Genomic DNA, 56,335 nt, shown 5'->3' on the forward strand with positions numbered 1-56,335 from the left:
GGTGATGGTCGGGGACTCCAAAGCTGACGTCAATGCAGCCCTGGCAGCAGGCATCCCCTGCGTCGCCGTCAGGTATGGCTATAACTTTGGCGGCTCCGTTGACAGTCTCGGTGCAGATGCTGTTGTTGATTCGCTGGCCGAGCTTTTGTAATCTCGCAAGGACGTTTTATTTTGAACACATCAATTCGGGAGATTCCTGCCGTGCAGGGACTGAATCTGACTGCAGCGCGAGGCATCCTGACAACCCGCGCAACACGATGGTGGCGATGGCGCACCGGCTGAGCAAGCCACGGGGCTGATGGCGCATGCCTGCTTGCCCGCACCACCGGTCACAGCGGTGTAACACCGTTCTGACAAAACGCAGATCAGATTTCAGGAAACCGAACCATGACACCCGAGCAATTCCACGAGCTCGCTGAAGCCGGCTATAACCGTATCCCTGTGTACCGCGAAGTTCTGGCGGATCTCGACACTCCCCTCAGCACCTATCTGAAACTGGCCAGCGGGCCATACTCCTACCTGTTCGAATCGGTACAGGGTGGCGAGAAATGGGGCCGATATTCAATCATCGGCTTACCCAGCCAGGAAGTGCTGAAAGTCTTCGACCACCGCATCGAAGTCAGCCGCAACGGCGAAGTGGTCGAACAGGCAGAGGTCGATGACCCTCTGGCTTTTGTGGACGACTACCAGAAGCGCTTTAACGCCCCGGACCTGCCCGAACTGCCCCGGTTCAACGGTGGCCTGGTGGGCTATTTCGGCTACGACACCGTGCGCTACATCGAAAAGCGCCTGCGCAACAGCTGCCCGCCCGACCAGATCGGCACGCCGGATATTCTGTTGATGGTGTCCAATGAAATCGTGGTGTTCGACAACCTGCGCGGCAAGTTGCATCTGATTGTGCACGTGGACCCGTCTATTGAAGGCGCCTACGAAGCGGCGCAACGCCGCATCGACGAGCTGGAAAGCCAACTGCACCGCCAGACCGCCAACGCCCCCCGCACGCCGGAACATCTACGCGGCAAGGTGGTGGACGAGAGCGACTTTATTTCCGGCTTTACCCAGGACAGATTCGAAGCGGCGGTGGACAAGATCAAAGGCTACGTGCTGGATGGCGATGTCATGCAAACCGTCATTTCCCAGCGCATGTCGATTCCGTTCGAGGCACCACCCCTGAACCTCTACCGTTCGCTGCGCGTGCTCAACCCGTCACCGTATATGTACTTCCTGGATCTGGAAGACTTCCATATTGTCGGCTCATCTCCGGAAATCCTGGCGCGTGTGGAAGATGAGGAAGTCACCGTCCGGCCCATCGCCGGCACCCGCAAACGCGGCGCCACCGATGCCGAGGACAAAGCCCTGGAAAAGGAACTCTTGGCCGACCCGAAAGAGATCGCCGAGCACCTGATGTTGATCGACCTGGGCCGCAACGACGCCGGCCGGGTGTCGGAAACTGGCACAGTGAAGTTGACCGACAAGATGATCGTGGAGCGCTATTCCCACGTGATGCACATTGTCTCTAACGTGACCGGTCGACTGAAAGAAAACACCAGCTGCCTGGACGTACTGCGCGCCACCCTGCCCGCAGGCACCCTCAGCGGCGCGCCGAAAATCCGCGCCATGGAGATTATCGACGAGCTGGAACCGGTAAAGCGCGGCGTGTACGGCGGTGCGGTTGGCTATCTGTCGTTCAACGGCAACATGGACACCGCCATCGCCATCCGCACCGCGGTGATCAAGGACAATACTCTGCACATCCAGGCCGGCGCCGGCGTGGTGGCAGACTCCATTCCCCGCCTCGAATGGAAAGAAACCATGAACAAGGGCCGCGCAATTTTCCGTGCCGTGGCCATGACCTACAACGACTACGACCATTGAGGCGGAGGAACAGATTATGTTGCTGATGATCGATAACTACGATTCCTTCACCTACAACGTGGTGCAGTACCTGGCTGAGCTGGGTGCCGACGTACAGGTATACCGGAACGACGAAATCACCATTGAACAAATCGAAGCTTTGAACCCCGAGCGACTGGTGATTTCCCCGGGGCCCTGCACGCCCAACGAGGCGGGGATCTCCATGGACGCCATTCGTCATTTCGCCGGCAAACTGCCTATCCTGGGTATCTGTCTGGGCCACCAGTCCATCGGCCAGGTATACGGCGGCGATATCATCCGGGCCGGAAGGGTAATGCATGGCAAGGTGTCAGCGGTGTACCACAAGGATGCAGGCGTGTTTCGCGGCCTGACCAATCCCTTGCAGGCCACCCGTTACCACAGCCTGGTGATCGACAAGAACACCCTGCCCGATTGCCTGGAAGTGACCGCCTGGACCCGCAACGACGACGGCTCCGTTGAAGAAATCATGGGCGTACGCCACAAGACCCTGCCCATCGAAGGCGTGCAGTTCCACCCCGAGTCGATCATGACCGAACAGGGCCATGAACTGCTGCGCAACTTCCTGAGAACATAACAAGAGGCCGACGACCCCATGGACATGAAACAAGCACTGAACCGCATTGCCTCCAACCTGGACCTGTCCCGGGACGAAATGAAGGATGTGATGCGTATTGTGATGAACGGCGAAGCCACCGACGCCCAGATCGGTGCCTTCCTGATGGGCCTGCGTCTGAAGAGCGAAACCATCGACGAAATCACCGGCGCCACCGAAGTGATGCGTGAACTGGCCACCAAGGTCAGCATCAACGCCAGCCCGCTGGTGGATATCGTCGGTACCGGGGGCGATGGCGCCAATCTGTTCAACGTCTCCTCGGCCTCTTCCTTTGTGGTGGCCGCAGCCGGCGGCTTCGTCGCCAAGCACGGCAACCGGGGCGTATCGTCCAAGAGCGGCAGCGCCGACCTGATCGAAAAGGCCGGCATCAATCTGGACATGAAACCGGAAGAAGTGGCCCGCTGCGTCGAACAGATCGGCGTCGGTTTCATGTTTGCGCCGGCCCACCATGGCGCCATGAAGCACGCCATCGGACCGCGCCGGGAGTTGGGCTGCCGGACCATCTTCAATATCCTTGGCCCGATGACCAACCCGGCCGGCGTCACTCGCCAGCTGATCGGTGTGTTCACCAGGGAACTGTGCCGCCCGATGGCAGAAGTGATGCAACGTTTGGGAGCAGAACACATTATGGTGGTCTGCTCAAAGGACGGCCTGGATGAAATCAGTCTGGCCACCATCACCCATGTTGCAGAGCTGAAGGATGGCGAAATCACCGAATACGACCTGACGCCGGAAGACCTGGGCATCAAGAGCCAGTCGCTGGTGGGCCTGACGGTGGATTCCTCCGACGAATCCCTGAAGCTGATCAAGGCCGCTTTCGGCCGCAACCACGACGAAACCACCGAAAAAGCCCGCGATATGATCGCGCTGAACGCCGGCGCGGCCATCTATGTCGCCGGCCTGGCCAAGACCGCCAAAGAAGGCGTCGATATGGCACTGGATGCCATGGGTTCCGGTTTGGCGGCTGGCAAGATGTCGGAGCTGGCTGATTTTTCTCAGTGTTTCTAAGGGCCACTAACTCCGGAAGGCCCTGAGCAAGTTTGAAGAGCCGGTGGTGGGGGCCTTTCCAAAACTGTCTGTAGCCATGGATGGCTACAGTCAAGCCTTACAGGGACGTACTTGTGGGCGTGTTTTGGAAAGGCCCCCATCATCGGCTCCAGCACCCAATTCAGCAGGCACGAGATGACTGAACGACATTTGGATAAGACTCCCACCATCCTGCGTAAAATCGTTGATCGGAAATGGGAGGAAATTGATGAACGTAAGCCCAAGGTTTCGATTGCAGACCTGAAAGCCATGGCCGGCGATCAAGCTCCAGCGCGTGGATTCGCCAATGCCCTGCGCACCCGCATCGAAGCTCAGCGGCCGGCGGTCATCGCCGAGATCAAGAAGGCCTCTCCCAGCAAAGGCATCCTGCGTGATCCGTTTGAACCGGAACGCATTGCCGAGAGCTACGAACAGGGCGGTGCAGCTTGCTTGTCAGTGCTCACCGACCAAGATTTCTTCCAGGGCCACGAAGACTACCTGAAAGCCGCCCGCGCGGCCTGCAGCCTGCCGGTGATCCGCAAGGACTTCATCGTAGCGCCCTACCAGGTGTACGAAAGCCGGGCTATTGGTGCCGACTGCATCCTGCTGATTGCCGCCTGCCTGACCAAGGACCAGATGCAGGAGCTGGAGGGCATCGCCCACGAGATCGGGCTGGACGTGCTGGTGGAGGTGCATGATGGCGAGGAATTGGACGATGCGCTTACCCTGAGCACGCCGCTGGTAGGCATCAACAACCGCAATCTGCACAACTTTGAGGTGTCGCTGGACACCACCTTTGAACTGCACCACCGGATTGCCGAAAACCGACTGACCATTACCGAGAGCGGGATCATGACCCGTTCAGATGTTGAGGCCATGACCAGCCGGGGCATTTACGGGTTTCTGGTGGGTGAGTCGTTCATGCGCGCGCCAGATCCGGGTGAGAAACTGCAGGAGCTGTTCGGCTGATTCACAGGATAAACGGGTGAGGCAAGTATGGACGCAGAGACCGGCAAGGATTCCGACAACCCGATACTGACCGGCCCCTTCTGGCCGTGGCGCTGTTTTTGCGTTTTCGTCCGACAAAACTGATCCCGTCGTCCGTCTAACTCCAATGAACCTCATCCACCTCATCGCCGGCAAAGCGGATGAGGTGAGAAGCTACCACCTGGCCCAGCTCCTCCAGCTCCGTCTCGGTGGGTGACTGGCACCGCATAAGCAACTTACCGTCTGCTGCTTCGAGCCGGCATTCACCGATGGAGAAAGTCAGCCTGCCATCGATCTCGCTCCACTCAGCCTCAATCTTGTGGCGAAAGTGTTTGCACAGGCGATTGATCAGGCGACCGGGATCGGTGGTGGCCACTTGGGCGTTCATGGTTGGCATGGCAGTTTCCTCGACATCAATGGGTCAATTAACACTTGCGGACAGCGGACGATCCGCCAGCACAATGGGGTGTTCCCGGGAGCATCGCTCGATGCGGGCCTCGATACCATAGGTTCTGGCCACCAGAGCAATGGCGCCGGTCCGGCTGATGGCATCACGTGCCGCGTTGGCCCCGGGGCGCCATGGTTTGCAACCCCTGCCAAATGATAATGCATATCATATGCAACGAGTGGCAGTAGCTCAAGTGCAGGATTCACTCAGCGGGTGCGGCAAGAGCCTCCTGCAGCAACGCCAACAGGTGAGCGGGCATGCCCTCGGCCAGCTTCAGGGCGGCACTGTGGCCACGGGGCGTCATTTTGGCCCAGGTCCGCCGCACAATGCGCAGCCATTTTTCTTTGTCGTAATCCGGATTGTCTTCAAAGAACTGCGCAAAATAGCGCTCCAGAAACACCATACACGCCACGTCTTCCAACAACTGGGTATCTTCGTCTTCCCGCAGTTTACGCTTGGTCAGAATGGTTTCGACCCGCTCGCACTCGGCTTGCGGGTAGCCGCACTTCGCCATGATCTCAGCCGCCCGGCGGCCATGCATTCGGCCGCATGCCTGACGCCACTGATAGTAATTCTTGCGGCCCTCACCATAGTCACTCCGAGGCATGGTCCAGCGCTCGATATGCTGGGCCCGACAGGCAATCTGCATGCGCTCGGAAGGTTCCAGCTCCAGCTCAAACAGCCAGCGGGTCATGTGCAGACTGTACGCGAATTCCCTGGGAAGGGATTCACCATCTATTTCCTCGCGGTTGGGATCCTGCTGGTTTGCCTGGTCGATGGCATTAATCGCACATTCCAGATTGGCACTGTTGCTCATCATTCAGTCCTTCAAGTCGCACGGCTCGCTCCTGGCGCCCCCGTGTGAACAGGGCGCGCCGTTCCATCAAGCGATACTATCAGCCGGCCGGACTTCAGGTCACCGGCAAACTTCAGACCTGCGCCGAAGGCCGGGCCTTGATCCGGTCGAACCAGGCCTGCAGGTGTTCCTGCTCCGGTTTGATGCGGATATTGACCACCCGGGCAAAGGCTACGGTGGTGAAAGCGTTGATGTCGGCGGCGGTGAACCGGTCACAGCACAGGTATTCCTTGCCCTCGAGCTGCTTGTTCAGGAAATGCATGAATTTCTCGACGCCCTGGCCGCACTCCTCCCCCCACTCCTTGATGGGGTTCATCCGGTCCTTGAAATAGCCGGTGGTGTGCTGAAAGCACATGCCGGTGGGCATCATGAAATAGAATTCGATCCAGCGCAGCCACTGCTCCACCAGGGCTTTCTCCAGCGGTGATTCACCCAACAGACTGGGCGTGTCCGGATAGCTTTCCTCAAAATAGCGGCAGATGGCCATGGTTTCGGCAATGCAGGTGCCGTCATCCAGTTCCAGCACCGGCACTTTCTTCATCGGGTTGCGGGCAACAAAGTCCGGGCTCAGGTTTTCCCCTTTTTCAATATCCACCTGCACCAGTTCAACCTGGTCCAGCAAGCCTTTCTCGGCCAGGAACATGCGCACTCGACGCGGATTGGGGGCGGTTCGGGTTTCGAAGAGTTTCATCTTGTTATTGGCTCCGTTCACTCGTTGAATTGACGTCAATGAGCGTGACCGCAAAAAACAGTTGCGTCAAGCAACCGCTATTGACCAGGCAACCAATGTTCCATCTGCTGGATGATCCATCCGGGTTCATCCAGCGGCAAGTCGTGCCCGGCATCCGGATGCAGCCGAAGCGTCCAGCACCAGCGCCGTTCCAGTTCGGCGCTGCAATGCCAGTGCACAATACGGTCACCCTTGCTCGCCAGCAGCAGGGCGTCTGCCATGGGCCGCTGCGGCAAGGGCTGAAACCGGGCTGCCGCCCGCAACTGATTGAACGCCGTACGATAGTTGACAGGACGCTGGCGCTGGATGCTGTACCAGGCTTTGCACAAAGACAGTGGAATCTCTCGATTGGACGTCAGGCGCAGAATATCCCGCTCCCGGTGAAACAGCTCTCGACGGGCCAGTAGCTGAGTCACGCGCGGCCAGGCCAGCGGGCGCATGCGTTTCCAGAACGGGCTGAAACCGGAACTGGTGTTAACCAGAACCAGGTGCTGCAGCTCCCCGGGTTCGGCATGCTGGGCCCAGTCAAGGGCCACCATACCGCCCATGGACAACGCCAACAGGCTGAACGGCCTGGGTATATGATTGACCTGCTCACAGACGCGCCTGCGAATCTCAGGGATAGTGTCAGGAGAATCCTCGCGGAACAGTGTGCCGGTGCCCGGCAGATCAATGGTGTGGAACCGGTGTTCCGGAAAGGCCGAGCGAAGCTGTGCCGGGAAATCGCCCCAATGGCCCTGCTCCCGGGTAAGGCCTCTCAGAAGGATCCAGTGCATGTCATCGGCTATCCCTGTACCAGTGCATAATGGCAGCTTCCCTCAGCATGGACTCTTCATCCGCCCCCGGCAACCAGTTCTCATGACTGGCAGCGGCGTTCAACAGGAAATCAATCCACGGCATGTGACTGCGCAACACCCGTTGGTGTCGGTGCGGAACCAGTGGGTTGAAGAAGCCTTCCAGCCGAAACAGCTGACGCGGGCGTTTACGAATCCAGCGCCAGGATCCCATTTCCAGGGTGAGCGGCAGGAAAACTCCGTCGCTGGTTCGGTTAACCTGTTTGTAAAAGTAGTCCCATAGATCACCATGGGTCAGATAGTGGGCAGATTGCGGCTCAAACCGGTACGTGTGATTGGGGTAGGCCTGTTCCCAGATCAGCTTGAGCGCCATGACCGAGCCAATACGGCGCATGGGCCGGCGGCGATAGGCGTAGGGAAACCAGATCTGATCCTGCCAGCCAAACCCGGAGTGACAATCCAGCGCCAGGCTGAATGGACGGCCCGGGAGCAGTTCCCGGATCACCGACTCGAGGGCCAGGTTCTCGGCTTCCATCCCCTGTTCGGGATCACCGGTATACCAGGGCAAGCGTGGTGAAAGCCGCTGCCCTCCCAACAGGAAGGCACTGCGATCCTGGGCCGTGATCGGCGCATTACGCATCAGATCAACCCCGTTCGGATTGCTGCGCTGGTTCAGGTACATGCCGCCCGGGTTCAGCATGGGCAGAAGCGTGATGTGCACCCGCTCCAGAAGCGCCTGTACGCTGTCATCCCAGGCCAGGCGGGCCAGAAAAGAAGACAGCCACGCCATCACCACCTGCGTGCCGATACGCTCTAGCCCATGAACTCCGCCAATCAGCATAACAACGGGCACATCCTTGCGGTCGGTGCCCAGGTCGACCCGATAGACCGGCAGTTCAAGGTCGCGAACGTTCACCCGGGACAGTACCGAACTGGAGACACCTTCCGGCGCCTCCGCCAGCAGCCGCTCGAGCTGGATCAACTCCGGCAGGAAAGTGCGAAGCCTTCGTTTCTGGCCTTTGTCCCGGCGGGCTTGCTCCGCTGGTATCACCGCGTGGGGCGTCAATGCTTTCAGTTCGGTCATTTCAGGCTCTCTGGCAACGGCTGATGACAGTGTGCGCCAGAAATGCTTCAGTCCGTTGACAGTGTCGAACCTGTTATTGCAAATAGTATGCAAGGGTATACTATGAAAATGCACCTTCGCAGATTACCGTGACCCAGTCCGCTCATGCCCAGATTCCCGTTGCTCATCCTGGCCCTTTTGATGGCCGCCTGCTCACCCGATGAGGCTACAGAACCAGGACGGCATGAAGCCACGGAAAGCGCCACGCGCCAGCAACCTGCCCCCCATCCTGATCAACACCGGATCATTCTCGCCGCCGACCCCTGGTGCCCCCATAACTGCCGGTCTGGTGCGCCGGAGGAAGGTTATATGGTGGATATTGCGCGGGAGATTTTTGCCGCATCCGGCTTTGACGTTGAGTACAGAAACTATGGCTGGGCCCGCTCCCTGAGCCTGGCCCGGGAGAACCGGATTGATGGCGTTATCGGCGCCCTGAAAGGCGACGCCCCGGACTTTGTCTTTCCGGAGCGCCCCATGGGCACTGCCCGTATCGGCTTGTACACGCATCCGGAGAGTCAATGGCAATACCGGGGTCTGGAGTCGCTTAACGGAAAAACCCTGCTGGTGATCAACGGTTACTCCTACTCTCCGGAGCTGGATCGATATATTGCAGACTATACCGATGACCCCGAACGAGTGTGGGTCATCTCCGGAGCAGCGCCCCTCGGGCGAGCTCTCAGACTTCTGGCACAGGAACGCACCGATACCTTCGCCGAAGACCAGGCGGTCATGAGCTGGTTTTTGCGGGAGCATTCCGGATATCCACCTCCAAGACTGGCCGGGATCGCCCACCAGGCCCCCGTCTACATTGCCTTCTCGGCCGGGAATCCAAGGTCGGGGGAACTGGCCAGACTGCTGGATGCGGGTCTGGCCAGGCTGGCTGAAACTGGCCGCCTGGACGAGATCAAGGCGTCCTACGGGCTTTCCACCTCAGACTGAAAAGCCTTGATGGTATCGCCAGCGGGTGTTTGCAGCAGCAATTCACCATGCCGGCCGATCCGGCCATCCGTTACCTCTTCCAGCAGCTCCAGGAAACGCCTTTCCTGATTCATCAATGCCGGCGCACAGGCCATCATGGTGGTGGCCTGAAGACTGAAGGACAACCCTTCTCCCGTCAGGTTGTAACTTCCCGTATAGCGATTACAGGAAGCCCGGCCAGCTACCCGGTTGTCCGCCAGAAACCTCAGGGTCATTCTGGAGCGGTCAATAATGCCGGCACCGGCAAGGTCTTCCACCACCCATTCGGCACCCCGGAACAGCCGCTGACGATCCCCGCCACAACCCTCAAATGTCTCATCGCCGAGTGTCAAACGAACCTGAGCCGGATACTGAGCGCCAGCCATCTGGTCTTCACACAACTGATGAGCGATCCGCACCTCCGTCCGCTCGTCACCCAGCGTGGCTTCATAGGCGCGACCGTGGCGATTGGCAAGAATCTCGTTCAGGCGGATATCTTCGGTAACTTGCTGGTCGTAAGGACGGGTCAGCCGCATCTGGCCATTCTCGATAACAACAGACCAGAACGGTTCCGTGCCTATCCCACGAAACGAGGATTCAATGGCACCCGGCTCCAGGCACTCGGGAAGCGTCTCGCCACGCAGGCTCAGCGTTGCCCGCTCCCCCTTGCTCCAGAACCGGGTATCCGGGTCGCCGGGCGCGACAAACAGGGCGCCGGAGGCGCTCTCGGCCGGCTTGAGCAGAACCCGGCGATTCAGGTATTCCAGCCCTACCAGTTCGTCGTCACCGGAGCTGGTGACCGTAACATCCAGCTGGCCACACTGGTAACGGCCAAACTCCGACAAGCCCGTTTTCGTCGGGCTGGAGGCACAGGCACTGATCAGGGCGCCCGCAAGAACCACGACAGACAGCGATACACCTTGTCGCAAAAACATGAACACATCCTCTGTTGTTCCAGACTACAAGTCGCCATTGTAGAGATTCCATCCTGGATTCACCACGATCGAGGCAAAGCGCTGAGGCAGAAGCGTATCTGTGTCACGTCATCGCCAAGGCGACCGGAACTACTCCTGTTCAGCGGCTGGAGAGGCCAGGATGGTAACGCCCTGCCCGGTCTCAAGCACCAGACGGCCATCTGCAGAGAACTGATACCCGTGAACGTCGCCCAGCAGTTTCAGAAACCGGTTTTCCTGCTGCATCAGGGTTTCAGGGCAGGCCATTCGCGTCGCGGCCATCTGGGAAAACACCAGCTCTTTGCCCTGAACATGCCAGCCTCCGTTGTATCGGTTACAGGACGATGAGCCAAACACCCGCCCTTCATCGGTGAACCCGATGGTAACCTCACTACCCTCGAGTACCGGCTCACCATCAATCTCTTCCACCAACCACTGGCTACCGGCCAGCGACCCGGGCTTTCCACCCTCTTTCTCGGCATTGAGGGAGCAGCCCCAGAGCGACCCGGTAATCAGCAACATCGCCATGACATTCTTTGCAAGACTCATATAACCCCCTGATAGATAGTGAGATAACCATTGCATTCTACGCCTGCCGTCTTGGGAATTCGCATACAGAAAGGTTAATCTTGAGTTACCAGACATCCGGAGCTACACCATGGCGATCAAACTCTATCAGTTCTGCATTTCGCACTACTGCGAAAAGACGCGTTGGGCCCTGGACTACAAGGGCATCAACTATCAGGCTGTCAACCTGCTCCCGGGCCAGCATGTAAACACGATTCGCAAACTGACCGGGGCCGAGTCGTCTGTACCGGTACTCGAACACGACGGCCAGATCATCCAGGGCTCCGCACAGATCCTGGATTACCTCGACAAGGTCTTTCCAGACAAGCCCCTGGTGCCGACGGATCCAGGCCTTCAGGCCAGGGCCCTGGAATTGGAACAAAAGCTGGACGAACAGGCCGGCCCCGCTCTGCGCACCTGGGTGTACCACTATTTTCTGCAGCGCCCGAAAGTGGTGGTACCCATGCTGGCAGCGGGTACGCCGTTCTATAATCGCATCCTGCTTAGCCTGGCCTTCAGCCGGGTTGATGAGATCATGCGCAAGTGGATGAAGATCAACCAGAAAACCGCCGATAGCTCACAGGCAACCCTGGAGGCTCTGGTCAAGGAACTGGCAGAGATCTACCAGCAACGTCCGTTCCTCGTCGGTGACCAGTTTACCCGCGCCGATCTCACTGCCTGCTCACTGCTGGCGCCGTTGTTCCAGCCGCCCGAATACCCGGTGCCATGGCCAAAGCCGGCCAGGGTTCCGAAGCCTGTGCAGGCCTGGCTATCCGAATGGCAGACTGCTATCGATCCCATCGCCGCGGTGTATCGCCAGAACCGGTGACGCTGGCCAGGCGGTGGCGGAATAGGCCAGCAACCCTGGCGCGATAGGACATCGCCTTTAACCGGTGCTGTGAGATGATGGCTCTCTACAAGAATAATTCGGGGAGCAGCCATGGTGGTGATCGACATGATGCGGACAGTGCTGGAAGACAGCGGGCTGATCAGCCTCTGGCAGTTCCTGGCCCCCTGGCTGGCACTTGACGAACGACAGCTGATTTTCGTTATCGCCACCCCCGTGTTCATTGCGGTTACCTTGTGGGAATACCTGAAGATACGGCACGATCCACGGTTGATGAACGTGCCGGAGGCTATTCGCAACTTCGCCCTCGGTGCCGGCTACCAGGTTACGGAGCTACTTTTTGCCGGCCTGATCGCCTTCCCCGTCTACGCGCTCTGCTATCACTACCGCTTACTGGAACTGGAGCTGAACTGGGCAACCGGATTTCTGACCTTTCTCGGTGTGGATTTCTGTTTTTACTGGATGCACCGGGCCAGCCACCGTATGCGCTGGTTCTGGGCCGCCCATGTCGTCCATCATTCGTCCGAACGCATGAACTTCTCCACCGCCATGCGCCAGAATGCCACCAACATTTTCAACGGCATGTGGATTTTCTATTTGCCCATGGCGCTGATCGGTTTCAACCCGGTGTGGATCGGCATCGCCTATGCTTTCTCCCTGGTGTACCAGTTTTTCGTGCACACCACGCTGGTGGGACACCTGCCGGCCTGGGTCGAATTCCTTTTCAACACCCCCAGCCACCACCGGGTACACCATGGCCGCAATCCGGAATACATCGACCGCAATTACGGTGGCACACTGATTATCTGGGATCGCCTGTTCGGAACCTTTGTCTCGGAGAGCGACAGCAATCCACCGGAATACGGCATTACCCGGCAGATTCATTCCAATAACCTGATTGTGCTCTGGACCCACGAATATGTGGACATGTTCCGCGACATGGCCCGCCCCGGCAGCTTATTGTCCCGTCTTCAGCATTTATGGAATCCGCCGGAGTGGCAGCGCCCGGCACCTCAGGACAACAACAAGGATGCGGGCCGAAACCATGACCGAACACCCTCTGAAGCTGAATACCCCTGATGGCCACACCATTGCCGGACGGCAATACCTGCCGGCACAGCCAGTTGCCATTCTGGTGATCAGCCATGGCATGGCGGAGCACGGTGATCGCTACCAGGAGCTGGCCCACTGGCTCGGGGCTCACAACATTCTTGTCATCACCTATCACCACCGGGGGCATGGCCCCCACTGCCCGACTGAACACCAGGGCCATTATGCAGACCAGGACGGATGGCAACGGGTGGTGGACGACCTGGCTCAAGTGGTAGAGACTGCCCGCAAGCAGCATCCAGGCCTGCCAGTAAATCTGCTCGGCCATAGCATGGGCTCGTTCATCGCTCAGAGTTATGCCCAGCAATACGGCGACCGTATCAACGCCCTGATCCTCAGTGCCACCAACCGCATCCACCGGCCCCAACTGCTGGCCTCGCGGCTGCTGGTTAACCTGATTGCCGGCGTCCGCGGCCGGCGCCATCGCAGCCGGCTCATCGGCAAGATGACCTTTGGCCAGTTCAATCGTGCTTTCCGGCCCAACCGTACCGGCAGCGACTGGCTGAGCCGTGATCCCGAGCAGGTAGACCGCTACGAAGCCGATCCTTGCTGTGGTTTTGATTGCTCCATGGGGCTCTGGCAGGACTTCATTGCCGGCATGCTGAGCATCCGACCGGCAACCTGGTATCGGGATCTTCCGGTACACTTGCTGTCCGGCACCGCCGATGCCGTGGGCGAGATGGGGAAAGGCGTCCGCCAGCATTTTCAGACCATCCGGGAGTCGGGCATCGAGCAGGTAACGCTGCGGTTGTTCGACGGCGGGCGCCATGAGATGCTCAATGAAACCAATCGCATGGAAGTGTGGCAATACGTGCTAACCTTATGCCGTATTCAGTCGCCCGCTCGGTCGGAGGTCGGCGACCTGCCACTGGCCCAGTCACAACCATAAGGAATCGCTATGAGCCGCCGTACCTGCTGGCGTTTCTTCCCTTTGCTGGCAATCTGGCTGCTTCTGCCCCTGAGCAACGCCTATGCGGGGAATCTGACCCTCGCCGTCGCTGCCAATTTCACCGACACCACCGCCAGTCTGGTGGAGACATTCAAGGCCTCAACCGGTCACCGGGTCACCGCCAGTTTCGGCTCCACGGGTAAACTCTACGCCCAGATTCGCAACGGCGCTCCATTTGATGTGTTCATGGCGGCCGATGCCCAACGCCCCCAGTTACTGGAATCCGACGGGATGGCCGTTCCCGGTTCTCGCTTTACCTATGCCAGGGGCGAGCTGGTACTCTGGAGCCCTGAGACCGCGGCCTTTATCTCTCCCATCGCCTACCTGAGCGAACAGTCGTTCTCGCGGCTGGCCATCGCGAATCCTAAAACTGCCCCCTATGGCCAGGCCGCACAGCAGGTCCTGGAACACCTGGAACTCTGGTCACCGCTGCAGCCCAAACTGGTCCGTGGCGACTCCATCGCCCAGACCTTCCAGTTCATTGCCAGCGGCAATGCCCAGGCCGGGCTGGTAGCGTTGGCTCAGGTCAAAGCCTGGCCGAATCAGGACGGAACACTCTGGCGGATTCCGCAAGCCTATTACGCCCCCATCGACCAGCAGGCGATTCTTCTGAAGCGAGGTGTCGACAATGCTGCCGCCAGAGACTGGCTCGCCTTCCTGCAATCCCCGGAGGCTGTTGCGATTATTCAGGACTACGGATACGACACGGCGGACTGATGCTGGAAACCTATTGGCAGCCGGTCTGGCTGACGCTGAAGCTGGCTTCACTGACAACCCTGGTACTGCTTCTGGTAGGAACTCCGATCGCCTGGTGGCTGGCCCGGTCTCGTCACTGGCTGCGCCAGCCGATTGCTGCGGTCGTCGCCTTGCCATTGGTCCTGCCGCCCACGGTGCTCGGATTCTATCTTCTGCTACTGCTTGGCCCGAATGGCTGGGTCGGCCAACTGACAGAACGTCTTGGCCTTGGTTTACTACCGTTCACCTTTGAGGGCCTGGTAGTGGCCTCGGTTATCTATTCCCTGCCCTTTACCGTGCAACCCCTGCAGAACGCTTTCGAAAGTATCCGCGAAGGCTTTCTGGAGACCGCCTCCACCCTCCGGGCCGGGCCCTGGGACCGTTTTTTCTTCGTGGTGATTCCGCTGGCCCGCAACGGTTTTATCACCGCCAGCGTGTTGACCTTCGCCCATACAATCGGCGAGTTCGGCGTCATCCTGATGATTGGCGGCAATATCCCGGGCGAGACCAAAGTGCTGTCGGTGGCCATCTACGATCACGTGGAATCCCTGGAGTACACCCAGGCCCACTGGTTGGCTGCGGGCATGGTGGCGTTTTCCTTCATCGTTCTGGCGACCCTGTACGTCCTCAATGGCAGGGCCCGGGCGGGGGCCCTGCGATGAATCCCAAAGCCATCGAGGCACGTTTTATCTGCCGCTTTCCCGGATTTGAACTGGATGTCGACCTGAAGCTACCCGGCAACGGGATTACCGCTTTATTCGGTCACTCCGGATGCGGCAAAACCACGCTGCTCCGCTGCATCGCCGGGCTGCAGCAGGCTCACGGACAGCTTTCCGTATTGGGCACGCCCTGGCAGAAAGACAACCTGTTCAGGCCTGTTCATCAGAGGCCCCTGGCCTATGTGTTCCAGGAAACGCATCTTTTTCCCCACCTGTCAGTACGCCGAAACCTGACGTTCGGGCAGCGCCGGGTTCCGGCACAGGACCGCCAGATCCGATTTGACGATGCCGTCTCCTGGCTCGGCCTGGCCCACCTTCTGGAGCGTATGCCTGCCAGACTGTCCGGGGGCGAACGACAACGGGTTGCCATTGCCCGGGCCATTCTCACCAGCCCGCGACTGCTGCTGATGGATGAACCTTTGTCGGCACTGGATCAGAGCTCAAAGCAGGAGATACTGCCCTACCTTGAGCGGCTGCGCGACCATCTGGCCATTCCGATGCTCTACGTTTCCCACTCCACCAGCGAAGTGGCGCGCCTGGCCAACCACATTGTAATGATGGACAACGGGCGTGTTATCGCACAGGGACCGCTGCAAGAGACTCTGGCCCGTGTGGACCAGCCGTTTCGGCTGGAGGAAGACGCAGGTGTACTGGTTCAGGCAACACTGGATGCGCTGGATGAGCCATGGCATCTCGCCCGCTTCAGCTTTGATGGTGGCAGCTTGTGGCTGCGACAGGATCCGCGCTTCCGGCCCGGCGACCCAGCCCGCATACAGGTACTGGCAAGAGATGTGAGTATCGCGTTGACGGAGCACCGGGACCAGAGCATTCAGAATCTGCTGCCGGCACGGGTGGATCGTGTCGAAACAGATGTCACCCCCGGCACCACCCTGGTGCGACTGCTGGCCGGCGATACCCCGTTCCTGTCCCGGCTCACCAGCCGCTCCGCGGCCCAGCTGTCACTCACCCCCGGCCAGCCGGTGTGGCTCCAGATCAAATCGGTTGCCCTGGTGGACTGAACGACTTCTGGCCCCTTTGGCCACAGAGTGTGACCAGTGATATCGCTACTCTGGCGTTTAAACACACTATGCCGGGAGCGGACTGATGCCGACCAAACATGAACACTGGGTGACCAGTGGAGACCTTCTTCTCTACGCCGTTGCGGAGGGCAACCCGGAAGCAACGCCCATTGTTCTGGTACACGGCTACCCCGACAACCACAGTGTCTGGGACAAGGTCACGGCCACACTCAGCCAGGAGTATCTGGTGATTCGTTACGATGTCCGCGGTGCTGGCCGCTCCGACAAGCCAGCCCGGACCTGGGACTATCGCCTGTCTTTGCTGGCAAAAGATCTGCAAGCAGTCGTCAACGCCATTATCCCCGACCGGCCATTTCATCTGGTTGCCCACGACTGGGGCTCCATTCAGAGCTGGGAATCGGTCACCGACCCCGACCTCCAGCAGCGTATTCGGTCCTACACGTCCATTTCCGGCCCCTGCCTGGATCATGTCGGCTTCTGGATTCGCAATCAGATCGGCTCACCAGCAAACGGCGGTACTACCAAGGTACTGCGGCAGCTAGCGAGTTCCTGGTACGTGTTTCTTTTCCAGCTGCCGCTACTTCCGGAAATAATCTGGAAAGCCGGGCTGGACAAAGCCTGGCCCGGCTACCTCAAGAAACAGGAACAGGTCGCTGATGCCCGCTTCAGCCCCTTGCAGAAGGCAGACGGGCAATATGGCGTAAAACTCTACCGGGCAAACTTTCTGCCCAGACTGCTACGCCCCAGGCCACGGCACACCCGCTGCCCCGTTCAGGTGATCATTCCTACCCGGGATGCCTACGTTGGCCGTCAACTCACCGAATGCCTGGTGCAATGGACCGGTAAACTCACGCTGCAGGAACTGGATGCCCCGCACTGGGCGCCACTGACCGAGCCTGACGCCATCTGTCAGTCTGTATCAACCTTTGTTGGAAATAACGCTTAGCGGACCTCAAAGCCCCTGATGACAACGGTCACAAAAACAACAAGGGCGCCCCGAAGGCGCCCTTGTTACTGCAAGCCTCGATCGAACGATCAGGCTTTCTTGCGGCGGAATGCCAGGCCAGTCAGACCCAGACCCAGCAGGGCCAGGGTACCGGGCTCCGGCACAGAAACCGGAGGCTGCTCGGTAATTTCCTGTACCTTGGTGTCAACAAACGATGCGGTGAACGAATCTGCGTTAGTACCACCGGAACGGAGAATGTTCAGGTTCCAGGCGGCACCGCCGGAATTCAGGGCCAGATCGACGTAGTCGCTGCCAGTGGTTCCGTAACCACTACCGATGTTGCCAGCGCCTTCACACTTGGTGAAACCACCGGAACCATCGGCCTGGAAACCGTTATCATCGCTGTCGATACCAATGGCATTGGTAGAGGACGCATCACAACCAAAGCTGTTGTTTACTACCACGTTCAGCAGCGCGTTCTTCCTGAACAATCCTGACAACAGGCTCTCCTTGTTCAGGGCAGCATTCGTGTTGTCACGATCCTCGTCGGTAACCAGCACAAAGTTAACCGCGGCATCCGCGCGATAGCTCAGATTATTCAGTGCCCAGTCCAGCGCACTCCAGCCGTCTTCCGTGCCACCGTTGGTAACCAGCGTCGACGTTGCAGCAGCAAAATCGGTGGAACTACCCCACTCCTGAGTGCCCGCAGTAACGGCATCCATATCATGGGCATGGGGATCCAGATGGTTGCTGAATGACGAACCACCGAAACCAACCAGCGAATACCGGTTGCTTACCGAAGAGCCAACGCCCTCACCGACCAGACCACTCTCAAGGCTTGCAATCATATTGCTGAGCCAGGCGTGCTCTCCACCCATGGAGCCGGATTCATCGACCAGAAACACAACATCTGCCGTAATCGGCGCGGCAACAGAAGCGGAACTCATCAGGGCGGCTGCGGCCAGGCCAGCAGTGCCGGCAATCCATTTTCTTTTCATGGTTAAACTCCTTTTTGTGAGTCAATGTGTGACTCAACCTTCCCTGCGCGATTCCTGCCAGAATTGAAAAGATCTTTAATTTTCAGTTTGTTATAAAACACTCAGTTAATGTGCCTAAACACAACTGTAAAGTGCTTCGACACCATCAAAGCTGAGAAGGTAACGGAGCGGGAAATGGCGAATATACCGACGGAGATACCGAGAAAGACCGGTGCCCGTCAAAAGCAGAGCACCGTTTTATGCAGCGATTACAGGGAGGGAGAGAGCAATCAACGGGTACCGTAAACCACCATGGTCTTACCCTTGACCCGCACCAGACCTTGATCTTCAAGAGTTTTCAGAACCCGACCGACCATCTCCCGGGAGCAACCAACAATGCGTCCAATTTCCTGACGGGTAATCTTGATCTGCATGCCGTCCGGGTGAGTCATGGCATCCGGCTCTTTGCACAGATCCAGCAGTGTTCTGGCAACCCGGCCAGTGACATCAAGGAACGCCAGGTCCCCTACCTTACGGGTAGTCTGGCGCAGGCGCGAGGCCATCTGTTCACCAATAAAGTACAACACCCGCGGATCCTGCTGAGCGATTTCCCGGAACTTGGTGTAGCTGATTTCTGCCACTTCGCACTCAGTCTTGGCCTTGACCCAGGCACTCCGGGAATCCATGTTGTCGAACAGCCCCATCTCACCGAAGAAATCACCGGCATTAAGGTACGCCATGATCATTTCACGACCATCGTCGTCTTCAATAATGACAGTGACCGAGCCCTTGACGATGTAGAACAGGGAATCGCTTTTATCACCCGCATAGATGATGGTGCTTTTGGCTGGGTAACGCCGGCGATGGCATTGGGAAAGGAAGTAATCCAGGTGTTTGGTCTTCTGCTCAACCGGCTTGACAATGGTAGCCATAATGCGAGACATGCCTCCTCAGAGTCTGGCGATTCCTGATCGTTTTTATATCCCCGCCTGTCCGTGCGGGTTAGGGGTTTTACTGATATGCCACGCAACTTATAACAAGAAGGTAACTTCTGGGCAACTCAAAAGCGGATACAGGATGTATCTGAAGGCAATACCGCTTTGGTCGCAACCACATCATGCCGCAGGGAGTTAACTGTGCTAGCATCCTGCCCATTCATTCAGGCACCAGGGGTAACTCCGATGAAAGCAACCGTCGACTGGACCGGCAATGCCAGCTTCAAAGCAACCAGTGGCAGTGGCCACAGTGTTCAACTGGACGGCCCCCCGGATCATGGTGGCGAGAACCTGGGCCCACGCCCGATGGAGTTGCTGCTGATGGGCGTAGGTGGCTGCTCCTCCTTCGATGTGATGAGCATCCTGAAGAAAAGCCGCCAGGACGTGACCGCCTGTCACTGTGAGCTTGATGCGGAGCGCGCTGATGAGGTGCCGGCTGTGTTCACCCGCATTCATCTTCATTTTGTGGTTAGCGGAAACAACCTGAAGGAAAAGCAGGTGGAGCGCGCAGTCAGCCTGTCTGCCGACAAGTACTGTTCAGCCTCGATCATGCTGGGCAAAGCCGGTGTCGAGATCACGCACAGCTTCGAAATCCAGGCCGCCAGCTAGAACGGCAGGGCAGATTCCGGCCAGCGCCCTGCAACCGCGGCTTTCCGTTATAAAAAATGTCATTGCAAATACTATTCAATGACACCTGCGGTATGCATAATACGCAACTTTCTCCGCCGGTCTGCGCAAAAGGTGAACAATGCCATTCACCCGGTCAGTAGTCGGTGGCGGCCTCGGCAGGGAGAGTTCCTCTCCCTGTGATCATTCATCTCCATTTCCCGGAGGGGCTGAGCATGGAAACCAAACTCCAGCTGCACGGTTTCAACAACCTGACCAAATCCCTGAGCTTCAACATCTACGACATCTGTTACGCGCAGACCGAAGAACAACGCGAAGCCTATATTGATTACATCGACGAGATGTACAACGCCGAGCGTCTGACCCAGATTCTGACCGATGTGGTCAAGATCATCGGCGCCAATGTTCTCAACATTGCCCGCCAGGATTATGAGCCTCATGGTGCGTCCGTCACCATGCTGATCGCCGAGCACGAACTGACCGACAGCGAAGCCAATAACGAAGAGTCTCCCGGCCCGCTGCCGGATACCATTGTGGCGCACCTGGACAAGAGCCACGTGACGGTGCACACCTACCCGGAAAGCCATCCCCATGACGGCGTGAGCACCTTCCGTGCGGATATTGATGTGTCTACCTGCGGTCTGATTTCACCGCTGAAGGTACTGAACTACCTGATTCACAGCTTCGACTCGGATGTGGTTACCGTTGACTACCGCGTACGCGGTTTCACCCGCGACGTGGACGGCACCAAGCATTACATCGATCACGACATCAACTCGATCCAGAACTACCTGACCGAGGATACCCAGAACGCGTATCAGATGATCGACGTCAACGTGTATCAGGAAAACCTGTTCCACACCAAGATGATGCTCAAGGAGTTCAACCTGGACAACTATGTGTTCGGAGTGAACGCCGGCGACCTAGACCCGGCAGAAGCCCAGTCCATCGAGGATCGCCTGCGCCGGGAAATGCTGGAAATCTTCTACTCCCGCAACGTGGAATAATCGCTCCGGGGGTGACGACGGGGCTCCCGTCGTCACCTTTTGATGCCTTCGTCAGTTTTTTTGACTTCCCCCGCCAGAATTCTGCGATTTCATCCCTTCCACCATCCCGGTTAAATAGCCCCATGACTAACCGAGAGGAGGACGGGATCATGCTTCGCTCCCTGAAACAAACCATTCCCGCACTGGCCACATCCGATGGCGCCGGGGTTCGTATCAAACGCTCATTGGGCCAGCGTCAATCCGTGCGCATGGATCCGTTCCTGATGCTGGATGAATTCGGTTCTGACCAGCCCCAGGACTATATTGCCGGCTTTCCGGCCCACCCGCACCGGGGCTTTGAAACCGTCACCTATATGATTGAAGGCCACATGCTGCATGAAGACCACCTGGGGAATCGCGGCAACCTCCGCAACGGTGGGGTGCAATGGATGACGGCAGGCCGGGGCATCGTGCACTCGGAGATGCCGCAGCAGGAATCCGGGGTCATGCGGGGATTCCAGCTCTGGCTCAACCTGCCGGCCGCTGAAAAAATGAAGCCCGCCGGTTACCGGGACATTCAGCCTGAAGAAATTCCAATAGCGCGTCAGCCGGGTGTTTCAGTCCGGGTAATTGCCGGTGAACTGGAAATCGGTGGCGGTGCCGTCACCGGTGCAGTCACCGGCGGCAGCACTGAGCCTGTGTACGCCGACGTCCATCTGGAACCCGGAGCGAGAGTATCTTTACCGGTACCTCAGGTGCTCAATGCTCTGGTCTACCTGTACGAAGGCGTCGCAAGTCTGGTGAGCGAAGACCGGAACCAGGCTCTGGTACCATCCTCGGCAAACATTCTGGACCAGGGGGATGAAGTTCTGATTGAAGGCGGAGAGGCCGGCGCAAAACTGCTGCTGATTGCCGGCCGCCCCATCGGCGAGCCAGTTGTCCAGTATGGTCCCTTTGTGATGAACACAACGGCCGAGATTGAGCAGGCGCTGGCCGACTACCGCGATGGCACCCTGACGGCCTGATCAGGCAAAGGTTCTGCCGGCCATCAGGCTCTGGACCATGGGCCGGATAATCAGGTCCATGGCCAGGGCCATTTTCGGCCCCGGGATCACCAGGGAATCGTGACGGGAAAGGCTGCTCTGGGGAATGGCCTGCAGTAACCACGGGAAATCCACATCCGTCGTTTCCCGAAAGTGAATCACCACCATGCTCTCGTCTTCACTGGGCACATCCCGGGCAACGAAGGGGTTGGAGGTGTCCACCAGCGGAATTCGCTGGAAGTTGATGTGGGTGTGAGAGAACTGCGGCACGATGTCGTGCACGTAATCGTCCATCCGATTGATGATGGTCTGAACCACGGCATCCTGGCTGTAGCCACGCTGATGGGTGTCCCGATGGATTTTCTGGATCCACTCCAGATTGACAATGGGTACCACACCAATCAACAAGTCAACGTACTGGGCAATATTATAGTTGTCGCTCACCACCCCGCCGTGGAGCCCCTCGTAGAACAGGGCATCGGTATCCGCAGGTAACGGGCCCCAGGGGGTGAAGGTTCCGGGTTTGTGGCCAGCGGCGATCAGGTCACGGTCTTCGTCATGAACGTACTGCCGGTATCGGCCATTGCCGGTATGGCTGTAGTCATAGAACAGAGCCTCCAGCCTATCGATATGATTCGCTGCCAGGGCAAAGTGGTTGCGTTCACCAAACTGCCCCTTGGCGGCAAGTCGGGCCATTTGTTCCCGGGTATACCGATGAAAGCTGTCGCCACTAACCATGGCGGCATCGATGCCCTCACTGGCAAACATGCGGCTGAAGATCTGCCCGGTTGTGGTAGTACCTGCCCCGGAAGATCCGGTAACGGCAATAATCGGATGGCGTCTGGACATAATAAGTTCAGGTTCCCGGATGTGCGTCAGACAAGGCTGGTCAGCAGTCGGGGCTTCTCAACCACAAAACCCTGAGCGTAATCCACGCCCAGTTGCCTCAGCATATCCAGAACCTCACGGGATTCAACCTGAGAGGCAATCACTTCCCGCTCCATGTAGTGAGCCATATCCACCATGGACCTGACCATGGCCTGGTCCGTCTGGTTGGCTGCCAGCTGGCCGGTAAAGGCACTGTCGATCTTGATCAGATCTACCGGCAACGATCGCATGAACTGGAAGGAGCTGGGACCGCTGCCAAAGTTGCCCAGACAGAACCGGCAGCCGAGCTCTTTCATTTCCAGCATGAAATCCGCCACCGATTGCAGATCATGAATGGCAGAGGCTTCCGTCAGCTCGAACCAGAGACGCTCAATAGGCGCATCCTTCTCACTGAGCTTTTCGTAAATGAATTCCAGCAGTGACTGGTCGTTCAACGAATAGCCGGACAGATTTATGCAGACACCGCCTACATGGCGCGGATCCGGCGACTGATCCCTCAGCCAATCCAGCATGTGCCCCACGACCCAGCGATCCACCGCCTGCATACGGTCATAGCGCTCGGCCATGCGGACGAAATCCTGGCCAGTAATCAGCTGCCCGCTGTCGTCGTACATACTGATCAGAATTTCATACTGCGCCCCCATGCGGGTGCTGCCGTGCAGAGGGATGATCTTCTGGCAACGCAGCAGCATGCGTTCTTCGTCCGGGTTGCTCAGGCCAGCCACACGGGCTGCAATCTGCTCTTGCCGGGCCTGGTCGTCTGCGTCGAGCGTGTATATAGAGAAACGGCCAGGGCCCTTGTCACGGGCAGAATTGAGCGCCTGTTCGGCGGCTTTCAGCCATTTCTCGGCGCTGATCAACGCGGGCAGTTCCGGCGCCAGACCAACATTGGCATTTAACGTGTAACACCGACCGCCATACTCGAAGGGCTCATCTGCAATGGCTTCCAGGAGCGCCTTGGCAATTTCCGGCCCCTGTTCTTCAGGCACCAGCATGGCAAATTCATTGCCCCCGGGACGAGCCACCGGCATGCCATCGCCCACATGCCGACAGATGACCTCCGCCACCCGTTTCAGGGTTTCATCTCCGGCCTGGTAGCCCGCCGTATCATTCAGCAATCGGAACCCGCGCAGATCCAGTTGTAATAAAGTCCGGCTGTCTTCCCGGCGGGCAAGTTGCTGTTCCAGCATACGCTCGAATTCCCGGCGGTTAAGCAGCCGGGTCAGTTCATCATGGGTGGATGCCCAGGACAGCTGGTCATAGACGTTGCGAACCATGCGGTCGATGCTCTCGTCTACCAGCGGCCGGTCATACTGATTGTCCGGTACGATGATGCCTTTGCGCATTTGTCTGGCCAGAGCCTCCAGCTCCAGCTCAACCACCCGCATACCCTGGTGGTTAACGAAGACAAACCGGCTGAAACTACGGGCAATCCACACCAGGCGGATGTACTGGGGATCTTCTGCCTTGGTCTGATCCCGCAGCCAGTCGCCGGTGCGCAATTGCTGGGCCCGGTTGATCCAGCGTTGCAGGCTGCGCTGTTCCCGTTCACTGAGCACCTGTTTGTCCGGGCGAGCACCACTGACCGCAGGCATTTCAACCATTTCCGGCGCCTTGTCAGGCCGACGCACCAGGAACTGTTTCAATTCATCCCGGATCTGGGAGGACGGCATATGGTTACTGGAGATCGACGCCAGCCCATCCTGAATCAGCCGCAACAGTTCCGGCAGGTTAATGCTGCTGTCCGGATCCTCGGCAAAGGCCATCAGCGAATCGATCACTGCCAGGTAATCCTGCCATAGCTGACTGTCCGGCCCCTGGCGAATCCACGTCAGCGACAACAGGTCGCGCCAGCCGCCGTCGAGCAGGCTGACCAGGGCCCTGGGGACCTTGCGGCCGGCCAGTTTGCTTTCCAGCGCGCTGGCCACGGCGGTTTTGGATTCGGCCACTTTCTGGGCACCTTCAGCGGCAGCGGTTACCCGCTCGACGTTACGGCGATACACCAGGTTCTGGCGGTCTATCAGGGTGTCCAGCTCACCTACGGTCTGCTCGAACACGCCGGTATCCTGTTCGAACTCGGTAGCAATGCGGTGAATCAGCTCATCCACCCGGCGCTGCACCACCGGGTTCAGCCGGCCACCCTTCACGCCCAGTTGTGCCAGGCGGTTCATCACACCACGAACCGGGCTGTCCTGGTCCTCAAAGAATTCGGGATCACGCATCACCACTTTCAGCACCGGCACTTCCAGCTGACGCATTCGGCTCTGGGCGTAGTCACTGAGTTTGGGACTATCGACCACGCTCCGGAAAAACCGGTCGACAACGTCCAGCGTTTCCTGCTGCTCAGCATTGAGCCGCGTGTCACCGGTTTGACGTATCTTTTCAACCACCCGGTCCCGCAAGGGCACGGCCGGCTCTTCCGGGGCCGCAGCGCGTAACTGCAGCTCCTGCAGTTCCCGGTGCAGTTCACCCTGAGAGAGCGGACGGGCATTGGCCGCAAACGGCTCTGGCGCTGGCTCTCCATTCTCCACACGACTGGCCTGCAGTGTTGTCAGCAGGTTCCTGACCGTGGCAAAGGCGGTCTGGGCTGCGCGAGTGTACCCCCGGAACTCTCCGGCTACCCGGCTTTTCAGCCCGTGGGCACTTTGCCCGGGCTTGCTTTCCGGCATCTCAGGCTGCGGTTTTTCCAGAGGTCTTTCGGGCTCCGGCTTCAGCGCCTGGGCCGGTGGCTCCTTCCTGACCGGCGCCTGTTCACTCAGATAACGGGACAGGTCCAGATCCGGCAACACACCATGCCGGATCAGGATATTGTTCAACTCCCGATACAACGGCTCCAGCTGTTTGATCACCGTCTGCTCAAACGTCTTCAGGCAGACCTTTTCAACGTCCCGGCTGACTTTCAGCTGGGCAAGCGCGTTATGGAAGGCTTCGCACACGAGGGCGGGACCGAGGGGATTATGATGGCCGGTGCGATTGGCGATACCTAACTTGTCCAGCCTCAGCTTGAGCTGCAGCAGGTCGCCACGGTATTGGGTATCAGCACGGGTAACCATCACCCGAATTGCCAGCCAGTCCTCAAACTCGTTTTTGTCTACCACCGACAACACTGAACCGGGCGCGCCTTTGGGCTCCGGTTTTAAGGGCGACTCCAGACTGCGGCTCATGTAATGCCAGAGCACCCGCTGGCGCCCCTGAATCTGGCCGGAGGCATCCATCAACTCATTGGCAAGCTGATCATTGGGGGCTTTCTGGGCCGCAACACGCAGGGCGTCCACCGTCTGCACAAAACAGGCATCCATCAGTGGCTCAATAAACCGCGTGACCGTTTTGGCACACTGGTGAAGAACAAACTGAACGCGCTCGCTGGGGGCGCGAAGTGATGACCGGGACTGATCACCGGAGCTGCCACACAACTGGAGCATGGCGTTGAAGGCATCGGAATCCGGGCGGGTAAAATGCACGCCCATGGCACCGTCAATGCGCCGGACCGGGCTGACATGAAGCTCGTATCGACGATTGCCCTCAAGACCGCGGAACCGAACCACCAGCTCGGTAACACCACCGCGGGCAAAGGCCCGTTCGATTTTGCCGGAGGTTTCACCCGAATAACGAATGAACATGCCTTCGGCACAGAAATCTGCAATCTGGCAGGGCCACGCCTCACCACTGCCGGCATCTATCTGAGCGGCAAGTTTGATCGGCTGTCGGGGGCTGCTGCGACGCTCTCTCGGATCCATGAACTACCTGACCAGTTGCAAAGCCGGCATGTTGCCGGATGCGGAAATCCGGCCAACGTCCCTGAGTGGGTGTAGGTTCGAGCTGTTATGATAAGGCCTGCGGCGGTCGGTTAAAAATCTGTGACAGCCGTCGGCGGATAAGGAATTGTACAGCCTCATACCCACAACATCATAATATGATGATTCATGAGACAGCTTAGTCAGATCTATCTCCTTTTGCTACTGGTAACACCCCTGAATGGCTGTACGACCATTGGCTACTATGGCCAGGCCATTGGCGGCCATGTGTCCCTGATGATGAAGGCCAGGCCCATCAACCAGGTAACCACAGCACCGGAAACCGACCCGGAACTTCGCCGACGGCTTGAGCTGGCAGCACAAGCACGAGAATTCGCGGCGAAAGAACTGGCCTTGCCGGTAGACGATGCCTTCAGTAAATACGTGGCGCTGGGGCGGCCATGGGTGGTGGTGAATCTGGTCGCCGTGCCGGAGTTTTCGCTTACCCCCCACCAATGGTGTTATCCGTTTGTGGGCTGCCAGTCGTATCGCGGGTACTTCCAGCTAGCCGACGCCCGACAGGAGCAGACGGCCTTTCGCGAACGCCATTATGATACCTTTATCGGCGCTGTTACCGCCTACTCCACCCTGGGCTGGTTCGATGATCCACTGCATACCGGGTTCACCTCCCTGGCGGATGACCGCATGGTCGCCCTGATGTTCCACGAGCTGGCCCACCGAGTTCTCTATATCAACGGTGATACCGCCTTTAACGAAAGTTTTGCCACCGCCGTGGAGCTGGAGGGGCTTCGGCTCTGGCTTCAGCAGCAAGGGGCACCGGAGGGTTTTGAGCGTGCCCTAGCGCGACTGCAGCACCGGCAACAGACGCTGGCACTGGTCGACGCCACCAGCGAACAGCTGCAGCAGCTTTATGCCAGCCAGAACCAGATGGACAAATCCATGCTGCGTGCGCACAAGGCCCAACTGCTCGATGAGCTGGCCCGGAATTACGCCAACCTGGCCGGGCAATACGAAGAGCCGGGGCCGTTTGGCCCGCCGCCGGTGCAGCTTAACAACGCACAGCTGGCATTGTTCCGGCAATATAATCAGCATGTTCCCGCCTTCCGACAGATGCTGAAAGAGCTGAACTACCGCTTCCACGATTTTTACCGGGCTGCCGAGGAGCTTTCCCGACAGCCAGCGGACAGTCGATCTGCGCAGTTGAAATTGCTGTCAGAGCGGTTTGTAGAAAACCTTTGAATTGCGCTGGGTGTTGTATGAGGCCAGCTTTGGCCCCGGCAGATCCTGCACGGCGGTGGGTACGAAACCGCGTTCCCGGAACCAGTGTTCGGTTTGGGTAGTCAGCACAAACAGTTTGTGGACACCCTGGCCCCGGGCCAGCTTTTCAACCATGGCGAGAATCTCGTCACCACGGCCGGCGCGTCGGTAGGAGGGGTCGACCGCAAAACAGGACAACTCTCCGGAGCCCTCCTCCGGATAATGGTATAGCGCGGCGCAGCCGACAATGGTGCCGTCCCGCTCCGCCACCACAAACCGGTCAATTTCGGTTTCCAGCATTTCCCGGGAGCGGCGAACCAGCACGCCCTGCTCTTCCAGCGGCTGAATCAGCTCCAGAATGCCCCCGATATCTTCTACCCGCGCCTGGCGAATCTGTTCGTAGTTATCACCGCTGACCAGGGTGCCGGAACCATCGCGGGTAAACAGCTCCTCCAGCAGGGCGCCGTCTTCGACATAACTGATGATGTGGGCACGCCGAACGCCTTTGACACAGGCATCGCAGGCGGCCTTGAGCAGGGCCGCGTCGTGGCCGGTGACGGCATTGTCGTTCAGGCGTTCGGACGCCTGACGGGCGGACAACTCACGTATCAGGCTGCCATCTTCTTCAAGCAGGCCTTCGTCGTCGATGAAGACAATCAGCTTCTCCGCCTGCAGCGCCGCGGCCACCTGGCTGCCAACATCCTCATAGGAAAGGTTGAAGGCATCACCGGTGGGCGAATAGCCCATTGGCGGCAGCAAAACAATATGCCCCAGCTCCAGCAATTGCTCGATGCCTCGGGTATCAACACGGCGGACGCGGCCGGTGTAGCCAAAATCAATGCCATCCAGCACGCCAACGGGTTTGGCGGTGACGTAGTTGCCGCTGCTGACCCGAATCCGGGCGTTATGCATGGGTGAGTTCACCAACCCCATGGAGAGCTGGCTTTCCAGGTAGGCCCTGAGCCCGCCAATGGCTTCCATAACCATCGGCAGATGGTTATCGGGGGTGATGCGCAAGCCCCGTGCGAAGGAGGATTCCAGGCCGGCATCATCCAGTCGCGACTGAATCTGGGGGCGGCCACCGAACGCCACCACCAACTTGACGCCAAGGCTGCCGAGCAAAGCGATGTCGTGGATGATGTTGATAAAATTGCGGTGCTCGATGGCATCCCCGGGCATGGTCAGGACGACGGTTCGGCCGCGATGGGCGTTGATGTACGGAGAGGAATGGCGGAATCCGTGCAGCCAGTCGTTTGATTTCAAACCTTTATTCCTTATACCCTGATAATGCTTGCCAAGAATGGAGAATGCCGGGACGGTTTTCCGCCCGCCTTACCGTTAGTCTACTCAAAGACAGAACCTTTTGATCAATCCCTTGAGGATATCCACCGTCGGCTGTAACTGGGACAGTTCAAGAAACTCGTCCGGCTGGTGCGCCTGGTCGATCGAACCTGGCCCCATCACCAGGGTCTCCAACCCCAGCTGCTGCAGCCAGGGTGCCTCCGTGGCAAAAGCAACGGCGTGTGCCGTGTGGCCCGTGAGTTTCTCACAGGCTTTGACCAGAGCGGCGTCGGCCGGGGTTTCAAACGGCGGTACGCCGTCAAACAGGGGGGCAAACGTGAGTTTGAGTTCCCGCCGCTCGGCCAGAGGCTGCATCCGGTCAAGAATCGCCTGGCGCAGGGTCTCCATGTTCATGCCCGGCAGCGGACGCAGGTCGAAGTGCAATTCGCATTGGGCGCAGATGCGATTGGGATTGTCACCACCGTGGATACAGCCCAGGTTCAGGGTGGGCACCTGTACCTCGAAGTTGGGGTTGCGGTACTTTTCCTGCCATTCGCTGCGCAGGGCCAGAAGTTCGCCGAGCGCCTCGTGCATGCCTTCCAGCGCGTTGCGGCCCAGGGCCGGGTTGGAGGAATGGCCCGATTGCCCGTCAAACCGCAACCGCTCCATCATGATGCCCTTGTGCATGCGCACTGGTTTGAGATTGGTGGGCTCGCCGATCACCGCGTAACGGGCTTTCGGTTTGCCAGCTTCTGCCAGTGCCCGGGCGCCATTCATCGAGCTTTCTTCGTCAGCAGTGGCCAGGATAATCAGCGGCTGCTGCAAGGGCTCGCCGGCAAAGGCTCTGGCGGCTTCAATGGCCAGCGGGAAAAAGCCCTTCATGTCGCAGGTGCCCAGACCGTACCAGCGGTTGTCCTTTTCCGTGAGACTGAACGGATCACTTTGCCAGCGTTTGTCGTCAAACGGTACGGTGTCGGTATGGCCTGAGAGTACCAGTCCACCCGGACCGCTACCCAGAGTGGCGATCAGATTGAACTTGCCGGGCATGCCCGGCACTTCCATGATCTCGACGGTAAACCCCAGGGGTTCGAGCCACTCTGCCAGCAGGCGGACCACACCTTCGTTACTGTGATCCCACTCCGGCGAGGCACTGCTGATGGATGGCAATGAAATCAGCCGGGCCAGCATTTCCCTGATACCCGGCACCCCTGTGCTTGCACTTGCGGTCACTTATTGCCTCCCGTCCCGGCGCTATTCCGGGCGGCCCCGGCGCCAGACTTCAAATTGTGTAATGGCACGAATCAGAATGGGGTACGCCACTTCGCCCCCGGCCACTGTGCGGGCGATTTCCATATCCCGCTCGCCAACGCTGACCAGTCGCCCCTCAACCTGGTTTTCATTCGAGAGCGTAACCTTTACGCGCCGGCCAAGCCAGGTATTGGCGTTCTCAACACTGTCAGGGTACCACTGCTCAAAATCCGGGTCTTCCGGCGGTACCACAGGCTCCATTGCCTGCGCAGGCAATGCTGGTTCCACCCGTTGCATTTCGGTCAGGTACACATCCGGCACGGTGGCACCGTTATAGGATACGCGCAGGCTGACGGTGTTTTCCGAATCGGTGCGTACGGGCAGCCCGAAGGTTTCCGAGCCGGGTGCAAGCATCATGGTCACCTCACCCCCTTCGGTCAGCCATTGCCGATACAGTGCCAGCAATTGCGGACTGGCTTCCAGGCCCCGAGCCTGCAGCCCTTTCTCCAATGCCGCGACACCCCGCCCGGCCCAGTCGCTGACCTCCAGCCCGGTCTCGCGGGCACAATAGGCAGAGAGGCGGCGCATCAGACCCGCGTCACGAACGGTCAGTTGCAGTGGCCCGGCCCCCATGGAGGCCGGGTCGGCCAGATTGCCCATGGTCAGTCTGGCGTCTGGCCAAACCAGCTCCAGGCTTCCGGTTTCACGGGTATTCAGTTCAAAACGCAGGGCATCGGGGGTCTGCTCCAGCAACATGTCGCCCCGGATATCAGGAATCCCCATACGCATCAAATCCCCACTACCCAGTTGCTGCCTTGGGTCCGGCGCACAGGACAGATTGGCTAGCGGGGCCTGGGCAGTTTCATCCGGCGCCGCCGTCACCCAGTTCCGGAACATGGTAGGCTCCAGCGTAATGCTGGCGCGCTCAACGGACAGCCGCCAACTGGCCGGCAAGCTGTCCGGGCTCATCAGTGTGGTCAACAGAGCGATTGGAGAGCCGGTTTCCAGTTCAATCAGGTCCATCTGCAATGGCTGAGTAAGCTGGAAGTCCTCCCAGTGCGCCTGCCGGAGGATGACCCGGCCATCCACAGAGGAGCTGATGCTCCCCCGCTCGAGTACACCGGATTCCGATAGTACCGTGCGCGCCTCTGCCAGACGCTGGTCCGTCAGCCACCAGACGCCAGCTTTAAAGCCGGCGAAGGCCACTATTCCTGTGATAACGAGAAATGACAGCAGGCGTTTCATCCGGTAACTCCCGGCCAGAAGTATCAGTTACGGGAAATCAGCGTACCGACCCCCTCGTCGGTGAAGATTTCCAGCAGGCAGGCGTGGGCGACACGTCCGTCGATGATGTGGGAGGTGCGCACGCCGTTTTCCACCGCACTCAGGGCACAGCGGATTTTTGGCAACATACCGCCATGGATGGTGCCGTCTTCAATCAGATCGTTCACCTGCTGGGCGGTCAGGCCGGTCAGCACTTTGTCCTCCTTGCTCTTGAGGCCGGAGACATTGGTCAGCAGGATCAGCTTTTCCGCCTTCATGGCTTCTGCCACCTTGCCGGCTACCAGGTCCGCATTGATGTTGTAGGAAGCGCCATCCGGCCCGACACCGATGGGCGCGATAACCGGGATCACGTTGCTGCGGGTCAGCATGTCGATAACATCCACGTTGACGCTTGCCACCTCGCCAACATGGCCAATATCGATGATTTCAGGCCGCTCCAGCTCCGGCGAGCGATTGACCACTTCCAGCTTCCGGGCCCGGATCAGATTGGCATCCTTACCGGTCAGGCCCACCGCGGTGCCGCCGTGGGCATTGATCAGGGAAACGATTTCTTTGTTCACCTGGCCGCCGAGCACCATTTCGACCACGTCCATGGTCTCCGCATCGGTAACCCGCATGCCGTTAACAAAGCGGGACTGGATATTCAGGCGTTCCAGCAGCTCTCCGATCTGGGGGCCGCCGCCGTGAACCACGATAGGGTTGATCCCCACCAGCTTCATCAGCACCACGTCCCGGGCGAAACTGCTTTTCAGGTCTTCGTTCTCCATGGCGTTGCCGCCGTATTTGATCACGACCGTCTTGCCGGTAAACCGTTGGATATAGGGCAGGCCCCGGCTCAGTACCGAGGCCACCTGCATTGCTGTTTCACGATCCAGCGCCATGATGTTGTGTTAATCCTTACGACAGTAATGGGTTTCAGAATTCCGCCACCAGGTCTGGTGCCGCTTTCTGCAGTTGCTCCCGGAACACGGATTTGATCCGCTCCAGTGCCTGTTCTGTTTCGGCTTCAAAGCGCAGAACCAGAACCGGCGTGGTATTGGACGCACGGCATAGCCCCCAGCCATCGGCATAATCTACCCGAATGCCATCGATGGTACTGATATTGCCGTCACCAAAATCCGCCTGCTGACCTAGCCGTTCAATGATGGCGAACTTGTCGCTCTCGGTCACCTCGACATTCAGCTCAGGGGTACTGATATCCTCGGGGAAGTCTTCAAAGACTTCATCGGAGTGACGATCCTCAATGCCCAGGATTTCCAGCAGCCGGGCAGCCGAGTAAAGGCCATCGTCAAAGCCGTACCAGCGTTCGCCGAAGAAGATGTGTCCGCTCATTTCGCCCGCCAGCAGGGCGCCGGTTTCCTTCATTTTCGCTTTCATCAGGGAATGGCCGGTTTTCCACATGATCGGGCGCCCTCCAGCTTCCGAGATCACGCTGGCCAGCCGGCGGCTGCACTTCACGTCATAGAGCACATCCGCGCCGGGATTGCGGGACACCACATCCCTGGCAAAGAGCATCAGCAGGCGATCCGGCCAGATGATCTTGCCGGTATTGGTAACCACGCCCAGACGATCACCATCGCCATCAAAGGCCAGCCCGATATCGGCGCCGGTCTCCTTAACCTTGGCAATCAGGTCCTGCAGGTTCGCGGGTTTGCCGGGGTCCGGGTGATGATTCGGGAAATCACCGTCCACTTCACAATACAGTGGCGTGACTTCACAGCCCAGCTCCTCAACCAGCATGGGGCCCAGCTCTCCGGCAATGCCGTTACCGGCATCGACCACCACTTTCAACGGCGCCGCCACAGCAATATCACCGACGATACGGTCCAGATAGGCGCGGCGTACGTCGTCCCGGGATTGCTCACCCTGCCCTCTGGCAAGGTCGGCGGTCTGGATGCGCTGGTACAGCTTCTGGATAGCTTCACCAGACAGGGTCTCTCCGCCCAGCATGATCTTCAGGCCGTTATAGTTGGCTGGATTATGGCTACCGGTCACCATAACGCCAGAACCGGTCTGCAGGTGATGGGTTGCAAAGTACAGCACCGGCGTAGGTATGGCCCCCAGGTGAATGATGTTACAACCGGTCGCCATGATGCCGCGCCCCAGGGCATCAGCCAATTCCGGACTGGAGTGCCGGCCATCGTAGCCAATACAGATATCTGTGACACCACGCTCGGTCGCTTCCGAGCCGATCGCGCGACCAATGACTTCAACCACCTCTGCCGAAAGGGTCTGACCGACGATGCCCCGGATGTCATAGGCGCGGAAGATTTCCGGGTTGATCTGAACCGAAGGCACCTCGGCCTCAGCCACTTCAGGAATGTCCTCGTCGAACAGGGAATCCTCGGAGCCACCAAAGCCGAGCACATCCTCGTCACCATCGAGCATGTCAATGTCCGGCATATCCTTGTCCTGAAACAGCGGTTCATCCTCCGCCGTCGCTGCCTTGCGGCGGGCAGGAGCCGCTTTGGGCGCAGCCGACTCCGCGGCCTTGGCCACCCGCTTCTCAACCATCTGCGACAGACGGAACAGCACTTCTCCGGTGGACGCCACCATATCCCAGCGCAGAGCCGGCAGTTTCATCCGCTCGCCTCCGAACACCTTGTGGGCCCACTGAATGAGCGCGGTCACATCCTGACGTATTCCACGCTGAGCGTTGCCAAGAAGCATCCAGACCAGAACCGCCGCCACCAGCGCAGGCACCCCCACCAGAATCGCCAGGAGAATGGTGCTTACCGGCGCCACCGGTGCCGAGGCGGGTTGGTAACGGACAGACCAGTCCGGGTTGATCAGGGTGCGAGACAGCTCAGGGCCGCTGCCGTTACCGGCGCTGGCCACCGTTCGTGAAGCGCCGGACACGGATTGGACCAGTGACAGCTGGCCCCCGAGTTGCGGGTTACTCACGGCCAGCATTGGCCGTATGTGGGAGGCTTCAAAAACCGCCAGCACGCTACCAACCACGGCATCGCTTGTGGGATGACGCACTGCCGCGGCAAATTGCAGATACCACTGATTGTCGCGGGGGAAGGCGTCCGGCAACAGGTTCTGTCCATTTTCTGCCCGCCGGGCCAGTTCCAGGCCCGCAAATCCCAGCAGGGTATCGCCGTTACCGGTCCGGGGCACTTCCCGGTAAGGGAAGACAAACACCTGAGCGGAACCGGGCAGCGCCGTTTGCAATTGTCCGGCGAGATTGGCCAGATCAGACCGCTCGGCCAGAGCAAGGGCAGCGTAACGCTGGTTCGCCACCGCCCGAACCTGTTCCTGCAGCGCCGTCAGTGACTGATTCAGGCGACGTTGCGCAGTGTCTACTTCCATGGCGCTGGCCGCCTCATAGCGGGCCTCTCCCGCGGGCACCACCACCAGAAAGTGGGCCAGCACCACCGCGACCACGCCGGCCACCAGCACCACCAGCGATTGGTTCAACCCGACCGATCCGAGTTTCTTTAAACCGGAGCCAGCGGCTTCTTTTGACGTTTTGGACGGTTTCTGTTTCTTTCCGGGTTTCTTGTCCGGCTGCTCATCACCGGAAGACGCGTTGGTTTTTTTCTTGGCGAATTTCATAATGCATCCCGCAGTTATTTTCTTTCCCGGATAGGTCTGTATCCGCTGAGTATAGACGCCGGCCAGTTATCTCGCTGCCAGGTAAAGATGCCCGACTCAGTGGCTCCCGGTGGAGCCAAAGCCACCTTCACCCCGGTCACTGGCATCAAATTCGGTCACAATCTCGAACTCCGCCTGTACCACAGGCACCAGCACCATCTGGGCAATACGTTCGCCCACCTCGATGGTGAATGGCGTCTGGCCCCGGTTCCAGCAGGACACCATCAACTCGCCCTGATAGTCGGAATCGATCAACCCCACCAGATTGCCGAGCACGATCCCATGCTTGTGTCCGAGCCCGCTCCGGGGCAGGATCATGGCAGCCAACCCCGGGTCGGCAATATGCACAGACAGGCCGGTGGGAATCAGGTGGGTCTCACCCGGCATAACGGTCTTGGCTTCCTTTAATGCCGCCCGGAGATCAAGGCCTGCAGAGCCTTCCGTAGCGTATTCGGGAAACGGAATCGCGGTACCAATGCGATCATCCAGAACCCGTACCTCAAACTTTCTTTTACTCATGCCTGTTCAATCCTGTTGCTGTGGTCTGCAATCAACGCCACCAGACGGGCAGCGATCGCCTGTTTGCTGTCCGGCCCGATGGATTCCGAACCCTCAGGCCAGAACACCGTAACCGCATTTCGATCGCTGCTGAAGCCGAGCCCGGGCACGGACACATCGTTGGCGACAATCATATTGAGTTTCTTGCGCTGCATCTTGTCGGTCGCATAGCGCGCCACATCCGTAGTCTCGGCCGCAAAGCCGACCGTGAAAGGCGCATCAGCCCTGGCTGCGATGGTCGCCAGGGTATCGGGGTTACGGACCAGCGCCAGGCTCATGTTGTCGTTGGTTTTCTTGATTTTCTCGCTGGCGAACACCTCGGGCCGGTAATCTGCCACCGCGGCCGTGGCGATAAAGATATCGCAGCCTTCATCGACCGCCTTGCTGGCGGCTTCCAGCATCTCCTGAGCGGTGCCGACAGGCCGGACATCAACCCCCGCTGGGGCCGACAGACTGACAGGTCCACTGACAAGCACCACCTTGGCTCCCGCGGCAACGGCTGCACCGGCCAGGGCATAGCCCATCTTGCCCGAGCTGTGATTGGTAATGTAGCGCACCGGATCGATCGGCTCCCGGGTTGGCCCGGCCGTGATCACCAACCGTTTGCCTGACAGCGGCCCGGTAGTTTCAACCACGCCCTCTCCGTTTACCAGACGAGCCAGACGTTCCGGCTCAAGCATGCGCCCAGGACCGGTATCACCGCAGGCCTGTTCGCCCTGGTCCGGTCCCCAGACGGTAATCTGCGGGTCTTCCGTCAACAGCGCCAGATTCCGCTGGGTACGGAAGTTCTTCCACATGGCCTGGTTCATTGCGGGGGCCAACGCTATCGGCGCTTCGGTGGCGCAACAGACCGTGGTCAACAGGTCATCGGCCAGCCCATGGGCCAGACGGGCCATAAAATCCGCAGACGCCGGCGCTACCACAACCTGATCGGCCCACTTGGCCAGCTCGATGTGCCCCATGCCAGCCTCGGCTTCCGGGTCAAGCAGCGAGGAGCGCACCGGTTCGCCGCTCAGAGCCTGATAGGTCAGCGGCGCAACAAATGCCTCCGCCCCCCGGGTCATGACAACCCGGACTTCGTGCCCCGCTTTTTTCAGCAGTCGAACCAGCTCCGCACTTTTATAGGCGGCGATACCACCGGTAATTCCCAACAATATTCGCTTGGCGGTCATGCGGGCTCCGTAATCCCGTAAAATGAAAGAGTTATAAGATAGCATGCCGAGCGCAGACGGACAGCCCGCCAGAACCCCTGTTCGTTTACCAAATGTTACCTTTTGGAGTAACCTTTGTAATTTCGAGAACCCGGTGCAGGACGCACTCCCCCGAAACCAGCAAGGAAGCAAACATGCCACCCAGCCATTGGCCCGCCGATGAGCGGCCCCGTGAGCGATTGCTCACTCACGGCCCTGAATCATTGTCAGATGCCGAACTCCTGGCCATTTTCCTGCGTACCGGTACCACCGGCATGCCGGTGATGGCCCTGGCCCGACACCTGATCACCGAATTTTCCGGACTGCGCGGCCTGATGACCGCTTCCCGCCGACAATTCTGCGAGGTCAAAGGCCTGGGCACCGCCAAATATGCCCAGGTGCAGGCTGCCATGGAAATGGCGAGGCGAGTGATGGACGAGCCGCTGCGCCAGGGCGATCCGCTGCGCTCACCGGAAGATACCCGGCGCTTTCTCACCAGCCGCCTGGGCACTTATCCTCATGAAGTGTTCGCCGGCCTGTTCCTGGATAACCGTCACCGGGTCATCCAGTACCGGGAACTGTTCCGGGGTACGATAGACGGCGCAGCGGTTTACCCCCGGGAGGTGGTGCGCCAGGCTCTGGAGGACAATGCCGCCGCAGTCATCTTTGCCCACAACCATCCGTCAGGCGTGGCCGAGCCAAGCCAGGCTGACATTTCCCTGACCCGCCGGCTGAAAGAGGCCCTGGGACTGGTCGATATCAGGGTTCTTGACCATATGGTTATCGGCCACGGTGAGGTAATATCCCTTGCTGAACGAGGATTGATGTAGCCCCGTGAAGGATACCGCTCCGAAACTGGCCAAATTCCCAACAATTTTTTGCGTTGGTCGGCCAGTTCTGGTATAAAAGCGTCCCTTTCTGGCGGCGTCTGGCGAGCAGCGTTCTGTTTCAGAAGCGCAAACCGGCAGCAGGTATGGCTCCGGAGCAACCAGAGACGCATTAAAAACGAATTCGTATTGATAGAGACCATTGCTCAGGTCGGAGGCAAGTATGTCCAGAGTTTGTCAGGTTACCGGTAAGCGTCCGGTTACCGGTAACAACGTTTCCCACGCGATGAACCACACTCGTCGTCGTTTTCTGCCGAATCTGCAGAACCACCGTTTCTGGGTTGAGTCCGAGAAGCGTTTCGTGAAGCTGCGCGTTTCCACCAAGGGCATGCGCATCATCGACAAAAAAGGCATTGACGCTGTGCTGGCCGATCTTCGTGCCCGCGGCGAGAAAGTTTAAGGAGCCGCATCATGCGCGAGAAAATCAAGCTGGTATCTTCAGCAGGCACTGGTCACTTCTACACGACCAAAAAGAACAAGCGTAACACCCCGGAAAAAATCGAGATCAAAAAGTACGATCCGGTTGTCCGTAAGCACGTTGCGTACAAGGAAGCCAAGATCAAGTAATTGATCCTGCCTCCACAAAAAACCCGGCATCTGCCGGGTTTTTTATTGCCTGGACGCATCAGACAAGACTCAGAATGTTTCCAGATAGCCTTTGGGCAGCGCCACATCCATGGCAATGGGAAGGTGGTCGGAAACCGGATAGCTCACCACTTCAGAGCGCCGGATTTCCAGAGAGGGACTGACAAGAATATGGTCAAGCGCCTTTTCCGGGCGCCAGCTCGGGAAGCTGTGCGCGGTGTCGGGCAGCGGAATCAGATCGGTTTCTTTCAGCGGTGTTCGTGTCAGCAACTGCTCTGCATGGGCATTCATATCCCCCATCAGCACCACATGCCGATAGCTCGCAATCTGCTCACGGATAAAGCCAAGTTGCTTCTGCTGGGCCGACTTGCTGAGAGAGAGATGCATCAGCACCAGTACCAGCGGGTCTTCCTCATCCCCGTAGCGCGCAATGATGGCGCCACGTCCGGGAATCAGTCCCGGCAACTTGTGTTCAGTGACATCCAGCGGGCGGAAACGGCTCAACAGGCCATTACTGTGCTGGGCAATCTGGCCGAGGTTACGATTTAATTGCTGATACCAGTAAGGAATCCCGGCCGCCTCGGCCAGGTATTGCACTTGATTGATGTAACCACTGCGGAGACTGCCGCCATCACACTCCTGCAGGGCAACCACATCATACTGGCTGAGCAGGGTGGCAATCCGATCCAGGTTTTCGTAGCGCCGGCGATTGGGCAGAAAATGCTGCCAGCTGCGGGTCAGGTAATGGTGATAGGACGAAGTGTTGATACCAACCTGAATATTGAAAGTCAGTAGCCGGATGTGCCTGTGAGCTTCAAACTCCGGCACATGCTCGCTCCCGGAACAAGTGCCCCGGGAGCTTTCCTGGTTTCTGAGTATACCGTTCAGCTGGTTACGGATTCGCTTGTACATTATCAGCCGCTTCTCCGGTCAGCCCATCCAGCGCCCGGCGAACCGCATGGCGCCTTACTCAGACCCGCTGCGCTCTTTTTCCGCCAGATACTCGACCACCTTCAGGGTGTTTTCGTGACTACCCGCCATGGAGGCACTTACCACGTACTTGCCATCAACCAGCATAGTCGGTGTACCGGTAATGCGCGCGCCACGAATCTTGGCCTGGGCCTGCTGCACTCTGGCACGCACCCCGAAACTGTTGTAGTTTTCCAGAAACTTCTCGGCGTTCACGCCATACCCGGCAACAAAATCAGCCAGAGCTTCCGGGGTATTGAGGGGACGGCGCTCTCCGGCCAGGGCATCGAACAGCGCGTCATGCACCTTGTCCAGCTCGCCCATCGCCTCAAGGGCATAGAATGCGTAGGCATGCGGCTCCCAGCTGCGACCCAGTGCCGCTGGCAGCTTCACATAGTTGATGTAGTCCGGAGCCTCCGCTTCCCAGGCTTCAGCCAGCGGCTTGAAGTTGTAGCAGTGCGGACAGCCGTACCAGAAGACTTCCGCCACTTCGACACCGTTATCCGATGCCGTTCTTACCGGATTATCCAGTACCCGGTAATGCTCTCCGGCCACCCAGGGCTGGGCATTGACCAGGGAAGCGGCAGACAACAGTGAAAGTGCCAGAACGGCGGAAGACGTCAGGGTTCTGATCATCGGGAATCTCCGTGCCATCAATGAATTTTAACGGGGATTATGACCCAGGGATGCGGAAAAGTTCCACCGGAGGGCCAAAGGAATGCGTTACCGAACGGTTAGGTATTATGAATACCGGATACCAAAAACCCCGCCGAGGCGGGGTTTTCAGTCGTAACTGACGGCTGTCGATCAGTTCAGGCCGGATACGTAGCTGGCGACCGCCTCAATCTCAGCGTCTGTCAGCTTGGAGGCAACATCCATCATGATGCCGGCATTCGCGCCTCCAGCACGCTCACCCGCCCGGTAAGCCTTCAACTGCTTGATAACATATTCTGCAGTCTGCCCGCCCAACGCAGGGTAACCTGCCGGCTCGTTGCCAATGCCGGAGGGGTTATGGCAACCGGAACAGGCCGGTACACCAGAGGCCATATTGCCGCCGCGGTACAGTGCCTGACCCTGCTCAACCAGATCCGGATTGGCCTGACCAACAACCATTTCCTGGCTGTTGAAGTAGGCAGCCAGATCCTGCAAATCCTGATCGGACATGGCGTTGAGCAGGCCCGTCATTTCAGGAATGGCACGATCCCCGGATTTGATGTCAACCAGCTGGTTGTACAGATATTTCTCGCCCAGACCGGACAGTTTCGGATACACAGCCATTACCGGCTTGGCTCCGCCCTGACCATGACAGCCCGCACACACTGCTGCGTTCTGTTCACCCGCTGCCGGATCTCCTGCCCCGTGAGCCATCGCTGTAAGGCCAACTCCGAGAACAACTCCTGCGATCAGTCTTTTCATGCTCGCTCCGCTTCTCTCATCTTTGCATCTTGAAAGTATTCTTCGTTGTGCAGCCGGCAGGCACTGGGTCGTCAGGCGCAAAACCGGGGCATACAGCGGCAACGCGAGGCGTCCCGCCGGAAATTGGTGTAGCATTATACATTAATCGCCGATAACTGAAATCCAAAGGAACACCAACCGTCGTGGACCCTGATCTGACTCAAAAAAGCCTCTCGTTCAACAGCGCCCGTTTTCTCATCAGCGCCTCCAAACTGGACGAATGCCCCCCCGACCATGGCGCTGAAGTTGCCTTTGCCGGCCGCTCCAATGCGGGCAAATCCAGCGCCCTGAACGCTATCACCGCCAACGGCAAACTGGCCCGCACCAGTAAAACGCCCGGCCGGACCCGGCTGATCAACTTTTTCAGCCTGAACCGGGAACATGCCCGTCTGGTCGACCTGCCCGGTTACGGCTATGCGAAAGTGTCCCGGGACATGAAAGACGACTGGCAACAGCATCTCGGCCATTACCTGAATGATCGCCGCTGCCTGCGTGGCCTGGTTCTGGTGATGGACATCCGGCACCCGCTCACAGATTTCGACCAGATGATGGTGGAATGGTGTGAACATAACCACCTCCCGCTCATGATTCTGGCCACGAAGGCCGACAAACTGAAGTTTGGTCAGGCAAAAACCGCCATGCTGGGTATCGCGAAAAAGCTGAAGGAATATCAATGTGTGGAGCACCTCATCATGTTCTCCGCCACCTCCAAGCGCGGAGTCGACGAGTGCCGGGAAGCGCTGACCCACTGGCTGGAAGCCTCGGAACAGGCGCCGGTTGAGGCATAAAAAGCCGGCCTGAAGAAGACAGGCCGGTGAAAACGTCAGGGTTTGCGACGTGCTATGTGCCTCTGCAACCACAGAGGCCGAAAACCTGAGAACTCACTCAGGAGACGCAGGGAGTGTCCGGTTCCCAACGTCATCAGCTGTGACTGCGCCGCATTCAAAAAGTTCAATATCAGATCAAACTTTGACCAGACCAGCCAGGCTCATGCCTCAACGCCAGAGATACCCTGGGCCTCAGGCAAGGTAGGACGGTATTTTTCTCGCAATGCCAGCACCCGTTCACGATACTCCGGCGTGAGATAGGGCACTTCCAGGGTAAGCACCTGATAGATCCCCTGTTTTAACTCGGTCAGGGACAGACTGGCAGGCTCCTCGGCCGCATGAGCCGTCTTCAGGAAAGCCATCCAGTTGGTAATCACCAGCCAGACATTCAGTGACATGGCCGAACGCAGATCCTCCGGCTGAGGCTGGATAATGCCGGCATCCGCCAGCTTTGCGAAGATCCGGTTGATGGCCGCCAGACAGCGATTGGTAAACTCCCGGTAGTCCTGGCGCAGCCGCGGGTCACTGTCGAGCAGGTATTCCAGATCCCGGTGGAAGAAGCGATAGCTCCAGAGGCCGTCAAACACCGACTCCAGATAGAAGGTCATATCCTCCAGGGTGATCGGTCGGTCTTCCGGAATATCCAGGTAGTAGTCCACCAGCTTTTCATATTCCTGGAAAATCTCGTAGATGATGTCGGACTTGTTGCGGAAGTGGTAATACAGATTACCCGGCGATATCGCCAGGTGCGCGGCAATGTGATTGGTGGTGATGTTGCGCTCACCCTTGTCATTAAACAGCTCCAGGCTGGATAACAGTATCTTGTCTCTGGTTTTCATCGTCATGCCGGTGTTTGTTGTTATCAGTGTCACGGATGGCCTAAAGAGCCATCCGGCTTTCTTGACTGCCTAGAGTATATACTCTAATAATAGCCTCAAGCGCAAATCGCACAGATTTTGGCCAACGACAATAACCGACTGCCAGCGCCTGTCGCTCCAGGCAGTCAGGGGGAGAAAACCATGGGTGCCACCGTCGTCCAGCTCACCGAGAGCAAAAAGCAGATCCAGCACACGCATCGCGTCTTTGAGGACCAGAAGAAGGCGTTCCGCAACAACCCGATGCCGTCCCTGACCGAGCGCAAAGAGAACCTCAAGCGCCTGAAACGGGCGCTACTGGCCCATCAGGATCGCCTGGTCGAGGCCATCGATCGGGATTTCAGCTGTCGCTCCAAAGACGAATCCCTGATCGCCGAAGTCATGCCGTCTATTCAGGGCATCAATTACACGCTGAAGAATCTCGGCGACTGGATGAAGCCCTCCAAACGCCATGTTTCGGTTCTGTTCCAGCCCGCCAGCAACAAGGTTTACTACCAGCCCAAAGGGGTTGTAGGCGTCATCGTGCCCTGGAATTACCCTCTGTATCTGGCAGTCGGTCCACTGGTCGCTTCCCTGGCGGCTGGCAACCGCACCATGATCAAGATGTCGGAATTCACTCCGCACACGTCGGCCCTGTTCAAGGAGATCATCGAGTCGATGTTCCCGGAGGATCTGGTGTCGGTGATCACTGGCGAGGCCGATGTGGCGGCCGATTTCTCCCAACGGCCTTTCGATCACCTGCTGTTTACCGGTTCTACTTCGGTGGGCAAGCTGGTGATGCGCGCGGCAGCCGAAAACCTGACACCGGTAACTCTTGAGCTCGGCGGCAAATCCCCGGCCATTGTTTCGCCGGATGTGCCGATGGAAGATGCGGCCCAGCGTATCGCCTTCGGCAAAGCCTTCAATGCTGGCCAGACCTGCGTGGCACCGGACTATGTGCTCTGCCCTGCCGACCGGGTGCAGGCGTTCGTGGATGAATTCCGGGCGCGGTTCGCCGAGATGTACCCGAGCCTGCGGGATAACGACGACTACACGGCCATCATCAATGAACGCCAGTACAATCGTTTGCAGGGCTATCTGGAAGATGCCAGGGCCAAGGGGGCTGAACTGGTGGAGATCAATCCCGCCAACGAGAACATGAAGGACGGTACCCGGAAGATTCCGCTGACACTGGTGCTGAAGACCACGCCGGACATGAAGGTGATGCAGGATGAAATTTTCGGCCCGATCCTGCCGGTCATCAGTTACGGCAGTCTGGACGAGGCGATCCATTACATCAATGACCGGCCACGGCCGCTGGCGCTGTATTTCTTTGGCTATGACAAGTCCCACCAGCAGCATGTGGTGGACAACACCCATTCCGGCGGCATGTGCATCAATGATGCCCTGATGCACGTGGCCCAGGACGACCTGCCGTTCGGCGGGATTGGTGATTCCGGTATGGGGCACTATCACGGTAAGGAAGGCTTCCTGACCTTCTCTCATCACCGGGCGATTTTTACCAAGCAGAAGTTCAACAGCGGCAAATACGTGTATGCGCCCCATGGTACGGCGGCGCATCGGTTGGTATATAAGCTGTTTATTCGTTAATCAGAGAACACCACTTCTCTCCAGCCCCAGCCTTCGGACTGGGTGCAGGCCGGCGGGAGGGAGGTCTTTCCGGGACACGCCGTAAATACTTCCCTGTAGGCTTGAGCAAAACATCCCTGTTTTGCACAGTCCCGGAAAGACCTCCCTCCCACCGGCGATCAAACGTTTCGCAACGCGCAAAAAAAAGATAACAAAACGGCCAACAATCAGATGACAGACCCAGTTTCGACAGACAGCTCGCCCAACGCATCCTCTCTGGACCGCCGCAGTTTCCTCAAAACCGGTTTAGGCGGCGCGGTGTTCCTGAGCACCATCAGCCTCTCTGCCGGGCTAACCGGCTGCGCTACGGCCCCCGCAGGCCGGGTCAGCGCGGTCGACAGCCGCATGGACGCCCGCTACCAGTTCCAGTTTCTGAGCCGGGATGACATCGCCCTGTTCGAGGCCCTGTTGCCGGCCATGTTTGCCGGAGCTCTGCCGGAGGAACCGAACCAGCGTCGCTTTGCCATTGCCGGCACGATTGAACGGATCGACCAGGGCATTGTGAAGTTCGGCCCGGCGAATCAGCAGGAGCTGCGCAAGCTCTTTGATCTGCTTAACTTCGCTCCCACCCGGATCGCCCTGGCCCGGGTATGGTCAGACTGGCCTTCAGTCAGTACCGCCGATGCCGACGCGTTTCTGCGGCGCTGGCGCGACAGCCGGATCGGACTTTTGAATAACGGCTACATTGCCCTGACCAAGATCGGCAACGTCGCCTTCTATGGGCATGAAGACCACTGGCACCTGTCTGGTTATCCGGGGCCTCCCGCCTGGATGGTAGATGCCTTGCCACAGTTCAAACCTGCCGTCTGAGAAACCCCGGATACCCATCGTATTGAGGAGCGAAGTATGTCCATGAACGATCCCATTGCCCGGGGACTGGCTGCCGGCTGGAATGTGACCGATGCCAGCAAACTGAGCGAAAACCGCACAGTAGAGGCGGATGTTGTGGTTATCGGTACCGGTGCCGGAGGTGGCACAACCGCGGAGATCCTCGCCCGTCAGGGGCTGTCCGTGATTCTGGTGGAAGAGGGTCGACTGTATTATCAGAAAGACTTCAAGATGGACGAGCTGACGTCCTATGCCAATCTGTACCAGGAAGGCATGAGCCGGGTCACCGCCGATGGCGCCATCGCGATTTTGCAGGGCCGCTGTGTCGGCGGCTCCACCACGGTAAACTGGACCAGCAGCTTCCGCACACCGGACGAAACGCTCACCTACTGGAGCCAGGAGCTCGGCCTCGAAGGACTGGCGCCGGACGCCATGGCCCCCTGGTTTGAGGGCCGTGAGCAGCGCCACAACATGGCGCCCTGGGAAACCCCACCCAACCTGAACAACGACATCCTGCGCCAGGGCTGCGAAAAGCTCGGCTACTCCTGGCAGGTAATCCCAAGAAACGTCAAAGGCTGCTGGAACAGCGGTTACTGCGGCGTAGGCTGCCCCACCAACGCCAAACAGGGGGCACTACTCACCACCATCCCGGGCGCACTGGATCACAAGGCACAGCTCTTCCACGGTCTGCGGGCAGAACGCCTGGTGATGAGTCAGGACCGGATCGACCACCTGCTCGCCTCCGCCATGGGCCCGGACGGCGTCACCCCATCCGGCGTCACGATCACCCTGAAAGCCCGGCAATTCGTGGTCGCCGCCAGCGCCATTGGCTCCCCCGGCCTGCTGCTTCGCTCGCAGTTGCCCGACCCTTACCAGCGCGTGGGCAAGCGATCCTTCATCCATCCGGTCAACGCCACCGTCGCCCGCATGCCGGCGAAAATCGACCCGTTCTACGGCGCTCCCCAGTCCATCTACTCGGACGAATTTAACTTCAAGGCAGGCACCGACGGCCCGGCAGGTTACAAACTGGAAGTACCGCCCCTGCACCCGGCCATGGCAGCCGGCGTGGTACCCGGCCACGGCCAGCCACAGCGAGACAACCTGGGCCAGCTGCCCTGGATGCAATCCGTCATCGCCCTGCTGCGCGACGGCTTCCACCCGGACAGCCCGGGCGGCACAGTGTCACTCAGAGACGACGGCAGCCCGGTACTGGACTACCCGATCACCGACTACCTCTGGCAAGGCTTGCGCAAGGCCTACCTCACCATGGCCGAAATCCAGTTCGCCGCCGGCGCCGAAGCCGTCCAGGCCATGCACCTGGACTCCGACTGGTACACCAGTTGGAACCAGGCCAGAGACGCCATCAACAACCTGCCCATGAAGCCCCACCGCGCCCGCCTGTTCACCGCGCACCAGATGGGCGGCTGCAGCATGGGCACTGACCCGAAAACCTCGGTAGTGAACAGTTTCGGTGAGCATCACCACATCGCCAACCTGAACATCCACGATGCCTCCATCTTCCCCACCAGTATCGGCGCCAACCCGCAGTTGTCGGTGTATGCGTTGGCAGCGAGGAACAGCTCGAGACTGGCGCAGAGGCTTGCCAACTCTGCCTGAACCGCGATTAAGAGACCCCTTCCAGAGAGGCAATAAGGAGTCTGAAGTAGGAGGCCGGGGCGGCCAGCACTCCAGTTGATCGAGCAGGTCGGGGGCGGGTTTCCGGGAGTCTTGAGGGCCATGGACGGCCCGAAAGAAGCGCACATGGATGTGCTTGTAGCGTCTCCCGGAAACCCGCCCCCGACCTGCGCCAGCACCAGAGTCATAAAACAGATTGTCGGCGCTCCGGACTACAGCCCCAAAGGCAATGCTGCTATCCTACGGCTCACCAACAAAAGGAGCTGTGCATGCCCAAAGTCATCTATCCCGGCACCTTCGACCCCATCACCAACGGCCACACCGACCTCATCGAACGGGCCGGCCGCATGTTCGATGAAATTGTCGTCGCCGTCGCCTACAACCCGAAAAAGCAGCCACTTCTCAATCTTGAAGAACGCTGCGAACTGGTCCGCAAGGCCACCGCACACCTCCCCAACGTCAGCGTCACCGGCTTCAGCAACCTGCTCGCCGACTTCGTGCGCGAACAGAACGCCTCCGTTATCCTGCGGGGACTGCGCGCGGTTTCTGACTTTGAATATGAATTCCAGCTTGCCGACATGAACCGCCGGCTGGCGCCGGAAGTCGAGAGCGTGTTCCTGACACCCGCCAACCACCTGTCCTACATCTCCTCCACCCTGATCCGCGAAATTGCCTCGCTGGGCGGGGACATTTCCGAGTTTGTAGACCCGGCTGTGGCAGAAGCCCTGCAACAGAAGTTCAGCGAATCCTGAGGAAAATCCGAAGGGCGTTGATGATCACCGAAGCGCAGCTGATGGCGAAGTACCAGCAGCTGGCGGGTCGTTGAGATTCAGAGCAGCGGAGGCAGGGGGATTTCCACGTCGTTTACGGTGAGTACCAGATCCTCCATCCGGCCATCCATGACCAGGCGCTCACCGTTCTGAACCAGCAGGCCCTGTTTGATCAATGGCGCCACCTGCATACGCACGGCGGGATAGTCTTCCGCAAGGGCAACCGGCATGCTGAAATTCACACTCCCGGTCAGCGCCTGCATGACCATCAACATGTTGTCACGCTGTTGATCGGAGAGCTCCGGATGGCTGATGTCCAGTGAGCCGGTAACTTCCCCTTCAGGCGTTGCCAGACTGAGCTCCCGGATCCCCATGGAAAAGCCTTCGGCAGCAAGACTGCGGAGGGCTTCGTTAAAACGCTGCATCACCGCCATCTGTTGTTCAAACGCGGCCCTCGGGTCGTCTCCGGCGGTCAAAGCCAGTGCCTGCATATCCGCCATGGCGCCACTGAAGTCATTCCAACTGGCCACATCCAGGTTCTCCAGCGCCACCTCCAACCGATGCGGCCCAAAGGCCTGATCCGCCAGAGCAGCCGATTCCAGCGACAGGGTAACCTGCGAGTCCAGGCGCTCGCCGTTCTGGCGGGCATCACTGGCGCTTTCAAGCGACATCCCTGCAAAGGTCATTGTGGGAGCCTCAGCCCCCTGCAAGGTCAGGTTATCCACGGTCATCACGCCAGCGCCGGTCCAGATATCCCCCACCAGCCATTCCATGCTCTGTTCCATATGGACGTTATCGATCGTCACATCCATTTCCGGATCGCTGAGGCGGATAGCCGGCCAGACCACCAGCAAGTCTGCCGCTTCACCAAGACGCCCAACATCAATCCGCACCAGACCGCCACTGCTCTTGAGTGAGGTCTCCCGCTCCGGGTTATCAATGTCCATCACCGGTGCTGTCAGCTCAAGCGTGGCGCTGCCCCAGAGCCGGGTTTCCAGCGTCAGACTGGGCTCATCGTCCGGAAACCAGTCAGCACCCTCTGGCTGCCACCCCTGGCGCGGGCGGAAATCCATCAGGCTGCCAGTTACGCCATGGGACACCTGGATTTCGATCGCTATGGTGTGAGAATCCCCGGTCTCAGGATCTCTCAGGGTCACGGTAGCGGATACCTCGGAACCAAGCACACCACGACGATACTGCTCGGTCTCAAGATTCAGAAAGGGCTGGGCCCGGTTTACTTCCAGTGTTGCTTCACGCCAGTGCTGCTCGGTGACATAGCCCACACCCCAGGGAGCGCCGCCAGCCACCAGCAGTACGGCCAGACCGGCCAGGGTCCATTTTTTTAGTTTCAAGGTATCCGTCCTGTGTTTTTTTTCGGTGCCGGCCCACCGGCCTCAGTTGGGTTTGCCGGTCAGGCGCTCCAGCAGGACCAGCTGTGATGCCAGTCGCTCTTCGCCTTCCCCGGGCTGATTCTGAATGTAACTGCCATCGGGCTGCAACACCCAGGCCTGGCAATTGTCCGCCAGATAGGTATCCAGATCTTCCCGCAGGCGTGCAATCAGCGCGGGCTCCTCAACCGGGAACGCGGTTTCGACCCGGTGCAGCAGATTGCGCTCCATGCCATCAGCACTGGAACAATACACCTCGGGCCGGCCACTATTACCGAAATAGTACACCCGCGTGTGCTCCAGGAAGCGGCCGATCACCGAGCGCACCCGGATATTGTCCGAGAGTCCCGGCACTTCCGGACGCAGGCAGCAGATGCCACGGATGACCAGATCAATCTTGACCCCGGCCTGGGAGGCCCGATACAGGGCCTTGATCATCTGCGGCTCGGTCAGGGCATTGAACTTGAAGATAATCCGCCCCTGCTCACCATAGCTGGCCTCTCGTTCGATCAGACTGATCAGACGGTTGTGTAAGGTAAACGGCGCATGAAACAGCTTTTTGATCTTCAACGCCTTGCCCATGCCGGTCAACTGCTGGAACAGCTTGTTGACGTCGTCGCCGATGGATTCGTCACAGGTCATGAAACTGTAGTCGGTGTACAGGCGTGCGTTCCCGGCATGGTAATTACCGGTGCCCAGATGCACGTAGCGCCGCAGGCGGCCTTCTTCCCGGCGGACAATCAGGATCATCTTGGCGTGGGTTTTGTACCCGACCACACCGTAAACCACGATCACGCCGGCTTCCTGCAGCCGACTGGCCAACTCCAGGTTCTCGGCCTCGCTGAAACGGGCTCTCAGTTCGATAACCGCCGTCACTTCCTTGCCTCGACGCGCGGCATCGGCCAGGGCCTCGACAATTTCCGAGTCGGCACCGGTGCGATAAAGCGTCTGGCGAATGGCCAGCACCTGTGGATCCTTGGCTGCCTGGCGCAGCAGGTCCACTACCGGGCTGAAGTTTTCATAGGGATGTAACAGCAGCAGGGGCCGTTTGCGAATGGCATCGAACATGGATTCCTTGCTGCGAATCTGGCGCGGAATCGACGGCGAGAAGCTGGAATAGGTCAGGTCTGGGCGGTCCACCAGGCCACCCACCGCCATCAGGCGGGTCAGGTTTACCGGGCCGTGGACCTGGTAGAGATCCCGCTCGGTCAGGCCGAACTCCCGGAGCAGGAACTGCACCAGCTCTTCCGGGCAGTTATCCGCCACCTCAAGGCGAACGCCATCGCCAAACCGACGGCTCAGCAGCTCGCCGCGCAGGGCCGAGGCCAGGTCTTCCAGATCGTCTTCAAGCTCAAGGTCCGCGTTCCGGGTCAGCCGGAACTGATAGCAGCCCTTCACTTCCATCCCCGGGAACAGCTCATCAGCATGGGCGTGAATCATGGACGACAGGAACACCAGGTTGTCACCACCCTCGCACACCTCATCCGGCAAGCGCACCAGGCGCGGCAGGGAGCGAGGCGCGGGCACAATCGCCATCCCGGTCTCACGACCAAAGGCATCCTTGCCGTCCAGCTCAACGATGAAGTTCAGGCTCTTGTTCACCAGGCGGGGGAACGGGTGTGATGGGTCCAGCCCGATCGGGCTGACCACCGGCAGAATTTCCTCGTCAAAGTAATTGCGCACCCACTCGGCCTGGGCCGGTGTCCACTCGCGGCGCCGGACAAAATGGATGTTCTCCTGCTCCAGCTCCGGAATCAGGACATTATTGAGAATATCGTACTGTTCGTGGATATAGTCGTGGGCAACGCGGCTGATCTCCGCCAGCACCTGTTCCGGCAACATGCCGTCGACACCCACCGTTTCGCGGCCATACTTCATCTGCTGGCGCAGGCCCGCCACCCGGATTTCAAAGAACTCATCCATGTTACTGCTGAAAATGCAGCAGAAGATCAGACGATTGATCAGAGGATGCGTGGTATCCAGCGCCTGCTTCAACACCCGGTAATTGAACTGCAGCTGGCTCAGTTCGCGGTTGAAGTAGTTCTCGCTGGCATCCAGATTCACTTCCTCACCAACGGGAGGAAGATCCACCGGCGCCGGGACGCTCTGTTCACTGCCTGGCTCTGTCACGGTTTCGCTTGTCATTGCTCTTTATATCCATCGTTGAGGCGGGCTTCGGCCACCAGCCGCTGCCCGGTTATGATCGCTGTCGTTCCCGCATCAGTCTGGCGGCGCGCACGGCGAAATAGGTCAGAATGCCATCGGCACCGGCACGACGCATCGCCATCAGGCTCTCCATCATGACCGCATCGCCATCCAGCCAGCCGTTTTGAGCTGCGGCCATATGCATGGCGTATTCGCCACTGACCTGGTACACAAACGTTGGCACCTGCAGTTCGGTTTTCACCCGGCGCACGATATCCAGATAAGGCATGCCCGGCTTGATCATCACCATATCGGCGCCTTCAGCCAGATCCATGGCCACCTCATGAATGGCCTCATCACTGTTGGCCGGGTCCATCTGATAGGTGGCTTTGTTACCCTTGCCGAGGTTGGCAGCCGAGCCGACCGCATCCCGGAACGGACCGTAATAACTGGACGCATACTTGGCAGAGTAGGCCAGAATCCGGGTGTTCACATAGCCTGCCCCCTCCAGGGCTTCACGAATGGCCGCCACCCGACCATCCATCATGTCAGAGGGTGCCACCACATCGGCACCGGCATCGGCATGGGACAGTGCCTGATTGACCAGCGCTTCAACCGTGACATCGTTCAGCACATAGCCATCGTTGTCGATAATGCCGTCCTGCCCATGGGTGGTGAACGGATCCAGCGCCACATCGGTAATCACCCCCAGTTCCGGATGCGCCTTTTTCAGGGCACGAACCGCCCTCTGGGCCAGGCCATCAGAATCCCACGCGCCGGAGCCGGACAGGTTCTTTTTCTCCGCCGGCACTACCGGGAACAGCGCCACGGCGGGAATACCGAGCTCTACCAGTTCCGCCGCCTGCTCCACCAGCAGATCGACGCTCAGGCGCTCGACACCCGGCATGGAGGGTACGGATTCACGCTGATTCTCGCCTTCAAGCACAAACACCGGGAAAATCAGGTTATCGGGTGACAACTGGTTCTCCCGAACCAGACGACGGGAAAAATCACTGGCACGATTGCGACGCAAACGGGTGAACGGATAGGCTCGACTGGAGTGCGCAAGACGCGGCTTCGACACGGATAACCTCCTGAACATGGATGGCCTTGGAAAGTGATGACATCATACACCCCAGAAGCCGCCCGTTGCAGGCCTGAGCCGAGTGTGCCGTTGACAGATGACAAAGAGATGACAGATAAACGGAGTTGCCGGGGCAACGGAAGCCGCTGCCCGGCGAGGAAACGCCATCAGAGGGAGCGGTTGTTGAACCCGATCTCCACCTTGCGCGGGGTATCAGAACGGAAGGTGGTGTCCACCTCCTGTATCTTTCCGCCGCCTTGCAGGAAGGCCTCAATATCTGCCTGCAACTGGGCCCGGACCCGGGCACGGCCGGCAATGGAATGGTTATCGTCGCTGTCGCTGGTCCAGTTGCTGGACTGCTCCAGATTGCTTTCGTCGAATTCACTCATGGTTTATCTCCATCAACGAAAACAGCTTTACGGGTGGCCAGATGCTCTGGAAGACGCACCCCGTCTCGACTGCCGGCCATCTGACGGCCCGTCTTGGCGTCTTTATAATCTGCTTTCACGACCGACGCTATTTCCTGACAACCACTTTTTTGTAATTTTTTGTAATCGGAGATAACCCATTGTTTTAAATGACCAGATATCAGCCTTTTAACGGCACACAGAATTGACACAAAGAATGAATATTGATTCAATGCTTGCAAGGAGCCGGCATGGCCTACCGCGAAACTGAAAAAATGCGCCAGCGCAAAGCCGAAGCGCGGAAAAAGATCATTGAATGCACCTGGGAGTGCGTATCCGAAGGCGGTTTCCGCAGCGCACGCATTACCCGCATCGCGGGACTGGCCGGCGTTGCCACAGGCACCATCTACCGCCACTTCGAGTCACGGGAGGACCTGTTTGCGGAAATCTTTCGCCTGGCCACCCAACGTGAGGTCGACAAGGTCGCCGAAGCACTCGCGGTAGGCGGTAGTGCGGTTGAACGCCTGGACAACGCTCTGCGTCAGTTCGCCCGTCGGGCCCTGAAAGGCCCGATGAAAGCCTGGGCACTGATTGCCGAGCCGGTAGACCCGAAAGTCGAAGAAGAGCGACTGGTATACCGCAAAGCCTACGCCAACCTGTTTGAACAAGCGATCCGGAGCGGCATAACCGAGGGCTGCATACCGGATCAGGATGCCCGCCTTACCAGCACCTGCCTGGTTGGCGCCATCTCGGAATCCCTGGTGGGGCCGCTGTCACCGACCCAGACAGAAACACCACCGGGACACGACAACAACGAAGATGAGCTGGTCGACACCATCGTTTGCTTCTGCCTACGGGGGTTAACCGGCACCAGGAGCTAACCATGAACAGCCCGCAGCGCAAGACCGAGTCCAACGCCGACAGCCACTATCTGTCAGCCACTCACGAGGTCATCAACCAGCCCCGACCGCTGGAAAACTATAACCTCTACGAACAGGACAGCGCGCTCCGGGAAGCCGTATTGCGAGAAGGCGCCGGCCACGCCAGCGAAGACCTCAGCCGCTTCGGCGCCTGGGCCGGCAAGGCCGACACCATCGAGCTGGGCAACCTGGCGAACGCCAACAAACCCAGCTTTCGCACCCACGACCGCTACGGCCACCGAGTAGACGAAGTCACCTTCCACCCGGCCTACCATGAACTCATGCGCGTGGCCTTGGAAAACGGCCTGCACAGCTCCCCCTGGACCAACCCGGGCAAAGGCGCCCACGTGGCCCGGGCCGCCAAGTATTACCTGCACTCCCAGGTGGAAGCCGCTCACTGTTGCCCGGTCACCATGACCTTCGCGGCCATCCCATCCATCCAGAACCAGCCAGACCTGGCCAAACTCTGGGCCCCGAAAATCCTGGCCAACGAATACGACAGTCGCAACGTGCCAGACGGCGACAAAACCTCCGTCACCATCGGCATGGCCATGACCGAAAAACAGGGTGGCAGCGACGTGCGCGCCAACACCACCGTGGCCTACCCGACAGGACGGGAAGGTCCCGGACAGGCCTACGAACTGGTCGGCCACAAATGGTTCGTTTCCGCCCCCATGTGCGACGCCTTCCTGGTACTGGCCCAGACCACCAATGGCCTGTCCTGCTTCCTGATGCCCAGATGGCGCCCAGATGGCAGCAAGAACCCCTGGCAGGTACAGCAACTCAAGAACAAAATGGGTAACGTTGCCAACGCCTCCAGCGAAGTGGAAATCCGCGGTGCGCTGGCATGGATGGTGGGCGAGGAAGGCCGCGGCGTCAGAACCATCATCGAAATGGTCGCCATGACCCGCTTCGACTGCATGATTGGCAGCGCCGCCGGCATGCGCCAGGCCGTGGCACAGGCGACGCACCACTGCCACAACCGCAGCGCCTTCGGCGCAACCCTCAGCGACCAGCCGCTGATGCAGAACGTCCTGGCCGACCTGATCATCGAAAACGAAGCCGCCCTCGCCTACACCATGCGCGTCGCGCGGGCCATGGACAACCAGAACAACGAACACGAACGCCTGCTGGCCCGCCTGGCCACCCCCGTCGGCAAATACTGGATCTGCAAACGCACCCCCAACCACGCCTACGAAGCCATGGAATGCATCGGCGGCAGCGGCGTGATGGAAGACTGCATCATGCCCCGCCTGTTCCGGGAATCGCCGGTCAACGCCATCTGGGAAGGCAGCGGCAACGTCCAGTGCCTGGACACCCTGCGCGCCCTTCAGAAAGAACCCGAAACCCTCGACGCCTTCTTCAAAGAAACGGCCGAAGCCCGTGGCACCGACCGCCGCTTCGACCAGTACCTGGCACAACTGCAACACGACTTCGCCGACATCAGCGATTTCCAGTACCGGGCCCGCAACCTGGTCGATCGCATGGCCCTGGCCATGCAGGGCTCCCTGCTGCTGCGCTTTGGCGACAAAGACGTCGCCGACGCATTCTGCGCCTCACGCCTGCAAAGCGGCGGTGGCATGAACTACGGCAACCTGCCCTCCGGCACCAACCCGGCGGCGATTATCAAACGGGGGACGCCTGTAGTAGGCTAGAGGAAACTCAGTCCGCTAGGCGCACCAGTAAGATGCCAGCAGACTGACAAGACTCCCCTTGCGAGGTTTGTGAACCGGCGGGGGATGGCTTTCCAAAAATTTGCGGAGCCAGGGATGGCGGAGCAGAAGCGCCACAAGGATGTGCCGAAGGAGCGGTTTTTGGAAAGCCATCCCCCGCCGGTTCCTGCACCAACACGCGGTATCGGACCATGTCAGAAGCCCTTAGAAAACTGCTGAAAGAAGGCAAAACCCCACAACAGCACCAGGATATTACCCCCCACGTAGGCGTCCTCACCCTGCACTTCCAGCTCTACGGCTGCGAAGACCTGAAAGCCAAACGCAAAGCCTTCACCGCCATGAAGGCCATCTGGGGCAGAGAACCCGACCTCGCCGTCGCCGAAACCGCCGACCAGGAAGCCCTCGACTGTGCCACCTGGACCATCGCCGCCCTGGGCGCCAGCGCCCAGCAGATCACCCAGCGCCTTGACCAGGTGGAAAAAGACATCCAGGACCGCATCGACGCCGCCATCCTGGATGTACACCGGGAAATCCTCTAACCCGGACCAGTGGCCCGCCAGGCATGGCGTCATTGCCTGACAGGTCTTATACTACGCAGCCTCAGGGAACCAATGCCCCGCTTGGCGGCTGGCAGACATTTTTCGCAACCGGGCCACGCCCGGCTCCATCCGACGGGTTTCCGGAACCAACCCATCGGATACCACTGAATGTGTGTGGTGCTATGACCGGAAAGAAAAAATCCGCCCAGGCCTCATTAGAGGCAATGTATCGCGTGTTCACGGTGCCCGAAGCGCCGGAGTCGACCCTGAGCCGGATCGACCAGGACATCTCCCGTAACCTGGCCGGATTCCTCCAGGAGCACATCGTCGCCATCGAACGGGACCTGTCCGAAGTCGAGAAAGACTTCTCCGACTACGTCATCCCGGAGAAACCTGTTTTTGTCTCCGAGCAGACCCAGTTCCTGCTCGACAAACTGGTGGCCAACTCCGTTCATACCGCGTCACCCGCGTTCATCGGCCACATGACCTCGGCACTGCCCTACTTCATGCTACCGCTGTCGAAGATCATGATCGCCCTGAACCAGAACCTGGTGAAAACCGAAACCTCCAAGGCGTTCACGCCCATGGAACGCCAGGTACTGGGCCAGATACACCGGCTGGTGTACCAGGAAGACGGTTCTTTCTATCGTAAATGGATGCACGATCCCCGGCACGCCCTGGGCGCCATGTGTTCCGGCGGCACGGTCGCCAACCTCACCGCCCTGTGGGTGGCT

General features: G+C 59.0%; 56 protein-coding genes (2 of these 56 only partly in view). 29 read left to right on the forward strand and 27 right to left on the reverse strand.

Translation table 11 applies throughout. The features are described from left to right. The 5 genes from ACSSVV_RS08785 to trpC all read left to right on the forward strand — a co-directional run. A protein-coding gene (locus ACSSVV_RS08785) for a phosphoglycolate phosphatase (protein WP_454106114.1) crosses the window boundary here: on the forward strand, window positions 1–151 show its 3' end. Its footprint begins 539 nt before the window's first position; only the last 151 of its 690 coding nucleotides appear in the window; the start codon falls outside the window, past its left edge; it ends in the stop codon at window positions 149–151. A gap of 236 nt (window positions 152–387) precedes the next feature. Beyond that, window positions 388–1,875 carry an anthranilate synthase component I gene (gene trpE, locus ACSSVV_RS08790; RefSeq protein WP_011786928.1) on the forward strand — a complete coding sequence of 496 codons (1,488 nt, stop codon included), beginning with the start codon at window positions 388–390 and terminating at the stop codon, window positions 1,873–1,875. Between the two features lie 16 nt (window positions 1,876–1,891). After that, window positions 1,892–2,470, forward strand: coding sequence for an aminodeoxychorismate/anthranilate synthase component II (locus ACSSVV_RS08795; protein ID WP_454106115.1), 579 nt, complete (start codon window positions 1,892–1,894; stop codon window positions 2,468–2,470). A gap of 18 nt (window positions 2,471–2,488) precedes the next feature. After that, window positions 2,489–3,517 (forward strand): anthranilate phosphoribosyltransferase, encoded by a 1,029-nt coding sequence (gene trpD / locus ACSSVV_RS08800; RefSeq protein ID WP_454106116.1) that lies wholly within the window; start codon window positions 2,489–2,491, stop codon window positions 3,515–3,517. Window positions 3,518–3,691: 174 nt separating this feature from the next. Continuing rightward, window positions 3,692–4,504, forward strand: a complete 813-nt coding sequence (gene trpC, locus ACSSVV_RS08805) for an indole-3-glycerol phosphate synthase TrpC (RefSeq protein WP_454106117.1) — start codon at window positions 3,692–3,694, stop codon at window positions 4,502–4,504. 136 nt (window positions 4,505–4,640) lie between these two features. Here the strand turns inward: trpC and ACSSVV_RS08810 are convergent, their stop codons facing one another. The 5 genes from ACSSVV_RS08810 to ACSSVV_RS08830 all read right to left on the reverse strand — a co-directional run bounded on the left by ACSSVV_RS08810 (window position 4,641) and on the right by ACSSVV_RS08830 (window position 8,434). Continuing rightward, entirely contained in the window at window positions 4,641–4,919 is a 279-nt protein-coding gene (locus ACSSVV_RS08810) for a DUF2218 domain-containing protein (protein WP_454106118.1), read from the reverse strand. Window positions 4,920–5,172: 253 nt separating this feature from the next. Continuing rightward, a complete protein-coding gene (locus tag ACSSVV_RS08815; RefSeq protein WP_454106119.1) occupies window positions 5,173–5,790 on the reverse strand; it encodes a DUF4202 domain-containing protein in 618 nt (205 codons plus the stop codon). Between the two features lie 109 nt (window positions 5,791–5,899). Next, entirely contained in the window at window positions 5,900–6,517 is a 618-nt protein-coding gene (locus ACSSVV_RS08820) for a glutathione S-transferase family protein (RefSeq protein ID WP_454106120.1), read from the reverse strand. A 77-nt stretch (window positions 6,518–6,594) separates the two neighbouring features. Further along, window positions 6,595–7,332 (reverse strand): alpha/beta fold hydrolase, encoded by a 738-nt coding sequence (locus ACSSVV_RS08825; protein WP_022993163.1) that lies wholly within the window; start codon window positions 7,330–7,332, stop codon window positions 6,595–6,597. Window position 7,333: 1 nt separating this feature from the next. Beyond that, a complete protein-coding gene (locus ACSSVV_RS08830) occupies window positions 7,334–8,434 on the reverse strand; it encodes a M14 family zinc carboxypeptidase (protein ID WP_228224141.1) in 1,101 nt (366 codons plus the stop codon). A gap of 144 nt (window positions 8,435–8,578) precedes the next feature. Here ACSSVV_RS08830 and ACSSVV_RS08835 point away from each other — a divergent pair, with 144 nt between their 5' ends. Then, window positions 8,579–9,412 (forward strand): substrate-binding periplasmic protein, encoded by an 834-nt coding sequence (locus ACSSVV_RS08835; RefSeq protein ID WP_228224142.1) that lies wholly within the window; start codon window positions 8,579–8,581, stop codon window positions 9,410–9,412. Here ACSSVV_RS08835 and ACSSVV_RS08840 read toward each other — a convergent pair. Together ACSSVV_RS08840 and ACSSVV_RS08845 are read right to left on the reverse strand one after the other, a co-directional pair. Further along, window positions 9,388–10,365, reverse strand: a complete 978-nt coding sequence (locus ACSSVV_RS08840; protein WP_228224143.1) for an META domain-containing protein — start codon at window positions 10,363–10,365, stop codon at window positions 9,388–9,390. The genes ACSSVV_RS08835 and ACSSVV_RS08840 overlap by 25 nt on opposite strands. Window positions 10,366–10,494: 129 nt before the next feature. Next, the gene (locus ACSSVV_RS08845; RefSeq protein WP_222179586.1) at window positions 10,495–10,932 is read right to left on the reverse strand and encodes an META domain-containing protein; all 438 of its coding nucleotides are present in this window, start codon (window positions 10,930–10,932) and stop codon (window positions 10,495–10,497) included. A gap of 109 nt (window positions 10,933–11,041) precedes the next feature. On the opposite strand from ACSSVV_RS08845, the gene ACSSVV_RS08850 reads away from it, so the two are divergent. The 7 genes from ACSSVV_RS08850 (at window position 11,042) to ACSSVV_RS08880 (ending at window position 17,296) form a co-directional block, all read left to right on the forward strand. Next, entirely contained in the window at window positions 11,042–11,779 is a 738-nt protein-coding gene (locus ACSSVV_RS08850) for a glutathione S-transferase family protein (RefSeq protein WP_228224144.1), read from the forward strand. Window positions 11,780–11,890: 111 nt separating this feature from the next. Further along, complete coding sequence (locus ACSSVV_RS08855) at window positions 11,891–12,877, forward strand: sterol desaturase family protein (protein ID WP_222179588.1); 987 nt, start codon at window positions 11,891–11,893, stop codon at window positions 12,875–12,877. Then, complete coding sequence (locus ACSSVV_RS08860) at window positions 12,843–13,796, forward strand: alpha/beta hydrolase (protein ID WP_228224146.1); 954 nt, start codon at window positions 12,843–12,845, stop codon at window positions 13,794–13,796. The genes ACSSVV_RS08855 and ACSSVV_RS08860 overlap by 35 nt, the downstream gene beginning before the upstream one ends. 9 nt (window positions 13,797–13,805) lie before the next feature. Further along, window positions 13,806–14,573 (forward strand): molybdate ABC transporter substrate-binding protein, encoded by a 768-nt coding sequence (gene modA, locus ACSSVV_RS08865; protein ID WP_454106121.1) that lies wholly within the window; start codon window positions 13,806–13,808, stop codon window positions 14,571–14,573. Then, a complete protein-coding gene (modB, locus tag ACSSVV_RS08870; RefSeq protein WP_228224148.1) occupies window positions 14,573–15,253 on the forward strand; it encodes a molybdate ABC transporter permease subunit in 681 nt (226 codons plus the stop codon). The genes modA and modB overlap by 1 nt, the downstream gene beginning before the upstream one ends. Continuing rightward, window positions 15,250–16,329: a molybdenum ABC transporter ATP-binding protein gene (gene modC / locus ACSSVV_RS08875; RefSeq protein ID WP_454106122.1), complete on the forward strand. Its 1,080-nt coding sequence runs from the start codon at window positions 15,250–15,252 to the stop codon at window positions 16,327–16,329. Before modB ends, modC begins: the two co-directional genes overlap by 4 nt. Before the next feature lie 85 nt (window positions 16,330–16,414). Then, on the forward strand, window positions 16,415–17,296 hold the full coding sequence (locus ACSSVV_RS08880; protein ID WP_011786958.1) for an alpha/beta fold hydrolase: 882 nt from the start codon (window positions 16,415–16,417) through the stop codon (window positions 17,294–17,296). Between the two features lie 89 nt (window positions 17,297–17,385). Here the strand turns inward: ACSSVV_RS08880 and ACSSVV_RS08885 are convergent, their stop codons facing one another. Both ACSSVV_RS08885 and crp read right to left on the reverse strand, forming a co-directional pair. Continuing rightward, a complete protein-coding gene (locus tag ACSSVV_RS08885) occupies window positions 17,386–18,294 on the reverse strand; it encodes a vWA domain-containing protein (RefSeq protein WP_222534046.1) in 909 nt (302 codons plus the stop codon). 269 nt (window positions 18,295–18,563) lie between these two features. Then, entirely contained in the window at window positions 18,564–19,205 is a 642-nt protein-coding gene (gene crp, locus ACSSVV_RS08890; protein ID WP_007153756.1) for a cAMP-activated global transcriptional regulator CRP, read from the reverse strand. A gap of 249 nt (window positions 19,206–19,454) precedes the next feature. Between crp and ACSSVV_RS08895 the strand changes: the two genes are divergently transcribed. The 3 genes from ACSSVV_RS08895 to ACSSVV_RS08905 all read left to right on the forward strand — a co-directional run bounded on the left by ACSSVV_RS08895 (window position 19,455) and on the right by ACSSVV_RS08905 (window position 21,906). Continuing rightward, entirely contained in the window at window positions 19,455–19,877 is a 423-nt protein-coding gene (locus ACSSVV_RS08895) for an OsmC family protein (RefSeq protein ID WP_011786961.1), read from the forward strand. Between the two features lie 233 nt (window positions 19,878–20,110). Continuing rightward, window positions 20,111–20,902, forward strand: coding sequence for an adenosylmethionine decarboxylase (gene speD / locus ACSSVV_RS08900; RefSeq protein WP_454106123.1), 792 nt, complete (start codon window positions 20,111–20,113; stop codon window positions 20,900–20,902). Window positions 20,903–21,051: 149 nt separating this feature from the next. After that, a complete protein-coding gene (locus tag ACSSVV_RS08905; protein WP_454106124.1) occupies window positions 21,052–21,906 on the forward strand; it encodes a pirin family protein in 855 nt (284 codons plus the stop codon). On the opposite strand, the gene ACSSVV_RS08910 is transcribed toward ACSSVV_RS08905, so the two are convergent. Beyond that, window positions 21,907–22,773, reverse strand: coding sequence for a phosphoribulokinase (locus ACSSVV_RS08910; RefSeq protein WP_454106125.1), 867 nt, complete (start codon window positions 22,771–22,773; stop codon window positions 21,907–21,909). A gap of 26 nt (window positions 22,774–22,799) precedes the next feature. Next, window positions 22,800–26,549: a DUF1631 family protein gene (locus tag ACSSVV_RS08915; RefSeq protein ID WP_454106126.1), complete on the reverse strand. Its 3,750-nt coding sequence runs from the start codon at window positions 26,547–26,549 to the stop codon at window positions 22,800–22,802. A gap of 186 nt (window positions 26,550–26,735) precedes the next feature. Between ACSSVV_RS08915 and ACSSVV_RS08920 the strand changes: the two genes are divergently transcribed. After that, a complete protein-coding gene (locus tag ACSSVV_RS08920; protein WP_011786966.1) occupies window positions 26,736–27,806 on the forward strand; it encodes an aminopeptidase in 1,071 nt (356 codons plus the stop codon). Here the strand turns inward: ACSSVV_RS08920 and argA are convergent. From argA to coaBC, 7 genes are all read right to left on the reverse strand, one after another. After that, the gene (argA, locus tag ACSSVV_RS08925; RefSeq protein ID WP_023012053.1) at window positions 27,780–29,087 is read right to left on the reverse strand and encodes an amino-acid N-acetyltransferase; all 1,308 of its coding nucleotides are present in this window, start codon (window positions 29,085–29,087) and stop codon (window positions 27,780–27,782) included. The genes ACSSVV_RS08920 and argA overlap by 27 nt on opposite strands. Window positions 29,088–29,171: 84 nt before the next feature. Beyond that, window positions 29,172–30,335, reverse strand: a complete 1,164-nt coding sequence (gene argE / locus ACSSVV_RS08930) for an acetylornithine deacetylase (protein WP_014422828.1) — start codon at window positions 30,333–30,335, stop codon at window positions 29,172–29,174. 21 nt (window positions 30,336–30,356) lie between these two features. Continuing rightward, the gene (locus ACSSVV_RS08935) at window positions 30,357–31,598 is read right to left on the reverse strand and encodes a hypothetical protein (protein ID WP_022993181.1); all 1,242 of its coding nucleotides are present in this window, start codon (window positions 31,596–31,598) and stop codon (window positions 30,357–30,359) included. Between the two features lie 23 nt (window positions 31,599–31,621). After that, on the reverse strand, window positions 31,622–32,518 hold the full coding sequence (gene argB, locus ACSSVV_RS08940; protein WP_014422830.1) for an acetylglutamate kinase: 897 nt from the start codon (window positions 32,516–32,518) through the stop codon (window positions 31,622–31,624). A gap of 34 nt (window positions 32,519–32,552) precedes the next feature. Next, window positions 32,553–35,198 carry a phosphomannomutase/phosphoglucomutase gene (locus ACSSVV_RS08945; RefSeq protein ID WP_023012054.1) on the reverse strand — a complete coding sequence of 882 codons (2,646 nt, stop codon included), beginning with the start codon at window positions 35,196–35,198 and terminating at the stop codon, window positions 32,553–32,555. A gap of 96 nt (window positions 35,199–35,294) precedes the next feature. Continuing rightward, complete coding sequence (gene dut, locus ACSSVV_RS08950) at window positions 35,295–35,756, reverse strand: dUTP diphosphatase (protein WP_023012055.1); 462 nt, start codon at window positions 35,754–35,756, stop codon at window positions 35,295–35,297. Then, window positions 35,753–36,967: a bifunctional phosphopantothenoylcysteine decarboxylase/phosphopantothenate--cysteine ligase CoaBC gene (coaBC, locus tag ACSSVV_RS08955; protein ID WP_023012056.1), complete on the reverse strand. Its 1,215-nt coding sequence runs from the start codon at window positions 36,965–36,967 to the stop codon at window positions 35,753–35,755. Before coaBC ends, dut begins: the two co-directional genes overlap by 4 nt. Window positions 36,968–37,140: 173 nt before the next feature. On the opposite strand from coaBC, the gene radC reads away from it, so the two are divergent. The 3 genes from radC (at window position 37,141) to rpmG (ending at window position 38,439) form a co-directional block, all read left to right on the forward strand. Next, window positions 37,141–37,815 (forward strand): RadC family protein, encoded by a 675-nt coding sequence (gene radC / locus ACSSVV_RS08960; protein WP_014422834.1) that lies wholly within the window; start codon window positions 37,141–37,143, stop codon window positions 37,813–37,815. Between the two features lie 220 nt (window positions 37,816–38,035). After that, on the forward strand, window positions 38,036–38,272 hold the full coding sequence (gene rpmB / locus ACSSVV_RS08965) for a 50S ribosomal protein L28 (protein WP_011786975.1): 237 nt from the start codon (window positions 38,036–38,038) through the stop codon (window positions 38,270–38,272). A gap of 11 nt (window positions 38,273–38,283) precedes the next feature. After that, window positions 38,284–38,439, forward strand: coding sequence for a 50S ribosomal protein L33 (gene rpmG, locus ACSSVV_RS08970; protein ID WP_008173465.1), 156 nt, complete (start codon window positions 38,284–38,286; stop codon window positions 38,437–38,439). Window positions 38,440–38,508: 69 nt separating this feature from the next. Here rpmG and ACSSVV_RS08975 read toward each other — a convergent pair whose 3' ends face one another. The 3 genes from ACSSVV_RS08975 to ACSSVV_RS08985 all read right to left on the reverse strand — a co-directional run bounded on the left by ACSSVV_RS08975 (window position 38,509) and on the right by ACSSVV_RS08985 (window position 40,842). Then, window positions 38,509–39,369 (reverse strand): endonuclease/exonuclease/phosphatase family protein, encoded by an 861-nt coding sequence (locus tag ACSSVV_RS08975; RefSeq protein ID WP_011786976.1) that lies wholly within the window; start codon window positions 39,367–39,369, stop codon window positions 38,509–38,511. Window positions 39,370–39,423: 54 nt separating this feature from the next. Further along, complete coding sequence (locus ACSSVV_RS08980) at window positions 39,424–40,062, reverse strand: thiol:disulfide interchange protein DsbA/DsbL (RefSeq protein WP_011786977.1); 639 nt, start codon at window positions 40,060–40,062, stop codon at window positions 39,424–39,426. A gap of 171 nt (window positions 40,063–40,233) precedes the next feature. Beyond that, window positions 40,234–40,842, reverse strand: coding sequence for a c-type cytochrome (locus ACSSVV_RS08985; protein ID WP_011786978.1), 609 nt, complete (start codon window positions 40,840–40,842; stop codon window positions 40,234–40,236). Window positions 40,843–41,024: 182 nt separating this feature from the next. Here ACSSVV_RS08985 and yihA point away from each other — a divergent pair, with 182 nt between their 5' ends. Then, window positions 41,025–41,669, forward strand: a complete 645-nt coding sequence (yihA, locus tag ACSSVV_RS08990; protein WP_011786979.1) for a ribosome biogenesis GTP-binding protein YihA/YsxC — start codon at window positions 41,025–41,027, stop codon at window positions 41,667–41,669. Window positions 41,670–41,869: 200 nt separating this feature from the next. Here the strand turns inward: yihA and ACSSVV_RS08995 are convergent, their stop codons facing one another. Then, window positions 41,870–42,547 carry a TetR/AcrR family transcriptional regulator gene (locus ACSSVV_RS08995; protein ID WP_022993185.1) on the reverse strand — a complete coding sequence of 226 codons (678 nt, stop codon included), beginning with the start codon at window positions 42,545–42,547 and terminating at the stop codon, window positions 41,870–41,872. Between the two features lie 180 nt (window positions 42,548–42,727). Here ACSSVV_RS08995 and ACSSVV_RS09000 point away from each other — a divergent pair, with 180 nt between their 5' ends. From ACSSVV_RS09000 to coaD, 4 genes are all read left to right on the forward strand, one after another. Further along, window positions 42,728–44,173: a coniferyl aldehyde dehydrogenase gene (locus ACSSVV_RS09000; protein ID WP_011786981.1), complete on the forward strand. Its 1,446-nt coding sequence runs from the start codon at window positions 42,728–42,730 to the stop codon at window positions 44,171–44,173. A gap of 210 nt (window positions 44,174–44,383) precedes the next feature. Beyond that, complete coding sequence (locus ACSSVV_RS09005) at window positions 44,384–45,022, forward strand: hypothetical protein (RefSeq protein ID WP_022993186.1); 639 nt, start codon at window positions 44,384–44,386, stop codon at window positions 45,020–45,022. A 36-nt stretch (window positions 45,023–45,058) separates the two neighbouring features. Next, window positions 45,059–46,657 (forward strand): GMC family oxidoreductase, encoded by a 1,599-nt coding sequence (locus ACSSVV_RS09010; RefSeq protein ID WP_022993187.1) that lies wholly within the window; start codon window positions 45,059–45,061, stop codon window positions 46,655–46,657. Window positions 46,658–46,944: 287 nt separating this feature from the next. Then, a complete protein-coding gene (gene coaD, locus ACSSVV_RS09015) occupies window positions 46,945–47,427 on the forward strand; it encodes a pantetheine-phosphate adenylyltransferase (RefSeq protein WP_014422845.1) in 483 nt (160 codons plus the stop codon). Window positions 47,428–47,504: 77 nt separating this feature from the next. Here coaD and ACSSVV_RS09020 read toward each other — a convergent pair whose 3' ends face one another. The 5 genes from ACSSVV_RS09020 to ACSSVV_RS09040 all read right to left on the reverse strand — a co-directional run bounded on the left by ACSSVV_RS09020 (window position 47,505) and on the right by ACSSVV_RS09040 (window position 52,711). Further along, a complete protein-coding gene (locus ACSSVV_RS09020; protein WP_023012058.1) occupies window positions 47,505–48,797 on the reverse strand; it encodes a DUF945 family protein in 1,293 nt (430 codons plus the stop codon). 42 nt (window positions 48,798–48,839) lie between these two features. After that, window positions 48,840–50,978 (reverse strand): polyphosphate kinase 1, encoded by a 2,139-nt coding sequence (gene ppk1, locus ACSSVV_RS09025; RefSeq protein WP_023012059.1) that lies wholly within the window; start codon window positions 50,976–50,978, stop codon window positions 48,840–48,842. Between the two features lie 52 nt (window positions 50,979–51,030). Next, complete coding sequence (gene hemB / locus ACSSVV_RS09030; RefSeq protein WP_049756904.1) at window positions 51,031–52,080, reverse strand: porphobilinogen synthase; 1,050 nt, start codon at window positions 52,078–52,080, stop codon at window positions 51,031–51,033. A gap of 149 nt (window positions 52,081–52,229) precedes the next feature. Next, window positions 52,230–52,451 carry a hypothetical protein gene (locus ACSSVV_RS09035; protein WP_011786988.1) on the reverse strand — a complete coding sequence of 74 codons (222 nt, stop codon included), beginning with the start codon at window positions 52,449–52,451 and terminating at the stop codon, window positions 52,230–52,232. Next, a complete protein-coding gene (locus ACSSVV_RS09040; RefSeq protein WP_031211795.1) occupies window positions 52,448–52,711 on the reverse strand; it encodes a hypothetical protein in 264 nt (87 codons plus the stop codon). Before ACSSVV_RS09040 ends, ACSSVV_RS09035 begins: the two co-directional genes overlap by 4 nt. A 9-nt stretch (window positions 52,712–52,720) precedes the next feature. Between ACSSVV_RS09040 and ACSSVV_RS09045 the strand changes: the two genes are divergently transcribed. From ACSSVV_RS09045 to panP, 4 genes are all read left to right on the forward strand, one after another. Beyond that, entirely contained in the window at window positions 52,721–53,350 is a 630-nt protein-coding gene (locus tag ACSSVV_RS09045) for a TetR/AcrR family transcriptional regulator (protein ID WP_023009492.1), read from the forward strand. A 2-nt stretch (window positions 53,351–53,352) separates the two neighbouring features. Then, entirely contained in the window at window positions 53,353–55,044 is a 1,692-nt protein-coding gene (locus tag ACSSVV_RS09050; protein WP_011786991.1) for an isovaleryl-CoA dehydrogenase, read from the forward strand. A 209-nt stretch (window positions 55,045–55,253) separates the two neighbouring features. Then, window positions 55,254–55,601: a DUF503 domain-containing protein gene (locus ACSSVV_RS09055; protein ID WP_011786992.1), complete on the forward strand. Its 348-nt coding sequence runs from the start codon at window positions 55,254–55,256 to the stop codon at window positions 55,599–55,601. A gap of 182 nt (window positions 55,602–55,783) precedes the next feature. After that, a protein-coding gene (gene panP / locus ACSSVV_RS09060) for a pyridoxal-dependent aspartate 1-decarboxylase PanP (RefSeq protein WP_031211796.1) crosses the window boundary here: on the forward strand, window positions 55,784–56,335 show its start. Its footprint extends 1,125 nt past the window's final position; 552 of the gene's 1,677 nt are visible here — the first part of the coding sequence; its start codon is at window positions 55,784–55,786; its stop codon lies beyond the right edge, outside the window.

This window comes from Marinobacter sp. MBR-105, from assembly GCF_053628895.1.

What these genes read in the sequence shown, in the direction of transcription:
- trpE (WP_011786928.1), top strand. Translation starts at nt 388, where the DNA reads ATGACACCCGAGCAATTCCACGAGCTCGCTGAAGCCGGCTATAACCGT.
- ACSSVV_RS08795 (WP_454106115.1), top strand. Translation starts at nt 1,892, where the DNA reads ATGTTGCTGATGATCGATAACTACGATTCCTTCACCTACAACGTGGTG.
- trpD (WP_454106116.1), top strand. Translation starts at nt 2,489, where the DNA reads ATGGACATGAAACAAGCACTGAACCGCATTGCCTCCAACCTGGACCTG.
- trpC (WP_454106117.1), top strand. Translation starts at nt 3,692, where the DNA reads ATGACTGAACGACATTTGGATAAGACTCCCACCATCCTGCGTAAAATC.
- ACSSVV_RS08810 (WP_454106118.1), bottom strand. Translation starts at nt 4,919, where the DNA reads ATGCCAACCATGAACGCCCAAGTGGCCACCACCGATCCCGGTCGCCTG.
- ACSSVV_RS08815 (WP_454106119.1), bottom strand. Translation starts at nt 5,790, where the DNA reads ATGATGAGCAACAGTGCCAATCTGGAATGTGCGATTAATGCCATCGAC.
- ACSSVV_RS08820 (WP_454106120.1), bottom strand. Translation starts at nt 6,517, where the DNA reads ATGAAACTCTTCGAAACCCGAACCGCCCCCAATCCGCGTCGAGTGCGC.
- ACSSVV_RS08825 (WP_022993163.1), bottom strand. Translation starts at nt 7,332, where the DNA reads ATGCACTGGATCCTTCTGAGAGGCCTTACCCGGGAGCAGGGCCATTGG.
- ACSSVV_RS08830 (WP_228224141.1), bottom strand. Translation starts at nt 8,434, where the DNA reads ATGACCGAACTGAAAGCATTGACGCCCCACGCGGTGATACCAGCGGAG.
- ACSSVV_RS08835 (WP_228224142.1), top strand. Translation starts at nt 8,579, where the DNA reads ATGCCCAGATTCCCGTTGCTCATCCTGGCCCTTTTGATGGCCGCCTGC.
- ACSSVV_RS08840 (WP_228224143.1), bottom strand. Translation starts at nt 10,365, where the DNA reads ATGTTTTTGCGACAAGGTGTATCGCTGTCTGTCGTGGTTCTTGCGGGC.
- ACSSVV_RS08845 (WP_222179586.1), bottom strand. Translation starts at nt 10,932, where the DNA reads ATGAGTCTTGCAAAGAATGTCATGGCGATGTTGCTGATTACCGGGTCG.
- ACSSVV_RS08850 (WP_228224144.1), top strand. Translation starts at nt 11,042, where the DNA reads ATGGCGATCAAACTCTATCAGTTCTGCATTTCGCACTACTGCGAAAAG.
- ACSSVV_RS08855 (WP_222179588.1), top strand. Translation starts at nt 11,891, where the DNA reads ATGGTGGTGATCGACATGATGCGGACAGTGCTGGAAGACAGCGGGCTG.
- ACSSVV_RS08860 (WP_228224146.1), top strand. Translation starts at nt 12,843, where the DNA reads ATGACCGAACACCCTCTGAAGCTGAATACCCCTGATGGCCACACCATT.
- modA (WP_454106121.1), top strand. Translation starts at nt 13,806, where the DNA reads ATGAGCCGCCGTACCTGCTGGCGTTTCTTCCCTTTGCTGGCAATCTGG.
- modB (WP_228224148.1), top strand. Translation starts at nt 14,573, where the DNA reads ATGCTGGAAACCTATTGGCAGCCGGTCTGGCTGACGCTGAAGCTGGCT.
- modC (WP_454106122.1), top strand. Translation starts at nt 15,250, where the DNA reads ATGAATCCCAAAGCCATCGAGGCACGTTTTATCTGCCGCTTTCCCGGA.
- ACSSVV_RS08880 (WP_011786958.1), top strand. Translation starts at nt 16,415, where the DNA reads ATGCCGACCAAACATGAACACTGGGTGACCAGTGGAGACCTTCTTCTC.
- ACSSVV_RS08885 (WP_222534046.1), bottom strand. Translation starts at nt 18,294, where the DNA reads ATGAAAAGAAAATGGATTGCCGGCACTGCTGGCCTGGCCGCAGCCGCC.
- crp (WP_007153756.1), bottom strand. Translation starts at nt 19,205, where the DNA reads ATGGCTACCATTGTCAAGCCGGTTGAGCAGAAGACCAAACACCTGGAT.
- ACSSVV_RS08895 (WP_011786961.1), top strand. Translation starts at nt 19,455, where the DNA reads ATGAAAGCAACCGTCGACTGGACCGGCAATGCCAGCTTCAAAGCAACC.
- speD (WP_454106123.1), top strand. Translation starts at nt 20,111, where the DNA reads ATGGAAACCAAACTCCAGCTGCACGGTTTCAACAACCTGACCAAATCC.
- ACSSVV_RS08905 (WP_454106124.1), top strand. Translation starts at nt 21,052, where the DNA reads ATGCTTCGCTCCCTGAAACAAACCATTCCCGCACTGGCCACATCCGAT.
- ACSSVV_RS08910 (WP_454106125.1), bottom strand. Translation starts at nt 22,773, where the DNA reads ATGTCCAGACGCCATCCGATTATTGCCGTTACCGGATCTTCCGGGGCA.
- ACSSVV_RS08915 (WP_454106126.1), bottom strand. Translation starts at nt 26,549, where the DNA reads ATGGATCCGAGAGAGCGTCGCAGCAGCCCCCGACAGCCGATCAAACTT.
- ACSSVV_RS08920 (WP_011786966.1), top strand. Translation starts at nt 26,736, where the DNA reads ATGAGACAGCTTAGTCAGATCTATCTCCTTTTGCTACTGGTAACACCC.
- ACSSVV_RS08935 (WP_022993181.1), bottom strand. Translation starts at nt 31,598, where the DNA reads ATGAAACGCCTGCTGTCATTTCTCGTTATCACAGGAATAGTGGCCTTC.
- argB (WP_014422830.1), bottom strand. Translation starts at nt 32,518, where the DNA reads ATGGCGCTGGATCGTGAAACAGCAATGCAGGTGGCCTCGGTACTGAGC.
- ACSSVV_RS08945 (WP_023012054.1), bottom strand. Translation starts at nt 35,198, where the DNA reads ATGAAATTCGCCAAGAAAAAAACCAACGCGTCTTCCGGTGATGAGCAG.
- dut (WP_023012055.1), bottom strand. Translation starts at nt 35,756, where the DNA reads ATGAGTAAAAGAAAGTTTGAGGTACGGGTTCTGGATGATCGCATTGGT.
- coaBC (WP_023012056.1), bottom strand. Translation starts at nt 36,967, where the DNA reads ATGACCGCCAAGCGAATATTGTTGGGAATTACCGGTGGTATCGCCGCC.
- radC (WP_014422834.1), top strand. Translation starts at nt 37,141, where the DNA reads ATGCCACCCAGCCATTGGCCCGCCGATGAGCGGCCCCGTGAGCGATTG.
- rpmB (WP_011786975.1), top strand. Translation starts at nt 38,036, where the DNA reads ATGTCCAGAGTTTGTCAGGTTACCGGTAAGCGTCCGGTTACCGGTAAC.
- rpmG (WP_008173465.1), top strand. Translation starts at nt 38,284, where the DNA reads ATGCGCGAGAAAATCAAGCTGGTATCTTCAGCAGGCACTGGTCACTTC.
- ACSSVV_RS08975 (WP_011786976.1), bottom strand. Translation starts at nt 39,369, where the DNA reads ATGTACAAGCGAATCCGTAACCAGCTGAACGGTATACTCAGAAACCAG.
- ACSSVV_RS08980 (WP_011786977.1), bottom strand. Translation starts at nt 40,062, where the DNA reads ATGATCAGAACCCTGACGTCTTCCGCCGTTCTGGCACTTTCACTGTTG.
- ACSSVV_RS08985 (WP_011786978.1), bottom strand. Translation starts at nt 40,842, where the DNA reads ATGAAAAGACTGATCGCAGGAGTTGTTCTCGGAGTTGGCCTTACAGCG.
- ACSSVV_RS08995 (WP_022993185.1), bottom strand. Translation starts at nt 42,547, where the DNA reads ATGAAAACCAGAGACAAGATACTGTTATCCAGCCTGGAGCTGTTTAAT.
- ACSSVV_RS09000 (WP_011786981.1), top strand. Translation starts at nt 42,728, where the DNA reads ATGGGTGCCACCGTCGTCCAGCTCACCGAGAGCAAAAAGCAGATCCAG.
- ACSSVV_RS09005 (WP_022993186.1), top strand. Translation starts at nt 44,384, where the DNA reads ATGACAGACCCAGTTTCGACAGACAGCTCGCCCAACGCATCCTCTCTG.
- ACSSVV_RS09010 (WP_022993187.1), top strand. Translation starts at nt 45,059, where the DNA reads ATGTCCATGAACGATCCCATTGCCCGGGGACTGGCTGCCGGCTGGAAT.
- coaD (WP_014422845.1), top strand. Translation starts at nt 46,945, where the DNA reads ATGCCCAAAGTCATCTATCCCGGCACCTTCGACCCCATCACCAACGGC.
- ppk1 (WP_023012059.1), bottom strand. Translation starts at nt 50,978, where the DNA reads ATGACAAGCGAAACCGTGACAGAGCCAGGCAGTGAACAGAGCGTCCCG.
- hemB (WP_049756904.1), bottom strand. Translation starts at nt 52,080, where the DNA reads ATGTTCAGGAGGTTATCCGTGTCGAAGCCGCGTCTTGCGCACTCCAGT.
- ACSSVV_RS09035 (WP_011786988.1), bottom strand. Translation starts at nt 52,451, where the DNA reads ATGAGTGAATTCGACGAAAGCAATCTGGAGCAGTCCAGCAACTGGACC.
- ACSSVV_RS09045 (WP_023009492.1), top strand. Translation starts at nt 52,721, where the DNA reads ATGGCCTACCGCGAAACTGAAAAAATGCGCCAGCGCAAAGCCGAAGCG.
- ACSSVV_RS09050 (WP_011786991.1), top strand. Translation starts at nt 53,353, where the DNA reads ATGAACAGCCCGCAGCGCAAGACCGAGTCCAACGCCGACAGCCACTAT.
- ACSSVV_RS09055 (WP_011786992.1), top strand. Translation starts at nt 55,254, where the DNA reads ATGTCAGAAGCCCTTAGAAAACTGCTGAAAGAAGGCAAAACCCCACAA.